This window comes from Arthrobacter sp. GW460-12-1-14-TSB2, from assembly GCF_059423525.1.
Window position 1 is genome coordinate 1 of the sequence record NZ_JBWKYC010000024.1, and the last position, 47,536, is coordinate 47,536.

38 protein-coding genes are annotated in these 47,536 nt (G+C 66.8%); 12 read left to right on the forward strand and 26 right to left on the reverse strand.

Annotation, left to right across the window (positions count from 1 at the left end; all coding sequences use genetic code 11):
- From AC07YR_RS20430 to nirB, 10 genes are all read right to left on the reverse strand, one after another.
- Window positions 1–952: patatin-like phospholipase family protein (locus AC07YR_RS20430; RefSeq protein ID WP_494735074.1), on the reverse strand; the 952-nt coding region annotated here is incomplete at its 3' end.
- The gene (locus tag AC07YR_RS20435; RefSeq protein WP_494735075.1) at window positions 949–1,422 is read right to left on the reverse strand and encodes a hypothetical protein; all 474 of its coding nucleotides are present in this window, start codon (window positions 1,420–1,422) and stop codon (window positions 949–951) included. The genes AC07YR_RS20435 and AC07YR_RS20430, both read right to left, overlap by 4 nt.
- A 30-nt stretch (window positions 1,423–1,452) precedes the next feature.
- Window positions 1,453–1,935, reverse strand: a complete 483-nt coding sequence (locus tag AC07YR_RS20440; RefSeq protein WP_454697999.1) for a hypothetical protein — start codon at window positions 1,933–1,935, stop codon at window positions 1,453–1,455.
- The gene (locus AC07YR_RS20445; protein WP_436057096.1) at window positions 1,932–2,915 is read right to left on the reverse strand and encodes an acetoacetate decarboxylase family protein; all 984 of its coding nucleotides are present in this window, start codon (window positions 2,913–2,915) and stop codon (window positions 1,932–1,934) included. Before AC07YR_RS20445 ends, AC07YR_RS20440 begins: the two co-directional genes overlap by 4 nt.
- Entirely contained in the window at window positions 2,912–3,976 is a 1,065-nt protein-coding gene (locus AC07YR_RS20450) for an alpha/beta fold hydrolase (RefSeq protein ID WP_494735076.1), read from the reverse strand. The genes AC07YR_RS20445 and AC07YR_RS20450 overlap by 4 nt, the downstream gene beginning before the upstream one ends.
- On the reverse strand, window positions 3,973–6,009 hold the full coding sequence (locus AC07YR_RS20455; protein WP_494735077.1) for a hypothetical protein: 2,037 nt from the start codon (window positions 6,007–6,009) through the stop codon (window positions 3,973–3,975). The genes AC07YR_RS20450 and AC07YR_RS20455 overlap by 4 nt, the downstream gene beginning before the upstream one ends.
- Window positions 6,010–6,022: 13 nt before the next feature.
- Window positions 6,023–8,689, reverse strand: a complete 2,667-nt coding sequence (locus AC07YR_RS20460) for a GMC oxidoreductase (protein ID WP_494735078.1) — start codon at window positions 8,687–8,689, stop codon at window positions 6,023–6,025.
- A 177-nt stretch (window positions 8,690–8,866) separates the two neighbouring features.
- Window positions 8,867–10,021 carry a uroporphyrinogen-III synthase gene (locus tag AC07YR_RS20465; RefSeq protein WP_055804340.1) on the reverse strand — a complete coding sequence of 385 codons (1,155 nt, stop codon included), beginning with the start codon at window positions 10,019–10,021 and terminating at the stop codon, window positions 8,867–8,869.
- A gap of 19 nt (window positions 10,022–10,040) precedes the next feature.
- The gene (cobA, locus tag AC07YR_RS20470; protein ID WP_055803865.1) at window positions 10,041–11,075 is read right to left on the reverse strand and encodes a uroporphyrinogen-III C-methyltransferase; all 1,035 of its coding nucleotides are present in this window, start codon (window positions 11,073–11,075) and stop codon (window positions 10,041–10,043) included.
- Window positions 11,076–11,077: 2 nt separating this feature from the next.
- Window positions 11,078–13,717: a nitrite reductase large subunit NirB gene (nirB, locus tag AC07YR_RS20475; protein WP_494735079.1), complete on the reverse strand. Its 2,640-nt coding sequence runs from the start codon at window positions 13,715–13,717 to the stop codon at window positions 11,078–11,080.
- Between the two features lie 293 nt (window positions 13,718–14,010).
- On the opposite strand from nirB, the gene nirD reads away from it, so the two are divergent.
- Window positions 14,011–14,376, forward strand: coding sequence for a nitrite reductase small subunit NirD (nirD, locus tag AC07YR_RS20480; protein ID WP_055803860.1), 366 nt, complete (start codon window positions 14,011–14,013; stop codon window positions 14,374–14,376).
- Here nirD and AC07YR_RS20485 read toward each other — a convergent pair whose 3' ends face one another.
- The gene (locus tag AC07YR_RS20485) at window positions 14,377–16,116 is read right to left on the reverse strand and encodes a phospho-sugar mutase (protein WP_494735080.1); all 1,740 of its coding nucleotides are present in this window, start codon (window positions 16,114–16,116) and stop codon (window positions 14,377–14,379) included. It abuts the gene before it with no gap.
- A gap of 97 nt (window positions 16,117–16,213) precedes the next feature.
- Between AC07YR_RS20485 and AC07YR_RS20490 the strand changes: the two genes are divergently transcribed.
- Entirely contained in the window at window positions 16,214–16,699 is a 486-nt protein-coding gene (locus tag AC07YR_RS20490) for an RrF2 family transcriptional regulator (protein WP_055803854.1), read from the forward strand.
- Between the two features lie 57 nt (window positions 16,700–16,756).
- Here AC07YR_RS20490 and AC07YR_RS20495 read toward each other — a convergent pair whose 3' ends face one another.
- Entirely contained in the window at window positions 16,757–17,575 is an 819-nt protein-coding gene (locus AC07YR_RS20495; RefSeq protein ID WP_436057102.1) for a purine-nucleoside phosphorylase, read from the reverse strand.
- A 95-nt stretch (window positions 17,576–17,670) separates the two neighbouring features.
- On the opposite strand from AC07YR_RS20495, the gene AC07YR_RS20500 reads away from it, so the two are divergent.
- Window positions 17,671–19,086 carry an NAD(P)H-quinone dehydrogenase gene (locus AC07YR_RS20500; RefSeq protein WP_436057103.1) on the forward strand — a complete coding sequence of 472 codons (1,416 nt, stop codon included), beginning with the start codon at window positions 17,671–17,673 and terminating at the stop codon, window positions 19,084–19,086.
- A 20-nt stretch (window positions 19,087–19,106) separates the two neighbouring features.
- Here the strand turns inward: AC07YR_RS20500 and AC07YR_RS20505 are convergent, their stop codons facing one another.
- From AC07YR_RS20505 to AC07YR_RS20525, 5 genes are all read right to left on the reverse strand, one after another.
- Complete coding sequence (locus AC07YR_RS20505) at window positions 19,107–19,748, reverse strand: hypothetical protein (RefSeq protein WP_494735081.1); 642 nt, start codon at window positions 19,746–19,748, stop codon at window positions 19,107–19,109.
- A gap of 105 nt (window positions 19,749–19,853) precedes the next feature.
- Window positions 19,854–20,123 (reverse strand): hypothetical protein, encoded by a 270-nt coding sequence (locus AC07YR_RS20510; protein ID WP_436057105.1) that lies wholly within the window; start codon window positions 20,121–20,123, stop codon window positions 19,854–19,856.
- Window positions 20,124–20,560: 437 nt separating this feature from the next.
- Window positions 20,561–22,174 carry an FAD-dependent oxidoreductase gene (locus AC07YR_RS20515; protein ID WP_494735082.1) on the reverse strand — a complete coding sequence of 538 codons (1,614 nt, stop codon included), beginning with the start codon at window positions 22,172–22,174 and terminating at the stop codon, window positions 20,561–20,563.
- Window positions 22,171–24,387, reverse strand: a complete 2,217-nt coding sequence (locus AC07YR_RS20520; RefSeq protein WP_494735083.1) for a molybdopterin oxidoreductase family protein — start codon at window positions 24,385–24,387, stop codon at window positions 22,171–22,173. Before AC07YR_RS20520 ends, AC07YR_RS20515 begins: the two co-directional genes overlap by 4 nt.
- A gap of 1 nt (window position 24,388) precedes the next feature.
- Window positions 24,389–25,801, reverse strand: a complete 1,413-nt coding sequence (locus tag AC07YR_RS20525; protein WP_494735084.1) for an MFS transporter — start codon at window positions 25,799–25,801, stop codon at window positions 24,389–24,391.
- Between the two features lie 268 nt (window positions 25,802–26,069).
- Between AC07YR_RS20525 and AC07YR_RS20530 the strand changes: the two genes are divergently transcribed.
- Entirely contained in the window at window positions 26,070–27,482 is a 1,413-nt protein-coding gene (locus AC07YR_RS20530; RefSeq protein WP_494735085.1) for an MFS transporter, read from the forward strand.
- A 66-nt stretch (window positions 27,483–27,548) separates the two neighbouring features.
- Here the strand turns inward: AC07YR_RS20530 and AC07YR_RS20535 are convergent, their stop codons facing one another.
- From AC07YR_RS20535 to AC07YR_RS20545, 3 genes are all read right to left on the reverse strand, one after another.
- Window positions 27,549–28,280 (reverse strand): glutamine amidotransferase, encoded by a 732-nt coding sequence (locus AC07YR_RS20535; RefSeq protein ID WP_494735086.1) that lies wholly within the window; start codon window positions 28,278–28,280, stop codon window positions 27,549–27,551.
- A 94-nt stretch (window positions 28,281–28,374) separates the two neighbouring features.
- Window positions 28,375–30,231: an acetyl/propionyl/methylcrotonyl-CoA carboxylase subunit alpha gene (locus tag AC07YR_RS20540; RefSeq protein ID WP_494735087.1), complete on the reverse strand. Its 1,857-nt coding sequence runs from the start codon at window positions 30,229–30,231 to the stop codon at window positions 28,375–28,377.
- Window positions 30,232–30,355: 124 nt separating this feature from the next.
- The gene (locus AC07YR_RS20545) at window positions 30,356–31,060 is read right to left on the reverse strand and encodes a Maf family protein (protein WP_436057111.1); all 705 of its coding nucleotides are present in this window, start codon (window positions 31,058–31,060) and stop codon (window positions 30,356–30,358) included.
- A gap of 157 nt (window positions 31,061–31,217) precedes the next feature.
- On the opposite strand from AC07YR_RS20545, the gene AC07YR_RS20550 reads away from it, so the two are divergent.
- Both AC07YR_RS20550 and AC07YR_RS20555 read left to right on the forward strand, forming a co-directional pair.
- Window positions 31,218–31,535 carry a hypothetical protein gene (locus AC07YR_RS20550; protein ID WP_055803820.1) on the forward strand — a complete coding sequence of 106 codons (318 nt, stop codon included), beginning with the start codon at window positions 31,218–31,220 and terminating at the stop codon, window positions 31,533–31,535.
- Between the two features lie 105 nt (window positions 31,536–31,640).
- Window positions 31,641–33,131: an HNH endonuclease gene (locus AC07YR_RS20555; protein ID WP_494735088.1), complete on the forward strand. Its 1,491-nt coding sequence runs from the start codon at window positions 31,641–31,643 to the stop codon at window positions 33,129–33,131.
- 109 nt (window positions 33,132–33,240) lie between these two features.
- Here the strand turns inward: AC07YR_RS20555 and AC07YR_RS20560 are convergent, their stop codons facing one another.
- Together AC07YR_RS20560 and AC07YR_RS20565 are read right to left on the reverse strand one after the other, a co-directional pair.
- Entirely contained in the window at window positions 33,241–35,772 is a 2,532-nt protein-coding gene (locus AC07YR_RS20560; protein WP_494735089.1) for an MMPL family transporter, read from the reverse strand.
- Between the two features lies 1 nt (window position 35,773).
- Window positions 35,774–36,472, reverse strand: coding sequence for a TetR/AcrR family transcriptional regulator (locus AC07YR_RS20565; protein ID WP_494735090.1), 699 nt, complete (start codon window positions 36,470–36,472; stop codon window positions 35,774–35,776).
- 171 nt (window positions 36,473–36,643) lie between these two features.
- Here AC07YR_RS20565 and AC07YR_RS20570 point away from each other — a divergent pair, with 171 nt between their 5' ends.
- Complete coding sequence (locus tag AC07YR_RS20570) at window positions 36,644–37,195, forward strand: hypothetical protein (RefSeq protein ID WP_055803811.1); 552 nt, start codon at window positions 36,644–36,646, stop codon at window positions 37,193–37,195.
- A gap of 98 nt (window positions 37,196–37,293) precedes the next feature.
- Here AC07YR_RS20570 and AC07YR_RS20575 read toward each other — a convergent pair whose 3' ends face one another.
- From AC07YR_RS20575 to AC07YR_RS20590, 4 genes are all read right to left on the reverse strand, one after another.
- A complete protein-coding gene (locus AC07YR_RS20575) occupies window positions 37,294–38,727 on the reverse strand; it encodes a dicarboxylate/amino acid:cation symporter (RefSeq protein WP_436057115.1) in 1,434 nt (477 codons plus the stop codon).
- A 255-nt stretch (window positions 38,728–38,982) separates the two neighbouring features.
- Window positions 38,983–40,668 (reverse strand): DUF885 domain-containing protein, encoded by a 1,686-nt coding sequence (locus AC07YR_RS20580; protein ID WP_494735091.1) that lies wholly within the window; start codon window positions 40,666–40,668, stop codon window positions 38,983–38,985.
- A gap of 98 nt (window positions 40,669–40,766) precedes the next feature.
- Window positions 40,767–41,042, reverse strand: a complete 276-nt coding sequence (locus AC07YR_RS20585; protein ID WP_494735092.1) for an acyl-CoA carboxylase subunit epsilon — start codon at window positions 41,040–41,042, stop codon at window positions 40,767–40,769.
- Complete coding sequence (locus tag AC07YR_RS20590; protein ID WP_055803804.1) at window positions 41,039–42,622, reverse strand: acyl-CoA carboxylase subunit beta; 1,584 nt, start codon at window positions 42,620–42,622, stop codon at window positions 41,039–41,041. The genes AC07YR_RS20585 and AC07YR_RS20590 overlap by 4 nt, the downstream gene beginning before the upstream one ends.
- A 206-nt stretch (window positions 42,623–42,828) precedes the next feature.
- Between AC07YR_RS20590 and AC07YR_RS20595 the strand changes: the two genes are divergently transcribed.
- The 5 genes from AC07YR_RS20595 to AC07YR_RS20615 all read left to right on the forward strand — a co-directional run.
- Window positions 42,829–43,719, forward strand: a complete 891-nt coding sequence (locus AC07YR_RS20595; protein WP_494735093.1) for an SDR family oxidoreductase — start codon at window positions 42,829–42,831, stop codon at window positions 43,717–43,719.
- A gap of 50 nt (window positions 43,720–43,769) precedes the next feature.
- Window positions 43,770–44,738 (forward strand): biotin--[acetyl-CoA-carboxylase] ligase, encoded by a 969-nt coding sequence (locus AC07YR_RS20600; protein WP_235506046.1) that lies wholly within the window; start codon window positions 43,770–43,772, stop codon window positions 44,736–44,738.
- Window positions 44,731–45,357: a PH domain-containing protein gene (locus AC07YR_RS20605; protein ID WP_494735094.1), complete on the forward strand. Its 627-nt coding sequence runs from the start codon at window positions 44,731–44,733 to the stop codon at window positions 45,355–45,357. The genes AC07YR_RS20600 and AC07YR_RS20605 overlap by 8 nt, the downstream gene beginning before the upstream one ends.
- A gap of 55 nt (window positions 45,358–45,412) precedes the next feature.
- Window positions 45,413–46,723, forward strand: coding sequence for an adenylate/guanylate cyclase domain-containing protein (locus AC07YR_RS20610; RefSeq protein WP_494735095.1), 1,311 nt, complete (start codon window positions 45,413–45,415; stop codon window positions 46,721–46,723).
- A gap of 166 nt (window positions 46,724–46,889) precedes the next feature.
- Window positions 46,890–47,536 (forward strand): NHL repeat-containing protein (locus AC07YR_RS20615; RefSeq protein WP_494735096.1); only part of this gene is annotated, 647 nt, incomplete at its 3' end.

A 47,536-nucleotide genomic window follows, 5' to 3' on the forward strand; every position in this document is an offset into this window, starting at 1 on the left:
CGCCACCGCCCGCGCGGTCGCCCCCGCCGCCTGGGTCCCGGCCGCCAAACCGCTCGGTGAAGCGGATGCCTGCCGGCGGTTCAACCATGGCAGTGCAGGACGCGTCCTTGGGCAGGCCTTCGGCGGTCATGTCCTTGAGGTAGCTGCGGGCATCCCGGTACCCCATGCCGATCAAGGTGTCCGCATCGATCCGGTTGAGGTAGAACTCCGGATCCAGCGGGAGGGGATTCTCAGGCCTGACAACGTGGAGGATGAAATCCCTGCCGGCAGCCTTCGCGGCCTCGAAGTCGGCCAGGAGTGCGCCCATGGCGCTCATCTCGATCATATGGACGTACTGTTCAAGCGGGCCGTCGCCCCAGTACCCGGTGTTGCCGATGCACCAGACCAGCCACACCTCGTCCGCCCCTCGGCGGAGGGCTTCGGCCACGTTGGCGTCGCGGACCCAGACTGCGTCAGTCCAGATCTTCCCGTCACGCCGCAGCGGCGTGAGGAAAATGGGCAAGGACATTCCGGCTGCCAACAGTCCGGCATCGACGTCCCGGGCGTCGAGGGCGTGGCATAGCTTTCCGGTAAATTCCACTACGTTGAAGGTGCCTTCGACGGCGCCTGGCAGGGCTGCCCGGCGCCTGATCTCGCCGTCGTCGATCCCGAGGGCCGGAAAAACCTTGCGGAGCAGGCCGTCCGCGTCGCCGATGGCGGGCAGCGACCACGGCCCCTTCGCGTAGTCGCCCAGCGGCAGTGCCGAGCCGAAGTCCTTGACGTTCACGCCGGACCAGTTCCGACACATATCCTCCGCAGGCACCCCGGACAGCAGCATGCCCGCCGTCAGGATGCCGCCGGACGTCCCGTCCACATGGTCGAAGTGCAGGCCTTCTTCGGCGAGCGCGCGGACCACGCCGGCCTGCCAGGCCACCCGCATTCCGCCGCCGGCCAGCACAAGGGAGCGCTTCACGGCCCCGTCCCCTGACTGCGGCCTTTGCCTGGCCCGCTCTCCCAGTAGACCCGGCGAAGGTAGATCAGGCAGAGGGCCGCCGTCGCAAGGTCGAAGACCGCTACTGCCAGCGCCACCGGCGCGAAAACGCCGTTGATGACCCCGATCGCGACGGCGGCACAGGCCCCCGCCTTCTGCACGCCGGACCAGAGCAGCACCTCGGCCGTCGGCCGGGGACGCAGCAGCGTGTGCAGCAGGAGTCCGCCCACCACCACCATGAACATGCCCACGGTGCCGAACAGCTGGCGCGCAGCCGTCGTCGGCTCCGCCCCCAGCAGCTCAAGAACCGCGCCGCCGAACGGTATCTGGACGGCCCCGGAAAAGACGGTGACGACGGCGATCGCGGCCAGGACGGCGCGCAGCGGGTCCGCCGTGATCCAGGCGCCGACGCCGGGAACAGCCGGCCCCGAAGGGCGGGCAATCCCGCTCATGACCTGTCCCCGCTCATGACCTGTCCCCGCTCATGCGAACGCCTCCCACAGCCGGCCCCGGTCCACCAGCAGCCAGACGATGGCCAGCCATGTGAGCGTCGAGACGTAGAAGCGGATGTCGTTGAGCAGCATCCACCGGCGGAGCAGGGAACGCAGTTCGGCGTCGTCGGCGAAGTCCCCGCCCCGGATCCTGATGTTGACGGGAATGATCATGGCCTGGCCCACCACCGTGAGGACGATGATCCCCAGCAGGCAGAGCGCCGCGGGGACGATCCGGACCGTGCCCCACTCCGTCCAGACGAGGATGATGCCGGCGATGAACATCGGCGGCACCACCACAGTGAAGAACTTGGTGGCCTGGCGGGTGGGGATGCCGAAGTGCATGTCCACGTTGCCGCGGTCCAGGGACTCCCAGGTGGGGTAGAGGAAGAACTTCAGGACCCACATGGTGCCCACGTACATGGTGGCGCCGAACAGGAAATACAGTGCGTTCAGCAGCAGCAGCCAGTTCACGGCGCGTCTCCGGTGCCGGCACCGTCCGACGTGCCATGGGACGTGGCGGGGGACGTACGTCCCCGGTCCGGTGCGGGCAGCCATTCCTGGCCCTGGCCCAGGCCGACGACGGATTCGAGCGGGTCGCCGCCGCGGATCCGGGCGGCCTCCTCGGCGGTTGGTGCGGTCAGGAACCACGCCTCGTAGTGGTCGTCCAGTACTCCGCGTGCTTCGGGAAGGTAGGCGGTGAACACCGGTTTGTCCGCCGGCTGGAGGGTTTTGAGGGCGGCAACGCCCGGGGCGTCGCCCAGCACCAGCCGGGCCCTGGCGTCGCCTCCCAGGGCGATATCCCCGGTGGCCTCGAAGTAGATGTCGGACTTCATCAGCATCCCGCGGAAAGCACAGTAATTGGAGGCTGCCAGCTTCAGCGGGATGCCCATCGGCCGCGGGCGTTCAATTTCGATGAAGCAGCCCAGCCTGCCGCTGTCGTCGTACTGCGCGGAAACGGTTGAATCGGTGACCACGAAGTCCAGGCTGGCCCGGTGCTTGGGCATGCCCCAGATGCCTTTGCCGCCCTTGACCGAAATCTCGGTGCTGACGGGTAGGTCCACCACGTACTGGCCGAGCCCGAACGTCTTCTGGAATACCAGCGGCAGGAGCGGGGGCGCCGGCCGGGAACCGTGAGTGACGGCGATTGCCAACGAGTATTCAATGTATTGGCCGATGTCTGTCGACTCGTAATTGACCACGGTGACCACGAGCAACCCCTTCCCGCCGAGGCTGAACGGCCGGAGCTCCGTGCCGGGAAGGACGGCTGCGGCGGCGCGCTTGTTGATGGGGAACGCCGCCATCAGGACCGGGGAATCGTCCGAATTGACGGGCATGGAGTATTTGATGCCGTCCACCGTGGCATGATGTCCGCGCAGGCGCTCCTGGCGGTGCGGCACCGGGGAGGGCACCAGCCGTAGCAGGGATGCAGCCAGTCCGATGAGTCTGTTCATCTGTTCAGCTCCTTGAGGATGACGGGATAGGTCTCCGCCCAGGCGCGGGCTCCAAAGAAGACATCCAGGTGCCCGTAGCCGGACAGCAGGTGCAGCGAGTCCTTGCCGGGGCGATGACCGTCGAAGAAGGCGAAGGTCCGCTCCTGGCTTTCGGGCAGGAAGCACCGGTTGTTGCGACCGGCCAGGAACGAGAACCTGGCATCCGTCTGGGGCGCCTCAGCCAGGAAGTTGGCGGGCAGTTCCGGGTGGTTTCCTGCGGCCACCATGCGCCTGGCCAGCACGCTGCGTCCCATCTCGGAGAGAAAAGTGAACGGCACTTCCGCGAACTCACCGCTGATCCAGTTGTGGGTGGCCTCATCCAGGTTCTCGTGCGACCAGAGCGCGGGCCGGCCGCTGCCGTACGTGAAGCTGACCAGCCGGCACACCAGGTTGTTGCATTCATGGTGGGTGGCCTTGACCATGGACCGGAGGATCCGGGACAGGTATCCGTTGGACTTGTAGCCCCATGCCGGCGACAGGTACGGAGTGAACGGTTTCAACAGTTCGGCCAGGTACGTGATCTTGACGATCGACCACAGCGGGATCACCGGGTGCAGGGATACGGCGTTGGAGACCACCGTGTCCACCCGGGGGAGGAGCCCGGCCACGGCCGCCATGGTGAAGGACACCGAGCCCTGGCAATGGATGACCGCCTTCAGCGTTTCGGCCCCGGTCGCGCCCAGGACATAGTCGACGGCGGCGGGGTGGTCGTACACCGCCGCGTCACCCAGCGTCCACGAGAGGGGTTCAAAGTCGATGGAGGCCCGCCAGTTCAGCAGCCAGACGTCCCAGCCGTCTTCCAGCAGGGCGTCCACCAGCGTCCGCGGCAGCGGCGGGCGGAAGAGCTCGGCCCTGACGCCGGCCCCGTGGACCAGTAGCACGGGTCCCTTCTCCGGTGCTCCGGCGTCACGAGGCACGGCGGAGGTGATGTGCACCAGGGTCAGCGGGGTTCCGTCACCGGCGGGAAAGGGGATGACTTCCGTGACGTGGTCCGCCCGGGTGATGGTGCGAGGGTTGGTCATAGCGGGAATCCCTCCCTTGCGATGGTGATCGGCGGTTCGAAAAGCCGCAGCGGCGGCAGCCCGCCGGCAGGGACCGGGCGGAGGCCGCCGTCGTCGGTCCTTTCCAGGTCCCAGTCCCGGCAGACCCGGTCCACTGCCACCGGATAGACCGTCAGGTTGCCATCCGGGGCGATGCGGATCCGCAGGAAGCCCTTGTGGTCTTCAATGGCCTGGCCGGACATTGCCCACGAGGCAACCTCCCCGCTTCCCGTGCCCAGGATGAAGAAGGCAAACGCTTCGCTGCCGACCGCGTAGCCGGTTGTAAACGTGAAAGTGAGCACCAGCCCAAGGGTCAGGAACGGCGGCAACCCGGCCGGCCAGGGAAGGAGGAGGACGACGGCGATCCCCGCCCCGAGCGCCGACAGTTGCCAGAGCGCGCCGCGGGAAACGGTGAACCCGGCGCCGTTCTCCCCCGGATCCCGGTTGAGTCCGAGCGCGGTGCCGAGGGTGGCCAGCAGCAGAAGCAGCAGCAAAGGTACGGCGAGGATGGTCAGCGCAAGGAGCACGGTGTTGCCGGTTTTCAGGGTGGTGAGGCTGTCCGGGAAGGAGAGTCCGCGGAACGCGCTGAAGACGGTCCAGAGCGTCAGGGCGGCCAGCATGTGGGCGACGCCGAGCGCGGAGCCGAACCCGGGGTTGCGCACCGGAAGCCAGAAGGGCGAGAACGGATTGGCCAGGCGTCCGCGGAACTGCCGGGACTCCGCCCGTCCCGGGAACGTCCCCGGAGCCAGGACGAAACGGCGGCCCTGGGCCGGCTGGTGGTCCGGTTGCCGGTCCGCCGTCGCGTGGTCCGCCGGTGCGGGGTCCGGCCGGTGTGCGGGAAGTGTGAGCTCCGGCGGCAGCCAGCGGGCGTCCGCTAGAAAGGCGCCGCCCAGGCCGCAGGTCATAAGCTGGGTCCGGCGCGGGTCGGCCCCGGTCCTGCCGGATGCGGGCAGGCCCGCATCCCCTGGCAGTTCCCCTGGCAGTTCCCCTGGCAGTTCCTCGTAGCGCGAATAGTGGTGCAGGTCCCCGGTGAGCCACAACCGCACGGAAGCGCCGGTTTCCTCGAACATCCCGGCGCGGCGGTTGAATCGGCGCCGAAGGTAGTCCTGCTCGAAGAAATGCACCTGCCGGAAGGCGCTGGCGTTTTCCGTTTCCCGCACCCAGTAGGGGGCCGCCACGCAAAGGATGACGGCGTCGCCCGGCAGCAGCCTGGTGGTCACCGTGTTGTAGAAGTAATCCAGCTGTGGTTCGTCGATGTATTGGCCCAGCTGGCTGTCCAGCCCCACAAGCCACCAGCCGGGAGAATCGTCCCCGCCAGTCAGGCGGAGGGCAAAGTAGCTTCGTGTCTGGATGGTCCGCCAGCCGCCGATGTTCCGTTGCCGGGTGAACAGGCGGATGAAGGAGGTCAGGCCGTCGTACCAGTCATGGTTTCCGGGGAGGGCCAGCAGCACGCCGGCGCGGCCGGGGGAGCTGCCGCCGGGAAGGGCCGTCCGGTAGGGACCCACCATGCGGTCCTCGTACGCGGCGGGCGATGCCACCGGATACACTTCGTCGCCGCCCAGCACCAGCACCTTTCCGCGGCGAAGCTCCTGCCCGTCCACCTCCAGCGACGCTTCCGCCAGCAATGACGCCACCGTGTAGGTGGAGTCGAAGCCGTCGCCCAGGTCAGCCGTGAAATCCAGCCACAACTCCTCGGCCCCGGAAGACCGTTCAGACCCGACGGCGTCGGCCGCCGCCGTGCCAGCCGCCGCACCGGCTTTATCAATCCCGGGCAGGCCAAGGTCGCGGACCACCGGCTGCGCGGGCTGGCCCGCGACAGGCAGCCGTTCCAGGTCCAGCTCGTAGCGGGGAAAGCCGCCCTCCAGTTCGCGTTTGTCGCCGAAATCGGCGAAGACGGACGCGAGGACAACCCGCACGGCGGTCCTGCCCAGCTGGGCCGGGGCCAGCCAGCGCACAGCGTCCCGCGGAGTGAAGCCAAGTCCGTTGCTGTGCTGTGCCAGCTCAGCCCGCTTCACGCCGCGCCGCCCTTCATCGCCGGCCGGTGACCTTGCCGGTGGCCCGGCCGGTGACCTTGCCGGAGTACACCTGCCAGAGCTCACCCAGGAACACCTTCCCGAATGCGGCAAGGGCGCTCGCCGGGGACGGGCCTTCCGCCCGGAACGTGGTTAATTGCCGGGCGAAGTCCCACGGCCGGATGTACAGCACTCCGGCCCCCGCCACGGCGGCAGTGGCAGCGGCAGTGGAAGTGGCCGATTCCGGCGGCGGCAGGTGTCCGCGGAGGACGGTGACGTACAGCGTGGTGGTGTCAGCCCAGACGTCGAAGCCTGCGTCGTTGCGGACGTCCTTGTGGCCCAGGAAGGTGAGCGGGGTGCCGCCGGGATCCCGCAGCCAGAGCCGGTAGAGCATCTTCCGTCCGGCCGTGTCGGGACCGCCGTCCTTGACGAGGAGATTGAACCAGCCGCGTTCCACCGGAAGGCGGCCGCCGAACTGGTCGGCCAGGACGTAGCCTTCCGCGGTGGCCGGATGGAGCGGATCACGGACAAACGCGTCAATATCCGGGGCGGTTATGGTGAGCTCGAACATCATCCGGAGGCTCCGGTCACGGCCCAGGCCGCGGCCCGTCTCGGGGTCTGACGCGCCGGCGCTGAACCACCCGTGCATCTGTTCGGTAAAGCTGACCGACGCAGGCCCTGTTTCGGCCTGCTCCGTTTCCTCTTCGATTTCGGCCTCCTGCAAGGCCTCGCTTTCGGAATGCACGCCGGCATCTGCGGATCCGGTGCCGGGGAGCCCCAGGGAACGTCTGCCGGTCCGCGGGACCAACGTTCTTTCCTTCCGGGGTGCCTTCGCACCTTTGGTGGCGTCCGGCACCAGGGCGCGCGGCGGCCCGGCGTCGTAAGATCCGCCGTCGTACGTTCCGCCGTCGTACGTTCCGCTACCCAGCGGTCCGTTGGAAGAGACAGCCGGGACGCCGGCCCCGGCCAGGCCGCCCCGCTGCCTGGCGCCGTCGGTTCCCTCCAGGATCCGGTGGCAGGCCCGTTCGGCAAAGGCGGCGATGGTCAGGGCGGGATTGGCGCCCACCGGCCCGGGCATCGCGGCGCCGTCCACCACATGCAGCCCGGGGTACCCAAACACCTCACCGTACGCGTCGCACACGCCTTCGCTGCTGTTCCGGCCGGCCGGGGCACCGCCGAGCGGATGCACGGTGATGACGCGTTTGCTCCACCACAGCGGATTCTGCTTGAAGCTGCCGCCCAGTTCCTTGGCGATCGCCTGCATGGTGGCCTGCATCCGGCCGAAGTACGCGGCTGAGGTGGCCAGGGTCCAGTTGATGGCCAGCCGGCCGCCCTGCAGGGTCATGACGCCGTCCGGGATGTCCCGTCCCATGCCGAGCAGGGGAACTGACGATGCCGAGAGCCGGCCGTCTCCCAGGGCGGCGGCAAGATCGGCGGAAATGTTGGATCGCTGGGCCTGGAAGAGCCGGTCCTTGAGGAGCTGCACCATCACTTTGCCGGCGCGCCTGGCCACCTGGCGGAACTGTCCCGTTTCCAGCAGCCAGTTCATGAACGAGGGGTACCCGGCGTCTTCGATGTAGTAGCCGCGGCCGTCACCGCCGTCGGTGGAATCGGGCGTGCGGATGGCCGTGGTGATCACCGGTCCGATGCTGCCCGAAAGGGTGCGGGTGGCGCCGTCGGGGTCCTTAGCGTCCAGGACGAAGCCCAGCAGGTCGCCGTTTCCGCTGAACCGTGTACCGAGTGCCGGGCTGAGGGCGGGCAGCGACGCGCGGTTGCGCAGCAGCAGGAACGTGGTGCCGAAAGTGCCGGCGGCGAGGATGAGGCGGCGGCAGCGGATCACCTGTTCGGGCAGGAGCCCGGGCCGGGCGTCGGCGGGATCGTGGACGACGTAGCGGACCTCATAGCCGCCCGCCGGGAGCGGGCGGATGCCGCGGACGTCGTGGTGGGTCCGGATGTCAGCCCCGGCAGCCTTGGCCGCGGACAGGTAGTTGTGGTCCAGGGTGTTCTTGGCGCCGGCGTTGCAGCCGATGTCGCATTCCCCGGACAGGGTGCAGGTGGTGCGCACGGCCCCCTCGCCGTGGACGCTCCCGTACGGTGCCGGCGCCAGCACCTGGTTCCTGGCCGGAGTGGAGCCCGGGGACTGGGAGAACGTGACGGCGATGGGCGGCCGCGTGATGCTGAGTCCGAGCGCGCGGGCAGCCGTTTCCATGGCCAGGGTCTTCGGCGTGTCCTGATAGGGGTAGGGCACAGGGCTGAGCATGGCTTCGGCGGCCTCGTAGTAGGGGTCGAGGTCCTGCCTGCTGAACGGCCAGCTTTCGTAGCCTCCGCCGGGCACAGGGGATTCCTGGACGAACCACTTTTCGTCCTTGCGCAGCAGCACGTTCGCATAGATGAGTGAGCCGCCGCCCAGTCCGCTGGAGACGATTCCTTCCAGGCCGCGGAAAGTCCAAGCGTCAAAAAGTCCGTAGAGGCCCTTGTCCGGATCCCAGAAATTCCGGCCCATCTCGGACGGCGTCCGGGCGAAACTCCCGGGCGGGTAGGCCCTGCCCCGTTCCATCAGGACCACAGACTGTCCGCCGGCCGCCAAGCGGTAGGCCGCTACCGATCCGCCAAAGCCGGACCCCACCACCACGGCGTCCACAGACTCCGCGGGTTCATCGTCCCCTTGCACCACCGGTTCCACGCAATTCCCCTCGGAAGAGCTGCCCCGCCAAACGCCCCGGCCGCCACGCACCGGAACGGTACGAAGGCGGCCACGGGGGCGGTCAGACGCAAACCATAGCGACATGTTCCCACTGCGGACCGGGTCTGTCCACGGATCCGGCTGCGGAAACGGGGCACGGAACCCCAAGGGGGAGTGCTAGACCCGGATCCGGTACCCGCGCTTAACCACGGTTTCCACCATCCGGCCGTCCGGCAGGGAGGAGCGCAGCCGGCTGACGGTCATGTCCAGGGCATGCACGGAACCGCGCAGTTCGAGCAGGTCGGAGAGCGATTCCCGGGACAGGACGGCGCCTTCGGCACCAAGCAGGGCACGCAGAAGCAGGAGCGGCGCGGGTGCCATTTCAACGGCTTCCCCGTCGATCCGCAGCGACCGTCCGCGGAGCTCCACGTTGCCGGACCGGGTGTCCAGGCGGCGCACATGGTTCAGGGCAAGGTGTTCGCAGACCAGCCGGATCAGGGCACCCATCCGGAAGCGTTCCGGAATGAGCGGGGACAGTCCGGCGTCGATCAGCGGCTGCGCAGTGATGGGACCCACGACGGCGGTGGTGACGGTGGTTTTCAGGGCATCGACGAGCTGCTTGTAGAGCCCCATCTCGTGGGCCGTGCTCCACATGGCGTCGACGGCGGGCGCACTGGTGAACGTCAGGACGTCCAGGTTGCCGCTGCAGACGGCCTCGATCAGGCGCGGAAGTTTGTCCTCGCCGTCGGGCTTGACCCAGCGGTAGGGGGTGACGGTCAGGACGGTGGCGCCGGACATCCTCAGGCGCTCAAGCTGGCGGACGTCTGTGTAGCCGTGCAGCTGGACTGCCACCGTCTTGCCGCGGACGCCTTCCTTCAGCAACATGTCCACCAGGGTGGCCGTGGTTTCGTCGCTGCTGATCCCGACGTCGGCCAGTCCCGCGGCGCGGACGGCACCGCGGGCTTTGGGCCCGCGGACAAACATCCGGCAGGCCGCGAGGGTCTCCAGCAGCTCATCGCCGATGCCGGACGCGTCGGCCGCCTCGCACCAGCGGCGCATGCCGTAGGCGGTGGTGGCGATGCAGAGGTCGGGCTTGGCAGCAATGATGGCCCGGGTGTCGTCGATAAGCCGCATGTCCTCCTGCACCGGCGCAATCTTGAGCGCAGGTGCGTGCAGCACCTCGGCTCCGCGCCGCTCCAGGGCCTCGATCAGGTCCTGGGAACGCCGGTGCGACGTCACACCGATCCGGAATCCCTCCAGGGGCGAATCGGGGCCGTCGGCAGCAGGGGAGTCCTGCGGGCCGGGGGCGGAAGCGGGGGCAATAGAGTTCATGGCGCTCATGGGTTTTCTTTCACGATTCCATCAGTGACGCTGCGAGGCGGTCGAGATCAGCCGCCGCCTCGGCGTGCCCGCGGTTGGCTTCAGCCACCCGCACCACCTCGCCGATGACCAGCACAGCCGGGTTGGTGCAGTCGGCGGCCGCTGTGACAATCGTACCGAGCTGGGCGATGGTGGTGCGCTGGCCGGGGCGGTAGCCGCGTTCGACGACGGCCATCGGCATGTCTGCCCGCATGCCCGCCCGGCGCAGGCCGGCGGCCAGCTGGTGCAGCGTTCCGATGCCCATGAGGACCACGATGGTCCCGCCCAGCCCGGCCAGGTGCGTGAGCTCCTTTTCGGTAAGCGGCGCGTGGCCGGACACCACGGTGAACATGTGGCTGACCTCGCGGTGCGTGACCGGGATCCCGGCGGCGGCCGGGACGGAGATGGCACTGGTGACACCGGAAACGACCTTCACCGGAACACCGGCAGCCACACAGGCGGCAACTTCCTCACCGCCGCGGCCGAAGACGTAGGGGTCACCGCCCTTCAGGCGGACCACGTTGTTTCCGGCCAGGGCGCTCTGCACCATGAGCTTTTCAATGTCGCCCTGGCTCACCTTGTGGTGGCCGGGCTGCTTGCCCACATCCACCAGCTCGGCCGAGGTCAGGGACGGCAGCTCCTGGTAGGGGGCCAGCCGGTCGTAGAACACGACGTCGGCATCGCGCAGCGCCTTGACGGCGGCAACGGTCAGCAGCTCGCCGACGCCGGGGCCGCCGCCCACCAGGGTCACGTGCCCTACTGCTCCGGCAGCCGGTTCCACGGCCACGGGGATGCCGGTGGCGCGGCAACGGTCCAGCAGCGCGTCCCAGCCGGGCTGGCCGTCGTCGACCGCAGCCACGAGGAACGGACGCTCGGGCAGCGGCCCGTCGTGGCTCGCGCCCTGCGGGGTGCTGAGGCGTGAGACGACGGCGCCGGCAGCCTGGTAGCGGCGGACCGCCTGCCGGGCGGCGTGGTCGGATCCGGTGACCAGGACTTCACGGCCCGTGAGATCAATGCTGAGCTGCATGCCTATACCTCGTTCTTGTCGAGTTCCGGGGTGGAGGGACGCATCGGGATGGTGGCCCCGATGAGGACTTTCCCCTTCTCTTCTGCCGTAGCCGGGCGCATCTGGCCGCGCTCGTCCGAGACAAAGGTGATGGAGTCGTCCTTCTGGTCCGGGGCGTTGACGAAGGAACGGAACCGGCGCAGGCGCTCGGGATCCTTCAGGGTGTCAGCCCATTCGTCGATGTAGGTGTCAACGTGCTTCTCCATGGCGGCCTCGAGGTCTGCGGCGATCCCCAGGGTGTCCTTGACCACCACATCCTCGACGTGCTTGATGCCGCCGTCGAGCTCTTCCTGCCAGCGCGCGGTGCGCTGCAGGCGGTCGGCGGTGCGGATGTAGTACATGAAGTACCGGTCGATGTACTTGATCAGGGTCTCGTCGTCGAGGTCCTTGGCCAGCAGCTGGGCGTGGGCCGGGGTGGCACCGCCGTTGCCGCCGACGTACAGGTTCCAGCCGTCGGCCGTGGCGATCACGCCGACGTCCTTGCCGCGGGCTTCGGCGCACTCGCGGGCACAGCCGGAGACGCCCATCTTGAGCTTGTGCGGGCTGCGGAGGCCGCGGTAGCGAAGCTCGAGCTGGATGGCCATGGCCACCGAGTCCTGGACACCGAAGCGGCACCAGGTGGAACCGACGCAGGACTTCACCGTACGGAGGCTCTTGCCGTAGGCCTGGCCGGATTCGAAGCCGGCGTCCACCAGTTCCTTCCAGATTTCCGGGAGTTCCTCGAGCCGGGCACCGAACATGTCGATGCGCTGGCCGCCGGTGATCTTGGTGTACAGGTTGTACTTCTCGGCCACGGCGGCGATGACGCCGAGCTTCTTCGGGGTGATTTCGCCGCCGGCGATGCGGGGGACCACCGAGTAGGTGCCGTCCTTCTGCATGTTGGCGAGGGCGCGGTCGTTGGTGTCCTGCAGCGTTCCGCGGCCGGCGTCCAGGACGTAGGCGCTGTTCTGGCTGGCCAGGATGTTGGCGATGGTCGGCTTGCAGATGTCGCAGCCGGCGCCGGTGCCGTACTTGGCCATGATCTCTTCGAAGGAGGTCAGTTCCAGGACCCGGATGGCGTCGAACAGTTCCTGGCGGGAGAGTTCGATGTGCTCGCAGAGTGCCTTGGAGACCTCGACGCCGGACTTGGTGAGTTCGGTTTCCAGCAGTTTCTTGAGCATCGGCACGCAGGAACCGCAGCTGGTTCCGGCGCGGGTGCAGCCCTTCAGCTCGCCGAGTTCCTGGACGGGAGCGTTGCCGTCGCAGGCACCGCAGCCGTTGACAGTGTCGCGGATGGTCCCGGCAGTCACGTTGTTGCAGGAACACAGGATGGCGTCGTCCGGCAGTTCCGTCTCCGGGGCCTCACCGCCGCCGGCAGCGGTGAGGTAGGCGCCCGGCTCGGCGGCCAGTTCGCGGCCCAGCATGGGACGCAGGCTTGTGTACGGGGTGGCGTCGCCTACGAAGATGCCGCCCAGGAGGGTCTTGGCATCGTCCGTGGTGACGATCTTCTGGTAGACGCCGCGGGCGGGGTCGGCGTAGACGATCTCCAGCGCGTGCTCCGTACGGGCGAATGCGTCGCCGAAGCTGGCCACGTCCACGCCGGAGAGCTTGAGCTTGGTGGCGGTGTCGAAGCCGGGGAAAGTTGCGTCGCCGCCGTGCAGCCGGTCCGCGACGATCTCGGCCATGGTGTTGGCCGGGGCCACGAGGCCCAGGCACATGCCGCCGAAGTTGGCTACCTCGCCGATGGCCCAGATGCCGGGAACCTGGGTTTCGCAGCCGTCGTTGATTACGACGCCGCCGCGCTGGCCCAGATCGAACAGCTGCTCCTCGCCTTCAGCGGCGCGGAAGAGTTCATCGCGCGGCTTGACGCCGATGGCCACGATGACGAGGTCGGCGGGGATGATGCGGCCGTCCGCCATCAGCACGCCGGTGACCTGGCCGTCTTCGGAAAGCACCTCGGAGGGGAACACGCCGCCGTGGACCGTGAAGCCCTTGGCTTCGATCAGGCGGCCGAGCGCCTGGCCGGCGCCTTCGTCGAGCTGGGTGTTCATGAGCCACGGGGCGCCGTTGATCACAACGGGAGTTGCGCCGAGCTGTTCAGTGCCTGCAGCCGATTCGAGGCCAAGGAGCCCGCCGCCGATGGTGACTGCGTTGATCTTGCGGCCGAGCTTCGCAGTGAGTTCGGCGATCGCCTTGTTGATCGCCCATACGTCCTCGAGAGTGCGGTAGACGTGCACGTGCTCCGCGCCGGGGATCGGCAGGCGGGCGGCGTCCGAACCGGTGGCGACAACCAGTTCGTCGAATTCGTAGGTGTTGCCGGCTGCCGTCTCAACGGACTTGGCAGCGTGGTTGATCTTGATGACGCGTTCGCCGGTCTTCAGGGCCAGGGCGTCGTGGTCCCACATGGAGGCCGCGCCGAGGGTGAGGTCCACGTCGCTGTCGGTGAGCGCCTTGCTGAGGGCCACGCGGTCGTAGGGGAGGTGGGCTTCCTCAGTGAGGACCGTGACATGCCAGCCTTCGAGGCCGCGGGCATGCATTGCGTCCGCAAAACGGTGGGCCGCGGGGCCGCCGCCGGCGACGACGATGCGGCGCGGAGTCTCGGTGCTTGAAGTCTGTTCGGTCACTGTGGGCCTTTCGCATGGGGCGCAGCGGTGATCTGCGACCATCTCAATCGAGGTGTCCATCCAGACTAGGTATGCGCAGTTTCGCTTCAGTTTCCCTTATGTTTCGTGAACTTAACTTCTGCATCACGAATGGATTTCCGGACAGGTGAGTTGCCTTTTACGTGCCGGACACATTGACTGCACGCCGCCGAAACACCGCAGCCCTAGTTTTGAGATGTGGCCGCGTTGGCGGTCCGGGCCCGGCTGCCGTTCCAAGGAGCGCCGGGCGGCAGGCAATGCGAGAGGGGTCGGAAATGACCGCAGTACTTGAACTTGAAGACCAGAGCACCGGCTTTGCAACGGGCTGGAACCGCGTCTGTGCCGTGGAGGAACTGGAACTGGCCTGGGGCGAGGCAGCATTGATCGCCGGCCGCCAGGTGGCATTGTTCCGCACGGCGCCTGCAGAGGTATTCGCGGTGGCCCAGGAAGATCCCGCTACAGGCGCCCATGTGATGGCACGCGGCATTGTGGGCTCACGCGGAGCGCGCCAGACCATTGCGTCCCCGCTGCACAAGGAGGTCTACGACCTGGAAACCGGCGAGTGCTTTGGCACTGCAGAGCTCCGCCTCCCCACGTACCGCACCCGTGTGGTGGACGGCTACGTCGAGGTCGAGCTCTAACTAGAGCCCCAGGGCCTCCCGAACGTCTCCCAGAACGCCGTCGAGGGCTGCCCGTGCCGCCTGCCGCGCCTCGGGCAGTTCCGCAGCTGAACCCACGCTCCGGATAACTTCGAGGTAGCACTTCAGTTTTGGCTCGGTGCCGCTGGGCCGGATGATCACCCGGGTGAGGTCCTTGGTGAGATAGAGCAGGCCGTCCGTCGGCGGCAGGTTTTCGCTGCCTTCGGCCAGGTCCTTGAACGTTTCGACGGCGGATCCGCCGAATGATTCCGGCGGGCTGACCCTGAGCCGGTTCATCATGGCATCCAGCAGGCCCAGGTCCGCGACGCGGATGCTGAGCTGGTCGCTGGCATGCAGCCCGTGCACCAGGTACAGCTCGTCCAGCGTATCGAAAATAGTCTTGCCGTCGGCCTTGGCCGCGGCTGCAAGTTCGGCGATGAGCACTGCGGCGGAGATGCCGTCCTTGTCCCGGACCAGTTCCGGGGCCACGCAGTAACCCAGTGCTTCCTCGTAGCCGTACAGCAGGCCCGGAACGCGGGAAATCCACTTGAACCCGGTCAGTGTCTCTTCGTGGGCGTACCCGGACGCGGCGGCAATCTGTGCCAACAGGCGCGAGGAAACGATCGAATTCGCGAAGACACCATGTGCTGCAGTTTCGCCGCCGGCGAGCCTGGCCACAATGTGTGCCCCCAGCAGCGCGCCCACTTCGTCACCCCGCAGCATGCGCCAAGCACCCGTGTCCGGATCCTTGGCGGCGACGGCTGCACGGTCGGCGTCGGGGTCGTTGGCCAGCACGATGTCGGCGTCCACGCGGGCTGCCGTTTCCAGTGCCAGGTCAAGGGCGCCGGGTTCCTCCGGGTTGGGGAAGTTCACCGTGGGGAAATCCGGGTCCGGCCGGGCCTGTTCTGACACCAGCGTGACGTCGTCGAATCCCGCCGCCTGCAAAACGGCAACAGCCGTGTCGCCGCCCACGCCGTGCATGGGGGTCAGGACGATCTTCAGGTCCCTGGCCGGGAACTGTGCGGGGAGGGCCAGCGCGGCCACTGCTGCCTCGTAGTCGGCGGTGATCGAGGGCTCCAGCACGGTCCAGCCCGCAGGGGCGAGCGTGATGGAGTCCAGGGTGCCCACGCGATCGATTTCCGCGGCGATGCGGGCGTCGTAGGGTGCCACGATCTGCGCCCCGCGTCCGCTTTCCTCCACCGCGTGCCGGCCGAGGTACACCTTGTAGCCGTTGTCCTGCGGCGGGTTGTGGCTGGCAGTCACCATCACGCCGCCGTCGCAATCCAAGGCACGGACGGCGTAGGCAAGCAGCGGGGTCGGGAGCGCCTGCGGCATCAGGAAGGTCTCGATTCCCGCAGCCGTGAAGACCGCGGCGGTCTCCTCCGCGAAAATGTCGGAGTTGTAGCGGGCGTCATAGCCGACGACGGCACGGGGCCGGGCGCCCGGCGAGGCTTCGGCGACGGCGGCGGTCAGGAACGCAGCGAAGCCGGCGGCCGCGCGCCGGACAACGACGCGATTCATGCGGTTGGGGCCGGGGCCAAGTTCAGCGCGGAGGCCTGCCGTGCCGAACTGCAGCGTTCCGCTGAAGCTGTCCTCGAGCTCCTGGCGGGCTGCGGGAACCCCGTCCGAGGAAAGCTGGACGAGTTCTGTCAAAGCGGCGGCAGTTGCGGGATCCGGGTCCTGGGCGGCCCAGTTGCGGGCGGCGCTCAAAAGCTGCGGAAAATCGGCATCGGAAGACGTCATAGGAACAAAGCTATCGCCTAACGACCCGGATGCGGTGCCCGGCATGCGCAACCCGGAACCTTGACAGTAAATTTTCCGGACACGTAATGTCTGAAAAATGAAGATGGGTCAGGGGGTTGAGTGGTCGCTGCACTGCTGCGTCAACATGTCCTGGGCCCCTGCCGGTGAGGCCGTAAACAGTGCCAGGCTGGCGGAGCTGTATCAGTTGCCCGCGGCGTATCTGAACAAGCAGCTCCAGGCGCTGGTCCGTGCGGGCATCCTGTCCTCCGTATCCGGACCCCGCGGCGGTTTCCAGCTGGCGCAGCCCGCGGAAAAGATCACCGTGCTGGACGTTGTCCTGGCCATTGAAGGTCCGGAACCCGCGTTTCGCTGCGAATCCATCCTCGCGAACGCACCCGGCGCAGAGCCCGGCGAGGACTATCTGCGCAGCTGCCTCGTGTCGCAGACCATGCGGCAGGCCGAGCTTGTGTGGCGCCAGACGCTGTCCCGGCAGACCATCGCAGGCATTGCCGCCTCGGTTGAGCGGAAGTTTCCCGGCTCCCGGAAGGACGTTCTCCGTCGGCTGATGCCCGCCAGGTACTAGAACAAACTGCTGGAACGAACTTCTAGGACCCGGCGGGCGCCGTGCACAGGTGTGCGGTCAGAGCTTGGCGATGATTTCGGCGAGCAGCTTGGAGATGCGCGGGCCGGCAGCCTGCCCGGCCTCCAGCACTTCCTGGTGGCTCAGCGGCACCGGGCTGATTCCGGCGGCGAGGTTGGTCACCAGCGAGATGCCGAAGACCTCCATGCCTGCGTGACGGGCGGCGATGGCTTCGAGCGCTGTGGACATGCCCACCAGGTCGGCACCGATCCGCTTGGCGTACTGCACCTCCGCGGGAGTCTCGTAGTGCGGTCCGGTGAACTGCGCATAGATGCCCTCGTCGAGGGAAGGGTCCACTTCGCGGGCCAGTCCGCGGATCCGTGCAGAGTACAGATCTGTCAGGTCAACGAAGGTTGCGCCTTCCAGCGGGGACGTGGCGGTGAGGTTTATGTGATCTTTGATGAGCACTGGCGTGCCGGGAGCCCAGTCCTCGTTGAGGCCGCCGCAGCCGTTCGTTACCACCAGGACCTTGCAGCCGGCCGCCGCGGCGGTCCGTACTCCGTGGACTACGGCGCGGACGCCCTTGCCTTCGTAGTAGTGCGTCCGGGCTCCGAGCACCAGGGCGCGCTTGCCTTCCTTGGTCAGGACGGAGCGGATGGTGCCTACGTGGCCCTCCACCGCCGGTGCATGGAACCCGGGGACTTCGTCCGCGGACAGCGTGGCTGTGGTCTCGCCGATCAGGTCCGCGGCATCGCCCCAGCCCGAGCCGAGGACCAGTGCGACGTCGTGGCTGTCCACGCCCGTCTCCTCGGCGATATAGTCGGCGGCCGCGCGGGCGGCGTCAAACGGGTCCGTGTTCAGGAATTCTGTATTACTCACTGGTACAAGTTATCCTGCCCGCGGCGCCCTGCCCAGCAGTGGCGCAGGTCCCTTTTATTGGTGTGCGGCGCCGCATGGGTAGAGAATGGATCTTTGTGACTACGCATCCGGATTTCAGCTCACCTCGCATCGCAATCCTCGGCGGAGGGCCCGGCGGCTATGAAGCCGCCATGGTGGCCGCCTCCCTGGGGGCTCAGGTCACCATCGTTGAGCGGGCGGGCCTGGGCGGCTCGGCGGTGCTCACCGACGTCGTGCCTTCCAAAACCCTGATCGCGACGGCGGACCTGATGACCCGCGTCGGTGAGGCGGGGGAGCTGGGAGTGAAGTTCGACGTCGACGGCGGCGATTTCGCCCCGGTGATGAGGGCGGACCTGAAGCACATCAACGACCGGCTGCTCACCCTTGCGCGGAAGCAGTCCGAGGACATCCGGGCGGGACTGGAACACCAGGGCGTGCGCATCCTCATCGGCTCCGGCCGGCTGCTGGACAGCCACACGATCGAGGTCCTCACGGCTGAGGGCACCGAGACGGTGGAAGCGGACACCATCCTGCTCGCGGTCGGCGCCCACCCGCGCGAACTTCCCACCGCCCGGCCGGACGGCGAGCGGATCCTGAACTGGGCGCAGATCTACGACATGGACGAGCTTCCCGAGGAACTCATCGTGGTGGGCTCCGGTGTTACCGGCGCGGAGTTCGCGTCCGCCTACAACGGCCTGGGCTCCAAGGTCACCCTGATTTCCAGCCGCGACCGCGTGCTGCCGGGCTCGGACACCGACGCCGCAGAGGTCCTGGAAGGCGTTTTTGAACGCCGCGGCGTGAAGGTGCTCTCCCGTTCCCGTGCGGAAACGGTTGAGCGGACGGACGACGGCGTGGTGGTCACCCTGGGTGACGGCTCCAAGGTCACCGGCAGCCACTGCCTGGTGTGCGTCGGCTCCATTCCGAACACGGCCGGCATCGGCCTCGAGGAAGCCGGCGTGGCAGTGACCGAAGCCGGCCACATCAAAGTGGATGGCGTCTCCCGCACCACGGCACCGAACATCTACGCCGCGGGCGACTGCACCGGCGTCCTGGCCCTCGCGTCCGTCGCCGCCATGCAGGGCCGCATCGCGGTTGCCCACTTCATGGGCGACAGCGTCACCCCGTTGAAGCTGCACCAGGTGGCCTCCAACATCTTCACCTCGCCCGAGATCGCGTCGGTCGGCGTGTCCGAGGCGGAGATCGACTCCGGCAAATACCAGGGCGATGTGATCAAGCTGTCGCTGCGCAGCAATGCCCGCGCCAAGATGCGCAACCACCGCGACGGCTTCATTAAGATCTTCGCCCGCAAGGGCTCCGGTACCGTGATCGGCGGCGTGGTTGTCGGCCCGAACGCGTCCGAGCTGATCTTCGCGATTTCCATTGCGGTCACGCAGAAACTGCACGTCGACGACGTCGCCAGCACCTTCACGGTGTACCCGTCACTCAGCGGGTCCATCTCGGAAGCGGCACGGCGCCTGCACGTGCATATGTAACGCCAGACGGGCGGACGCCGTCAGGCGGGCGCGGCCCGGATGTGTTCCGTGGCCACTGCGGAACGGGACATCCGGGCAGCCGCCAGGTACAGCAGCCCGGTGATCAGCGGGATCACGCTGATGGCGGAGAGCGACACCACCCCGGCGAGGCTGCCCAGGGCCGAGAAGGCTATCGGGCCGATGCCGAGGGCCACGAGCAGCCAGCCCGCAGCGGCCGTCCGTTTCAAGCCCAGTACTGCTGCCGGTAAGGCGATCACCAGGACTGCGACAGCGCGGACGGGGCCATTGGCGTTCTCGAATGCCCGCCACGATGGGGAATCCATGGCGAACCACATGCCTGCCACGACCAGCAACGCGGTCAGTAGGGCAAGGGCAGGTGTGGCCCACGCGGGACGAAGCCAGGCAAGCACGGCCAACGCGGCCAGTGGAACAGCCCAGGATAGGACAATCGTGATACCTTCGGCGCCGCCGGGATCAGTCAGGGCGTAGCCGCTGATGAACAGGCCGGCGAGGACCGTAAACGCTGCCATGATGGCGGCCGCCGTCCAGGTCAGTGCCCTTGCCCGGGCGGGGCGGTCCAGCTTCCGCAGGGAGACGATGCCCATCACGGCGGCAACCACGATGAGTGCGGCCGCGGCCAGGAAGATCGTGACGGCGAACATGGCAACCCTCCCTTGGATCCACGGACTCTATGTTCCATGACACCCCTTGCCCCGGTTTCAGGGCAAGGGGTCCAAGGTCCCTGGAAAACCGGGCGCGCTGCGCCTCTAGCGGATGACAGCAAGAATGGTTTCGAGGGCGTCCTCCGGCACGGTGCCAGGGATGTTGCCGAGTGAGGCGTTGTAAATATGGCTGCCGGTGCAGACCTGGGCTTCGTGGACACCAGCTTCCTTCGTGGCGGTCCACGCCTGCCATCCACGTTCCCGGGCAAGGGTCTCGACCTTTGTCACACCGGGGGCCAGCTCACCGTACTTGCAGCTTGCCGCCAGCAACGCCTGCATCTCACTGCCAACAGATAAATCGGTGAAGGTCAGCACGGCAAAGGGTCCTGTTTCGTCACCGGACTCAGAATAGGCGCACCCGGTCGAATCCGGGGACGGCGGGCGTTTGCCCTCGGGCTCATAGCGTGGCAGGCCCTGAAAGCGTGCCAGGCACACCGCTCCGGCCGCACAGAAGTCAGGCACCGGCTGCCCTGACGAAGGAAAAGCGGCCGGGGAATCGGGAGGAGGGCCGGATGTTTCCGACGAAGTGTAAACGGTAGCCGTAGCCTGCTGGACGAGTGGCTCGGTGCGGGACTCAATTGATCCCGGGGCGGGGGCGGCGCAACCCGAAGCCATCAGCATTAATGCAGCGGCCAGAACCTGCACCACAGCCTGATTCACAGCACCCCCCACGTCGTGATGGTTCAGGCTAGCAGGCGGGGACACGAAGCGGCAGGGGCCCCCGGGGGGCGCCCCCCCCGCTTCACGTCACGTTAGGCGGCTGCTGCCGCCTGGAAGTGTTTTTCGATGATGTCCTTGATGTCGGAGTGGCAGCCGCCGCAGCCGGTGCCGGCGCGGGTTGCTCCGGAAACCTCGGTCACGGTGGAGCACCCGTCGGCCACGGCGTCCGCGATCTTGGTTCCGCTGACGCCGGCGCACCGGCACACGGTGCGCGCAGGGTCGGTGTTGGCGGCGGCAGCCAGCTGGTCCGGGCCGTCCAGGCGGAGCAGCAGCGACCTGTCGGCCGGGAGTTCGTCGCCGCGCTCAAACAGCGACACAAGCTCGGCTGCGGTGCGCGGCATCCCCACGGCCACGAGGCCTTCGAGCACTCCGCCGCGCGTGGTCATTTTGACGTAGCGGCCGTGTTCCGGATCCGCCCACTGCGCAATCTGCAGGCGCGGGCGGCCGTCCACGGCACCGGCTGTGAGTACTTCGTCGTCCCACGGCTCGGCGGCGTTGTCGCCGGCCACTGCCATGTTCAGGCCCCGTGCCTTGAGGACAATGACGCCCGGCTTCTCCATAGGGAGTTCCGGCAGGGAATTGGCAGCCTCCGCCGACCCGGCCTCGCTGGCGCCTTCGGCCGCTGCCTCGGCTGATCCCTCGGCTGATCCCTCGGCAAGAAGGGTCAGGTACTCGGCGAGCCACTCTGCCTGGCGCCAGCCCGGGCCCACCAGGCCGGACGGGCCGCGCGCAGTGCGGCACTCGCTGCAGGAAGGATCCGGGCAGCGGACTTCGGCGCAGTCGCCGATTGCGAAGATGTGCGGCTCGTGGTGGGCCCGCAGCTTGTGGTCCACCAGGATGCCCGTGGCCGTGGAGAGCCCGCAGCCTTCGGCCAGTTCCACGCGCGGACGCACGCCGCAGGACAGCACCAGCAGGTCGCCGTCGATCGCTGAACCGTCATCCAGCAGCAAGGCGGAGAACCCGCCGTCGGGAGCGTTGTGTTCAAGGCCGGTGGAGCGAGCATTTCCGGCCATCCGTACGCCGCAGTTACGCAGGTTGGCGGCCAGCACCGCTCCGCCTCCGCGGTCGATGTTCCGGCCCAGCGGGTGCGGTCCGTTGTGGACCACTGTCACGGTGGCGCCTTCCTCGGCGGCGGCCAGGGCCGTCTCGAGTCCGAGGACGCCGCCGCCGAGCACCACCACGCGCTTGCCGCCGGAAACGGCCGCACGAAGCGCCTCGGCGTCGCGCAGGTCGCGCAGGGCGGTCACACCGGCGGGCAGCACGGGGTGGGCCGGGTCCGGGTTGAGGCCGGTCAGGTTGGGAATGACGGGACGGGAGCCGGTGGCGAACACCAGGCGGTCATAGTGCGGGGTGGTGCCGTCGGTGAGGATCACCTGCTGGCGGGCGCGGTCCACCCGGCGGACGCGGACGCCGAGCCGGACATCCACGCCGTCGGCGATCAGGGCGGCGGCGTCGGACAGCGCCAGCGCCGCGGCCGTGGTACGCCCGACACCGAGGTCGGCCACGAGCACGCGGTTGTAGGCGGCGTCTGCCTCCTCGCCGATCACCGTCAGGCGGGCCAGCCCGCTGCGCACTGCCGGCAGCAGCTCGTCGATCAGCCGTGCGGCAACCGGACCAAAGCCAACAACTACAATCTGCTCACTCATGAGGCCTCCGATGCTTGAAGAACGCTGTGCTGAAGTCCGTTTGCGGCCGCCCGGACCCACACCTTATTGAATTTGAACTCGGGCATTCCGGAGATGGGATCCGTGGCCGCCTCCGTCAGGCGGTTGGCGCTCTCGAGCTCCGGGAAGTGGAACGGCAGGAAGACCGTTTCGGGGCGGATGGCCGTGCTGAGTTCGGCCCGGCAGAGCACCTCGCCGCGCTCGTTGGCCACCGACACGAAGGCGCCGTCGGTGATGCCCATGGACGCGGCCGCCGCGGGGTGGATCTGCATCTTTGCCTCCGGCTGGGATTCCAGCAGCTCGGACACGCGGCGGGTCTGCGACCCGGACTGGTAATGCTCCAGCAGGCGGCCGGTAATGAGCGTCATGGATTTGGCGTCCTGATCGGGGTTCGGAACAGGAGTACGACGGCGGCGGGGCGCCACCGGCGTCATGACCGCCTTGGCGTCGGCATGGGCGAAGCCGTCCAGGAAGAGCCGCGGCGTGCCGGTGCTTCCCACGGGGTAGGGCCAGTAGGCTGCCTCGCCGCGGTCCAGCATGGCGTAGTCGATGCCCGAGTAGTCGGCGAGCCCGCCGGCTGAGGCCAGGCGGAGTTCCTCGAAGACCGTCTCGGGATCCTCGCTGTAGGTGGACGGGGCATCGAGCGCTTCGGCGAGCCGGGCCATGATCCACAGTTCACTGCGGGCCCCGGCCGGCGGCTGCAGGGCGCGGCGGCGGCGCAGAACACGTCCCTCGAGGTTGGTCAGCGTGCCTTCCTCCTCTGCCCACTGAAGGACCGGCAGGATGAGGTCGGCTTCGGCCGCCGTCTCGGAGACGAAGAAATCGCAGACCACCAGGAAGTCCAGGCTGCGCAGGCCCGCAATGACGGCGTTGGCATCGGGGGAGGCCACCGCGATGTTGGAGGCGTGCACGAAGAGGCAACGGACGCCGTCGGGCTGTCCCAGCGACTTCAGGAGCTGCACGGCGGGGAGGCCGGGGCCGGGAATCAGCGATTCCGGCACGCCCCATACCCCGGCCACGTGCGCGCGGGCCGCGGGGTCGGTGATCTTGCGGTAGCCGGGGAGCTGATCGGCCTTCTGGCCGTGCTCGCGGCCGCCCTGGCCGTTGCCCTGGCCGGTGAGGGTGCCGTAGCCGCTGCGGGCGGAACCCGGCAGGCCGAGCAGCAGGCTGAGGTTGATGGCGGCGGTGGCGGTGTCCGTGCCGTCCACGTGCTGCTCCACACCGCGGCCGGTCAGGATGTAGCTTCCGCCCTTGGTGGCCCCATGGGCCAGCCTGCGGGCCGTCTCGCGGATCAGGTCCGCGGGAACGCCGGTGAGGGACTGGACGCGCTCGGGCCAGAAGGCGTTGACGCTGCGGGCCAGGGCTTCGAAGCCGCTGGTGCGCGCCTGGATGAAGTCGGTGTCCGCCAGGCCTTCGTGGATCACCACGTGCGAGAGGCCCAGGAGGAGGGTGAGGTCGGTGCCCGGCAGCGGCTGGAGGTGCAGGCCGCCGCCGTCGGAGGTGAACGCCGCAGTCGCGGAACGGCGGGGGTCCACCACAATCAGTCCGCCGGCGTCGCGCGCACCCTGGAGGTGCTGGACGAAGGGCGGCATGGTTTCGGCAACGTTGGAGCCGAGCATCAGGATGGTGCTGGCGCCGTCGAGGTCTGCCAGCGGGAACGGCAGGCCGCGGTCAACGCCGAAGGCCCGCATGCCGGCGGCGGCCGCGGAGGACATGCAGAACCGGCCGTTGTAGTCGATCCGGGACGTGCCCAGGGCGAGCCGGGCAAATTTGCCCAGCATGTAGGCCTTCTCATTCGTCAGGCCGCCGCCGCCGAACACACCTACCGCGTCCGAACCGTAGCGGGCACGGGTGTCCTTCACGGCTGCGGTAACGAGCTTCAGTGCGTCATCCCAGCTGACGGGACGGTGCACGCCGTCTGAACCCTTCAGCATGGGCTCGGTGACGCGTCCGGGATGGCTCAGCAGGGACGCTGACGTCCAGCCCTTGCGGCACAGTCCGCCGCGGTTGGTGGGGAAGTCGCGGCCGGAAACTTCCAGTACGGGTCCAGCCGGGGCGGTCACGCTCGGAGCGGGTGGAGCCGGCACGGGGTCTGACCCCGGCTGGACAGCCGGGGTCAGAGCCGCTGGGGACTTCAGCGTCATGGCGCACTGCAAAGCGCAGTAGGGGCAGTGCGTGTCGGCGCTTGTGGTCATGTTAGACGTGTCCCATCGCATTTCGGTTGGCATTGCGGATATAGCAGGCCCAGCAGACCACCAGCATCAGGACGTAAGCCCCGACGAAGCCGTAGAAAGCCGGGGTGTAGGAACCGCTGGCCGTGTTGGAGGCGTTCAGCACCTGCGGGATGACGAACCCGCCGTAGGCGCCGATCGCCGAGATCAGGCCCAGGGCCGACGATGCCAGCCGCTGCGTTGCCACGGTGCTGGCGCCGTTGCGTGCCGCCCGGCTGCTGGTGGCAAAGATGATGGGGATCATCCGGTACGTGGCGCCGTTTCCGAAGCCGCTGGCGGTGAAAAGCATCAGGAAGAGGACCAGGAAGAGCCAGAAGTTCTTCATCGGCAGCGTCCAGATCATCGTGAGGGTGATGACGGCCATGGAGGCAAAGGCTGCGACGGTCATGCGGGCGCCGCCCATGCGGTCCGCCATGCGGCCGCCGTAGGGGCGGGCCAGGGAACCGACCAGCGGGCCGAGGAAGGCCAGCGAAAGAGCCACCGTACCCACGCCGATCGAGGAGAAGGCGGGGAAGTAGTCCTTGATGAGCTTGGGGAATACACCGGCGAAGCCGATGAACGATCCGAAGGTGCCGATGTACAGCAGCGCCATGATCCACAGGTGCGGTTCCTTCAACGCAGCGATCGAACCTGCCACGTCACCCTTGGCACTGGTGAGGTTGTCCATGTACTTGTAGGCGCCGAACGCTGCGAGCAGGATCAGCGGGACCCACATGAGGCCTGCGACCGGAAGGTTGACGGTTCCGGCGGCCAGGAGCGTGATGGCGATCGGCACAGCGAGCTGTGCGACGGCGGCACCCATGTTGCCGCCGGCGGCGTTCAGGCCCAGGGCCCAGCCCTTTTCGCGGGCCGGGTAGAAGAACGTGATGTTGGCCATGGAGCTGGCAAAGTTGCCGCCGCCGAAGCCTGCGAGTGCTGCAACCAGCAGCATGACACCGAACGGAGTCTCCGGGTTGGAGACACACATTGCCAGTCCAATGGAGGGGATGAGGAGCAGCAGTGCCGAGACGATGGTCCAGTTGCGGCCACCGAACTTCGGAACCATGAACGTGTAGGGGATGCGAAGAGTTGCACCCACCAGGCTGGGCATGGAGATCAGCCAGAAGATTTCAGAAGTGGAGAACGTGAAGCCTGCCGCGGGGAGCTGGACCACCACGATGGACCAGAGCTGCCAGACGACAAAGCCGAGGAATTCGGCGAAGATGGACCAGTTCAGGTTGCGCCGGGCGATGGAGCGGCCCTGGGTTTCCCACTGCTCCTTGTTCTCGGCATCCCAGTTGGCGATCCAGCGGCCGGGGCGGACTTCAAGGGCGGGGGCGTGAACGGTGCGGGTAGTGCCGGGCTGTGCGCCGGCCTCTGCCGTGCGGTCAACAGTCACGGTGTACCTCCTTCGGGGGTTTGTTGTTCTTCAAAGGTAGGGAGCGCGCGTTTCGTGAAGCGTCGCCGTTTGTTAACGTGCTGTGAAGTTTGCCTATCGGGGCATTTGTGACGGCGTGAGGCGCAGTTAGTGAGACGAATCCAAAAGTCCGCATAGTGGACCCTTTGTCCAGTCGCTGGACGGCGGGAACTATTATTGAGAGATACGTATCCCTTAGCCGGGCAGTCTTTTGGGGCACCCGCCCGGTTTCTCACGAAAGCGTTACTACATGTCATCCACTGCCACCTCACCGCAGCCGGGGTCAGCCAAGCAGGTTAACTCGCGCGGGCGCGTGATCGTCGCCAGCCTCATCGGCACCACCGTTGAGTTCTACGACTTCTACGTCTACGCCACTGCCGCTGTGCTCGTATTCCCCAAGCTGTTCTTTCCCGGACAGAACGAGACCACCCAGCTGCTGAGCTCCTTCGCCGTGTTCGGCGTCGCGTTCATTGCCCGCCCGCTCGGATCGATTGTCTTCGGCCACTTCGGCGACAAGTTCGGACGTAAGGGCACCCTGGTGGCATCGCTGCTGACCATGGGTATCGCCACGTTCCTGATCGGCTGCCTCCCCACCGCTTTGGTTCCGGGCTGGGGCTTCTGGGCTCCGGCGCTGCTGGTAGTGATGCGCTTCGCCCAGGGCCTGGCCCTCGGCGGGGAGTGGAGCGGCGCGGCCCTGCTGGCCACCGAGAACGCCCCCGCCAACAAGCGCGCCATCTACGGCACATTCCCGCAACTGGGTGCACCCATCGGGTTCATCATTGCCAACGTGATCTTCCTGGTGGCCAGCTACACGCTTTCACCGCAGGCGTTTGAAGCCTGGGGCTGGCGCGTTCCGTTCCTGCTCAGCGCCGTCATGGTGATCATCGGACTCTACGTCCGCCTGAAGCTGATCGAAACCCCCGCCTTCACCAAGGTGCTGGAATCCAACGAGGTTGCCAAGCTCCCGCTGGCCCGCGTCTTCAAAACCAGCTGGCGCCCGCTCATCCTGGGCACGTTCATCATGCTGGCCACCTACGTGCTGTTCTACCTGATGACCACGTTCACGCTCACCTACGGAACACGCCCGGCCACGCTGGACGCCGCCAAGGCAGCCGCAGAAAAGACAGGGAAGCCGATGACGGAGGCCGCAGCCGCCGCATTCGTCCCGGGCCTGGGCTTCACGCGCAACGACTTCCTCTGGATGCTGATTGCCGGCGTCGTGTTCTTCGGCATTTTCACCCTGGTTTCCGGCCCGCTGGCTGAAAAGTACGGCCGCCGCAAGATGCTCATCGCCGTCACCGCGGGAATCTTCGTCTTCGGCATGCTGTTCGTTCCGCTGTTCAGCGGCGGCTTCGTGGGCACCATGGCCCTGCTGATCCTCGGCTTCACCCTGATGGGCCTGACCTTTGGTCCCATGGGCGCGCTGCTGCCGGAACTCTTCCCCACCAACGTCCGCTACACGGGATCGGCCGTCAGCTACAACGTCTCCAGCATCCTGGGTGCTGCGGTGGCCCCGTTCATCGCGGTGTGGCTCTGGGAAATGGCCAAGGGCAGCCCCGTGCTGGTGGGTGTCTACCTCAGCGCCATGGCCGTGCTGACCCTTATCGCGCTGTTCCTGAGCAAGGAAACCCGGGACCTGGATTACGAGAACAACGTAGCCTGACCCTTTTCGCTCGCAACAAATGCCCGGTGCCCCTTTGGGGTGCCGGGCATTTTGTCGTTTCCGGCGCTACTTCGCGTAGCGCTCCACGAAATTGCGGAGGATCTTCATCGGTTCCGTGGCTATGAACTGCCGGGCGTCATTCATCAGTGTTTCGGCCGATTCCGGCGGGAAGTAGCCGGCGTGGCGGTAGATGTCGATCCTGGTGACCAGCCCTTCCGCATCCAGTTCCGGGTGGAACTGGGTGGCATACAGGTTGTCCTTGATCCGGAACATGTGCACCGGGCAGGCCGCTGAACTGGCCAGCAGCACCGCGTGGGCGGGGAGGACGGTGCAGCCTTCCTTATGGCCGGTGAAGGCCGTGAAGCTTTCCGGCAGCCCGCGCAGGAGGGGATCCTGCAGCCCTTCCGCCGTCAGCTTGATGGTGGTGCCGCCCAGCCCCTCGCCGTAGGTCCTGTCGATGACCGCTCCCTGGTGCAGGCCCAGCGTGCCGACCCCGTAGCAGGCCCCCAGGAACGGGAAGTCGGCCGGCACAATGCGGTCCAGCAGCAGGCGCAGTTCACGCTCCACCCTGAGCTGCGCTGCACTTTTGTGGTCCGCCGGGTCGCTGGATGTAAAGGGGCTGCCGCCCACAATCACGCCGGAGTAGTCGGCCAGGTCCAGCTCCGGTAGGGGCCCGGCTTCCATGCGGATGCGCCGGAGTTGTGCGGGCTCGAGGCCGCCATAGCGCAGGTAGGCCTCGTATTCTTCCTCGGCTGCCTTGTCCTCGGCGCGCGATGCAAGAAGTAGAAATGGCTTCACACGCTAAGTCTGCATGCAGCCGCCCCCCGGCGCCATGGGCGCGCCGGGGGCGGCGGGTAATGCTGTGAGTCGAGCTGACGGTGAACCGGCCGGATCAGTCCTCGATCGTGGCGATCACGGCACCGGCGGACACAGTTTCGCCGGCGATGGCGGCCAGGCCGGTAATGGTGCCGGCCCGGTGCGCCGTGAGCGGCTGTTCCATCTTCATCGCTTCGAGCACGACGACGAGATCACCTTCGGCAACAACGTCGCCTTCGACGACGGCCACCTTGACGATGGTCCCCTGCATGGGGGAGGTCAGGGCGTTGCCGCCGGCAGCTGCAGCCGGTCCGCCGGAGCGGGAGCGCTTCTTGACCTTGGCCGGCTTTGCCGAGCCGCCGCCGCCGCTGCTGAACGAACCGAGCGAAGCCGGCAGCACCACCTCAAGGCGCTTGCCGCCCACCTCGACGACCACGCGCTGGCGATCGCCGGCGTCGGGCGCTTCACCTTCCGCACCGTTGGGCGTCCACGCGGGAATTTCGTTGACGAAAGCCGTTTCGATCCAGCGGGTGTGGACCTTGAACGGTCCTTCCACAGGGGCGAAGTCGGGGTTGGTGACCACGGCGAGGTCGAACGGAATGACGGTGGGGATGCCTTCGACCACCATCTCCTCCAAGGCTCGGCGGGAGCGCTGCAGTGCCTGCTCGCGGGTGGCGCCTGTAACGATCAGCTTGGAGAGCATCGAGTCGAAATTGCCGCTGATGACATCGCCCTGCTCTACGCCGGAGTCGATCCTGATGCCGGGTCCTGTGGGGTTTTTCAGCGTGGTGATGGTGCCAGGGGCGGGCATGAAGTTACGGCCCGGGTCTTCGCCGGTGATGCGGAATTCAATGGAGTGTCCCCGCACTTCGGGATCGTCGTAGCCTAGCTTTTCGCCGCGGGCCAGCCGGAACTGTTCGCGGACAAGGTCGATTCCGGTGACTTCCTCGGAAACGCAGTGCTCCACCTGGAGGCGGGTATTGACCTCCAGGAAGGAGATAGTGCCGTCCTGGCCCACCAGGAATTCGCACGTTCCGGCGCCGAGGTAGCCGGCTTCCTTGAGGATGGCCTTGGAGGATTCGTACAGGCGGCGGTTCTGCTCTTCGGTGAGGAAGGGTGCCGGTGCTTCTTCCACCAGCTTCTGGTTGCGCCGCTGCAGGGAGCAGTCGCGGGTGGAAACCACCACGACGTTGCCGTAGGCGTCCGCCAGGCACTGGGTTTCGACGTGGCGGGGGGCGTCCAGGAAGCGCTCAATGAAGCACTCGCCGCGGCCGAAGGCGGCGACGGCCTCGCGGACAGCGGATTCGAACAGTTCGGGGATTTCTTCGCGGGTGCGGGCCACCTTGATGCCGCGTCCGCCGCCGCCGAAGGCAGCCTTGATGGCCACGGGCAGCCCGAATTTGTCCACGAACTCGAGGATTTCCTCGGCTGATTCCACCGGGTCGGCGGTGCCGGGGACCTGCGGGGCGCCGACCTTTTCCGCGATGTGGCGGGCCTGGACCTTATCGCCGAGGGCGGAGATTGCCTCCGGGGACGGGCCGATCCACGTAATGCCGGCGCCGATGACCATGGCCGCGAACTGGGCGTTTTCGGCCAGGAAGCCGTAGCCGGGGTGGATGGCGTCGGCGCCGCACTCGTGGGCGACCTCGATGAGCTTTTCCATCACCAGGTAGGACTCCGCGGCGGTGTTGCCGCCCAGCGCGTAGGCTTCGTCCGCCAGGCGCACGTGCAGGGCGTCGCGGTCCGGGTCGGCGTAGACGGCCACCGATGAGATGCCTTCGTCGCGGGCGGCGCGGATGATGCGCACTGCGATTTCACCGCGGTTGGCGATCAGGACTTTGCTCAGCCGCTTGGAGCTCGTCAGGGCGGCACCTGCGTGGCTGGGGGCGGTGGACTGCTCTGGACTTGCGGACTGCTCCGTATTTGCTGACAAGGCGTCTCCTTCTTTCCTTCAGGGAGCCTAGCGCGATTTTGAGGGTTCCGCCGATATTACTTGCGGATTCCGCGTGTAAAGCTCCGGTCCTTTGTAGGGATGCTACAAAGAGTTGCGAATTGGCTCACTCAGCGCGGACTTCGGCGGGGTCTATGGCGCCGCCGGTCCACAGCTCGGTAATGCCCACCTGCGCCTGGCCCAGTAGCGCGCGCAGGGTGGAAATGGAAAGCCCGACGACGGTGTGGGGGTCGCCGTCGACCTTGCGGATGAAGGCCCCGCCGTAGCCGTCGATCGTGAACGAGCCGGCGCACTGGAGCGGCTCGCCGGTGGCGATGTAGGCATCGATTTCGTCGACGCTCATGTCCATGAAGTGGACCTCCGCGGAGGTGACGGAGCCCAGTGTGGCGCCCGTCCCGGTGCCGGTGTCGGAACCGTATCCGTCGTCGTTGCCGTCGTCCTCGTCCGGCTCGGTGTCGCGGCAGTCCACCAGCCAGTGGCCGGTGTGCAGCACGCCCATGGCGCCGCTCATGCGCAGCATCCGCTCCTTGGCGACGTCGGCCGTGTACGGCTTGCCGTGCGCCTCGCCGTCGAACTCGAAAACTGAATCGCAGCCGAGCACCAGGGCGCCCTCCGCTTCCGGCAGCGACGCCACGGCCTCCGCCTTGGCGCGGGCCAGCAGCAGGGCGGTGTCGTGCGGGTCGGTCACGCCGTAGCGGGCCTGGACCGCGTCCTCGTCCACATCGGAAACCAGGATCTCGTGCCGGATGCCGGCATGGCTCAGCAGTTTGGTGCGTGCGGGGGACTGGGAGGCAAGAATGAGGCGGGTCACCGGTCCAGCCTAGTTCCCTTCGGCCCGGTTGGCAGTGCTTTATTGTCGTGGGGCGCTGGGTCAGTCGCCCGGGCTTTGTCGCTCAAGTCTTATTGTCGGAGGTCGGCGGCATAGTGGGTTCATGGACGGGAAACATGGACCGAAGGGGGCACGGGCAATGGCCGAACGGGATGAGGTCAACCTCCCCGCGGTGGTGGCGATATGCAGCCTTGCGCTTCGACAGATTACTGTGCCCGAGGGCAGTGCAGAGCAGATCGAATTCTGTCGGCGGCTGGACGATGTGGTCTCCGCTTTGGCTATCGTCAGGACCCGCCTTCAAGTGGCGGCTGTCCTGAGCCGCGCGCCCATAGCCACGTCAGGGATCGGGACCTCACCGCTGGCATCCGAAGCGGCTGACCGGCTCCGCCGCGCCATGATCAATCTCCTGGCCGTTAACATCAGGGCAGTTACTGTCATAGCCCAGAGGGACACTTGAGTTGTGGATGGCAGTTGGGGGTCCGAAGCGGTTCTGGCGGCAGCGGAGTGCTGTTGTGTTTGCTGCTGCCGTCGGGAGCCGGCAACGGATTATGCAGCCGTTGCGATGGGCGCTGGAGCCTTGGGCGGCGGTATTTCTGCGGGTGGCAGCTCTGCGGGGGACGCGTCTGAGGAGGGTGGCGCCCGGCTGATTGATGAGATCCGGGCTTTGGAAGACAGGAAGTCTGCTTTGGCTGCCCGTCAGGCCCGGCTCGCGGTCGTCTTTGACCAGCTGCAGCGCCGGCAGCAGTCCGACGCCGGGATCCCCACTGACCAGCTCGGAGTCGGCGTCGGAGCGCAGATCGCCCTCGCCCGTCGCGAATCCCCGGCCAAAGGAAACCGGCTGTTAGGCCTGGCCAAGGCTTTGGTGACGGAGATGCCGCGCACGCTCGCTGCCTTGGAGACGGGGCAGCTGAATGAGTGGCGGGCCACCTTGCTGGTGCGCGAAACGGCGTGCCTGTCCCCGGCGGACCGGTATGGCGTCGATGAGGAACTGGCACCCGATTCGGGGACGCTGGCAGGTGTGGGTGACCGGGAGCTGGTGGCAGCCGCCCGTACCGCCGCCTATCGCCGCGACCCGCGCTCCGTTACGCAGCGCGCCGCCCACGCCGCCACGGCGAGGCACGTCAGCCTCCGTCCCGCGCCGGACACCATGTGCTACCTGACCGCCCTGTTGCCCGTCTCGGCCGGTGTCGCCGTTCAAGCGGCGCTCATCCGGAACGCGGACTCTCTCCGCGCCGGCGGGGATCCCCGGTCCCGGGGCCAGATCATGGCCGATGATCTGGTTGAACGCGTCACCGGGACACCGGGCGGGATCAGCGGGATTGAAATTCAGCTCGTCATGACCGACCGCACGCTCTTCCAAGGCGACAGCGAACCCGCACGCCTCCCCGGCTATGGGGTGGTTCCCGGCGGGTGGGCCAGAAGCATCATTGGCCGGGGCGGTCGGGCGCAAGCAACCTCGCTGACCGGCGCTCCCGCGCCTGCCGGACGCCCGCCAGGCGCTTTGCCATCAGGAGCGGCAGCTGATCAGGCGTTCAACACGTGGATCCGTCGTCTGTACACGGCCCCCGCCACGGGCGAGCTGGTGGCGATGGATTCCCGCGCCAGGCTTTTCCCCGCGGGGCTCCGCCGCTTCATCGAGGCACGCGACGACACCTGCCGCACCCCCTACTGCGACGCACCCATCCGCCATCTGGACCACGTCGTACCCTGGCACGTCGGCGGCGCTACGACACAGGCCAACGGCGCCGGGCTCTGCGAAGCCTGCAACCACACGAAGGAAATGCCGGGCTGGAAAGCACACCCGCCCAACGGACCAAACGCACGCGGCGGAACCAGCGCCCCGGGCGGAACCAGGCATGCCATCCGACTGACAACCCCCACCGGCCACAGCTACCAATCCATCGCGCCGCCGCTTCCGCGGACTCAACGCGGCGGCCCGGCCACAGAGTCCTTCCACCCGAAAGAGACCCGCCACTGGAAAGAGATCCGCCACCACGCCAAGATTCACAGGCGTGCCCTCCGGTCGCGGCGGGACGCTCCATTCGCGGCGTAGGTCGGCCACGGATCGCAGAGAACAGAAGCAAAAACGGGCCGCCCGCCGATCGGGTGATCAGCGGGCGGCCCATCTGGGACTGGAACCCGTGCGGACTAGAAGAGGCCCGTCAGCGTGCTCCGACTTCTTCCGGTTCCACCTCGGCGGCCGGCGCCGGCTTGCGGAGCTTCGCTCCCTCTACATCCACATCCGGCAGGATGCGGTCGAGCCAGCGCGGCAGCCACCATGCCTTTTCGCCGAGCAGGTACATCACGGCCGGAACGATCGTCATGCGGACCACGAAGGCATCAATCAGCACGCCGAAGGCCATAGCGAAGCCAAGCGGCCGGACCATGTTCAGGTGCGAGAAAATGAAGCCGGAGAACACGCTGACCATGATGATCGCGGCGGCTGTGACCACCGCGGCGGCGTGGCTGAAGCCCGAGCGGACCGCGTGTTTGGCCGATTCCCCGTGCATGAACGATTCCCGCATGCCGGAGGTGATGAACACCTGGTAGTCCATGGCCAGTCCGAACAGCACGCCGATCAGGATGATCGGCAGGAAGCTCAGCACAGCACCGGGATTTTCGACGCCGAACACCGCACCGAGCCAGCCCCACTGGTAGACGGCGACGACCGCGCCGAAGGCTGCGGCGAGCGAGAGCAGGAAGCCTCCGGTGGCCAGCAGCGGCACCCAGATGGAGCGGAACACCAGCAGCAGCAGTATCAAGGAGAGGCCAACCACGATCGCCAGATACGGCGGCAGTGCGTCACCGAGTTTGGTGGATACGTCAACGTTGCCGGCGGTCTGTCCGGTGAGTCCGATGCTGACGCCGGTGGAGTCCTTGATCTGGCCCTTCTCGGCGCGAAGCTCGGAGACAACCTGGACGGTGCTTGCGCTGGCCGGGCCTTCGTTCGGGATCACTTGGAACACCGCTGTGCGGCGGTCCTCACTCAGCGCCAGCGGCACGGCGGCGGTGACATTTCCGGTCTCGCGCAGGATGTCCGCTACATCGAACTGCTTGGCCTGCGCCTCGGCGTCGCTGAGTCCCTCGGGGAGGTCGCCCACCACAATGATCGGGCCGGTCATGCCCTCGCCGAAGCTCCGCTTGGTGACGTCATAGGCCTTGAAGGCCTGCGAGGCGACCGGCTCTGAGCTGGCATCCGGCAAAGCAAGCCTGAGCTGGCTCGCGGGCAGCGCCACCACACCGAGCAGGACCACGCCAGCCAGCAACGCCAGCCACGGGTGGTTGGTGACCATGCCGCCCCAGCCGTGGCTGCTGCGGTATTCGTCCCTGGTGCGGTCCTCAGTTTCGTGCCCCGGAGCGGCGTTGTGCTTTTCCGCCTTGGCCCATGTCCGCTTGGAGATCAGTTTCCGGCCAACCAGGGAGAGAACAGCGGGCGTCAGGGTCAAGGCAACGACGACGGCGACAGCCACCGTGGCGGCCGCCGAGAGACCCATAACGGCCAGGAATGGAAGCCCGGGGACCACCAGGGCAGCCAGCGCAATGATGACGGTCAGCCCGGCGAACATTACCGCGTTGCCCGAAGTGCCCGTGGCCAGGGCTACGGATTCTTCAGCATCCATGCCGGTCAGCAACTGGCTGCGGTGCCGGTTGACAATGAACAGCGAATAGTCGATTCCCACTGCCAGGCCGAGCATCAGCGCCAGCATGGGCGAGATGGAACTCATTTCCGTGGCACCGCTCAGGGCGATCGTTCCGCCCACACCGACCGCGACGCCGACGACGGCCATCAGCAGCGGAAGTCCGGCGGCGATCAGGGTTCCAAGCATGACGACCAGGACCAGGGCCGCAACCGCGATGCCGATGATCTCAGCGGTGCCAAAGAGCTCGGAGATGTCCTCACTGATTTCCTTGCTGGGCAGGGCAGTGACGTTGGCGGCCGAGACCTCCTTCACGATGTCCTGGACTTGCTGGCGGACATCGGGCGTCAGGCCGTTGATGGAGGTCCTGAACTGGACCTGGGCGATCGCGGCTTTGCCGTCCTCGGAGACGAAGCGGAGCCCCTTCGAGGCCTCCAGCTGGCGGGCGCCAAGCGCAAGCTTGGCTTCGCCCGCTTCCAGTTCCCTGCTGCCGGCGTCGAGCTTTGCCTGGCCTTCGGCGAGGGCAGCCTTCTGCTGGCCGAGCTGTGCCTCGATCGCGGCGGCCGGCAAACCGGCGGCCGTCATCTGCTGTTCTGCTGCCCCCAGCTGTGCTTTTCCGGCGGCAAGCTCGGCAGCGGCCTGGTCCAGCCGGGCCTTGCCGGCCGCGGACTGCCCCCTTCCGGCGGCGAGATCGGCGACCGCCTTGTCCAGCTGCGCCTGGGTGGCGAAGGGATCAACCGTGCCCTGGACATCGGGGAGGGTCTTGAGCTTGGTCAGTGCAGCCGTGACGGCGTCTTTTCCGGCCTGGCTGAACTGGGCGTCGTTGGCTTCGAACACAACGCTGGCTGAGCCGCCGGAAGAGGAGGGGAGCTCCTTTTTGAGCTTGTCCGCCATCTGCTGTGTTTCGGTGCCGGGGATCTGGAAGTTGTTGGACAGTGTGCCGTGGAATGCGGCCGCAGACCCGCCCACGGCCACAAGCACGGCAAGCCAGAGCGAAATGACCAGCCAGCGGCGGCGGTACGAGAACTTGCCGAGGCGGTAGAGGAAGAGGGCCATGTCAGTGCCGATCTGTGGAGAGGTTGGCGGTGGGCGTAAAGCCTGAGCCAAGGAGGCCCATGGCGTCGATCAGGAGCTGGCGGAGCCTTGCAAGCGACGTGGCTGAAAGGTCCGCGCCGCACTCGGCAAACCAGACGTCCATGGCGGCCTTCCCGCAGGAGATGATGGACCCCGCAAGCGCACGGAGGTAAAGCTCGTCGAGCTCCTCGCCCGTGGTCCTTGCGAAGCGTTCGCGGGCCGCGTCGATGATTTCCGCAGTGCAGTGGTCCCACGCTTCAAGTTCGGAACGGTTGAGCTGCGGATTGGACTGCGCCAGGCTGTACAGCTCGGCCATGGGGGCCACCGTCATGGGGTCGGCCAACTGAATCAGGGCAGCCCTCGCCGACTCAAGGATGGGCTCGTCGGCGGGCCTCAGCCGGAACTGCGCCAGTGCATTTTCCAAGAAGCCGTGGGTCACCGAAGCCAGCGCCGCCTCGGTGCTGCTGAAGTAGTTGAAAAAGGTGCGCCGGGAGATGGCTGCGGCATCTGCAATGTCTTCGACGGTGAAGTTCCCCGGCCCCTTGCTGCGCAGAAGCTCCAGGGCGGCATCGGTGATGGCCTGGCGTGTTGCGGCTTTGTTGAGTTCCCGGCGCGAGGGCGGCGGCGGGTCGCCGGTTTCACTGCGCGGCGGGATGGCTGGAGCATTCTGGGTGGCGGGCACGGCATTACACTACGTGCATTTTTACACTCTGTGCAAGTTTCTCGGCAACTCGGATTCACAGCTTCCTTACAGCTCATTCTTATGTAGGTGCGGGAGCCTTAGGGAAGGTAGGCGTACTGTACCTGCCACCAGAAGCAGCCGCGATGCTGCGGCAGATCGAGGAGACGTGCCATGACAAGCAGAAAGAAGTTGGGCCTCGGCCTGGGCGCCGCTGCCCTGGTTGTCGGGGCCGGGATCGGCGTCAGCGGAATTGCGTCGGCGGCCACCACTCCGACCCCCACTCCGTCAGCCAGCGCATCGGCCGATGCCAATACCGACGGCCACGACCGCGGACACAAGGGCGGCCGTCACGGGCACGCAGGTGGCGTGCAGGCATCGGAGCTTGCCGCCAAGCTCGGTGTCGACGAGGCAAAGGTCACCGAGGCGCTGAAGGCGTTCCGCGATGCCAACAAGCCGGCGACGCGGCCTGCCGAGGGAGAGAAGCCGGACCGTGCTGCCAGGGAAGCAGCCCTCGCCAAGTCCCTCGCGGAGTCGCTGGGGATTGACGAATCCAAGGTCACCGCAGCCATTGAGGAGCTGCGCGCAGAGGAACGGTCCGAGCGCGCAGCGGCCCTGAAGACCCGGTTGGATAAGGCAGTCGCGGACGGCAAGCTCACCCAGGCGGAGGCCGACGCCGTCACCAAAGCCGTGGAGAACGGCGTGATAGGCGGCGGAGGCCACTAGGACGTCCCGCCACATCAGCGCGAACGTACAGTTGAGGCCCCAAACCCGTGTGGATTTGAGGCCTCAACTGTACGTTCGCGCTTCGGCGACGAAGCGGGTTACGCCTTGGCGTCCGCCAGCTCGCGTTCGTCCCGTTCAGTTGCCGGAGCGGCCGCCGTCGGATCTGTAGTGGCGGAGTCATCCGCGAACGGGTCGCCGTTGCGCGGAGCGTTGTACAGCGCCTCGTCCAGGATTCCCTGGCGCTTGGCCACGATCGTGGGGACCAGCGCCTGCCCGGCCACATTGACCGCAGTGCGGCCCATGTCCAGGATGGGGTCGATCGCCAGCAGGAGGCCGACGCCGGCCAGCGGCAGTCCCAGCGTGGAGAGCGTCAGGGTCAGCATCACGACGGCGCCGGTGGTACCCGCCGTCGCCGCGGAACCCAGTACGGAGACGAGGGCGATCAGCAGGTACTGGCTGAAGTCGAGCTGGATGCCGAAGAACTGGGCCACGAAGATCGCGGAGATCGCCGGGTAGATCGCGGCGCAGCCGTCCATCTTGGTGGTGGCGCCCAGGGGTACGGCGAAGGAGGCATAGGCGCGGGGTACGCCCAGGCTCCGCTCTGTCACGCGCTGGGTCAGCGGCAGGGTGCCGACGGACGAGCGGGACACAAATGCCAGCTGGACAGCGGGCCAGACACCGGAGAAGTACTGTTTGACAGACAGTCCGTGGGTGCGGACCAGCACCGGGTAGACCACAAACAGGACGAGGGCCAGGCCGACGTAAATGGCAAAGGTGAACTTGCCCAGCGACCCGATGGTGTCCCAGCCGTAGACGGCCACGGCGTTGCCGATGAGGCCCACAGTGCCCAGCGGGGCGATGCGGATGATCCACCACAGCACCTTCTGGATGACGGCGAGGGCTGACGCGTTGAGGTTCAGGAAGGGCTCGGCAGCCTTGCCAACCTTCAGTGCGGCCACGCCGACGGCGATCGCGATCACCAGGATCTGTAGGACGTTGAAGCTGACGGCGGTCGTGGCCACGCCCTCGGTGACGGTGGTGCTGGCTCCCAGGCCCAGGAAGTTCTTGGGGAAGAGGCCGATCAGGAACGCCCACCAGTCGCCGGATTTGCCCGAGTACTTGGCTTCCTGGGTGATGCCGGTGCTGGCGCCGGGCTGCAGCAGCACACCGAGGCCGATGCCGATCAGCACCGCGATCAGGGACGTGATGGCGAACCACAGCAGCGTGTTCCATGCCAGTTTCGCGGCATTGGAGACCTGCCGGAGGTTCGAGATGGAGCTGACGACGGCCGTGAAGATAAGGGGAACCACGGCGGTCTGCAGCAGCGAGACGTAGCTCGAGCCAATCGTCTGCAGTGTGGCGCCGAGGGCGTTGGGGTTCGCCTTGGTGCTGCCCGTGTACTTGGCCAGGAGGCCAAGGCCAAGGCCCACGATTAGGGCGGCAATGATCTGGAAGCCGAATGAACCGGCCCATGCGGGCAGCCGGAAACCGGTGTTTCCTGCGGGGGAGGGGGTGCTGGTTTGAGTGGTCACCCGAACACGCTAGGCCGTGCAAAATACAGCTTCTACTCGATATTGAGAAATATTACGCAGTCCTAGCCGGCCCCGACGCCAACAAGTCCGGATTTTCGGTGTCAGACCAGCCTTTTATGAAGTTATTCCCGGGAAGCATGTGGCAAACGTCTCGCAAACGGACCGAAAGGACGGGCATCCGGCAGCGTGCGTCAAAGCGACGCAGGAGCAGCACGCCGAGGACGTCCGTCCCTCCGGGACGCACGGGGACGAGGCTTACCCCAGCAGAGCGCGCTTCAGCGTATCGAGGCCTACGGAGCCGATGTTGAGTGCCTTGGTGTGGAAGGTCTTCAGATCGAAGCCGGGGCGCGCTTCCAGTTCGGAACGGATCTGCTCCCAGAGGCGCTGGCCCACCTTGTAGGACGGAGCCTGGCCCGGCCACCCGAGGTAGCGGGCGAATTCGAAGTTGAGCTGGCCTTCGCTGATCGCCAGGTTCTGCTTCAGGAAGTCGTAGCCCTTGTCCGGCGTCCAGGTACCGTTGCCCCAGCGTTCCGGCACTTCCAGCTCCAGGTGCACACCGATATCGAACACCACCCTCGCGGCCCGCATGCGCTGCATGTCCAGCATGCCCATGTGGTCGCCCGGGTCCTTGAGGTAGCCCAGTTCCTGCATCAGTTGCTCGGCGTACAGCGCCCAACCTTCGCCGTGGCCGGAGGTCCAGCAGACATTGCGGCGCCACTTGTTAAGCAGCTCCCGGCGGTAGATGGCCGTGGCGATCTGGAGGTGGTGTCCGGGTACGCCTTCGTGGAACACCGTGGTGGTTTCGGCCCAGGTGGTGAAGGTGTCCTCGCCCGGGGGGACGGACCACCACATCCGGCCCGGCCTGCTGAAGTCGTCCGAGGGTCCGGTGTAGTAGATGCCGCCTTCGTCGGTGGGGGCGATCAGGCATTCGAGCGTCTTCATGATGTCCGGGATCTCAAAGTGCACGCCGGCCAGATCCGCCACAGCCTTGTCCGAGAGGCCCTGCATCCAGGCTTTGAGGGCGTCGGTGCCTTTGAGCTGGCGGGCGGGATCGCTGTTCAGGATTTCCTTGGCTTCCGCCACCGACGCGCCGGGACGGATCTCGTTGGCCACTCGCTCCTGTTCCGCGATGAGCCGTTCCAGTTCCTGGACGCCCCAGGCGTAGGTCTCGTCGAGGTCCACCGTCGCGCCGAGGAAGGCCCGGGATGCCAGCGCATACCGGTCCCGGCCCACTGCGTCCTTGGCCGGTGCCACGGGCAGCAGTTCGGCGGACAGGAAATCCGCCAGCTTGAGGTACGCCGCGCGGGCCGCCGAGGCGCCGTCGTCGAGCTTTGCCTGCAGTTCCGCGGAAAGCGGGCCGTCCGCGGTCTTCGCGCCTGCGGCCATCTTGGCGAAGAAGCCGTCCTCGGCGGCGTATTTGGTGGCCTGCTCGACGACGATGGACACCTGCCGGGAGGCGGAGACCTTGCCCTGTTCCCTGGCGTGGCGCAGGGATTCGATGTAGCCGTCGATCGCGCCAGGGACGCTGTGGGCGCGGCCGGCGATGTGCTCCCAGTGCTCCACGGAATCGGTGGGCATCAGGTCAAAGATGGCCCGGATGTCCTGTGCCGGCGAGGAGATGTTGTTCAGGTCCGCGGCATCCCACCCGGATTCGTGGATTTCCAGCTGCAGCCCCAGCCGTTCCCGCATGGCGTCGAGCGTGACGGCGTCCACGTCGTCCACGGGCTCCAGGCCGTCGAGGTCACCGAGTGCCTTCCGCGCCGCCGCGATGAATTCTTCGATGCCCGCAGGCGAGAAGTCCTGGAATTCAGTTTCGTGGCCGGGCACCCCGAGCGTGGTGGCGAAGCTGGGGTTAAGCCTGATCAGGGTGTCCGTGTAGGCGTCTGCGACGGCGTCGATGGCTGTGTGGGGGCGCGCTGAGGCTGCGGTTTCGGTAGTCACCCCACGAGACTAACGGGGCGATCCCAGTTATGAAAGACTCACTGAACTTTTCGGTGTGTCAGTTCCCGGCCCGCTGCGGTTATGCGGCGGACCCGGCCTTAGCCGCGGCTTCGCTTCCACGCACCCGGCCCCGGGGTGGGGGCCAGCCGCAGCTGCTGCCGCCGCACCCAGTGGCGGACGCTGGGCTTCGCATCGCCCTCGGGCCCGGCATTGCCCAGGGACAGTACGACGGCAGTGAGCGCCGCGAGTTCCACGTCGGTCGGTTGGCCCTTGACCACGGAGAACAACGGCTCCTCGGCTGCCGTTTCAGGCGCCGGTTCGTTCCCGGCCGGGGAAACGGCAGGGTGCGCGGCAGGCTCCACGTCCGGGATCACAGCGGAATGTTCCCGTGCTTCTTGGCGGGAAGGCTGGCGCGCTTGTCCCGCAGGGCACGCAGGCCCTTGATGATCTGCACCCGGGTCTCGGACGGCGCGATGACGGCGTCCACGTACCCGAGCTGGGCGGCCTGGTACGGGTTGAGGAGTTCCTCCTCGTACTGCCGGATGACCTCTGCGCGCTTGGCCTCGACGTCGCCGCCGGCCTCCGCCACCGCAGCAAGTTCGCGGCGGTACAGGATGTTGACGGCGCCCTGCGCCCCCATGACGCCGATCTGGGCCGTGGGCCAGGCCATGTTCAGGTCTGCGCCGAGCTTCTTGGAACCCATCACGATGTACGCTCCGCCGTAGGCCTTGCGGGTGATGACCGTGAGCTTGGGGACGGTGGCTTCGGCGTAGGCGTACAGGAGCTTGGCGCCACGGCGGATGATGCCCTGGAATTCCTGGTCCTTGCCCGGCAGGAAGCCCGGTACGTCCACCAGCGTGATGATGGGGATGTTGAAGGCATCGCAGTGCCGGACGAAGCGAGCGGCCTTTTCCGATGCCGAGATGTCCAGGGTGCCGGCGAACTGCATGGGCTGGTTGGCCACGATGCCGACGGTGTGCCCCTCGATGCGGCCGTAACCGATCATTACGTTGGGTGCGTAGAGGGCCTGCATCTCCAGGAAGTGCCCGTCATCCACGATCTGCTCAACGACCTTGCGCATGTCGTAGGGCTGGTTGGCGGAATCCGGAATGAGCGTGTCCAGGGCGAGGTCGTCGTCGTCGATTTCCAGGTCCTGCTGGTGCTCCAGGACCGGAGCCTCGGCCAGGTTGTTGGAGGGGAGGAAGTCCAGGAGTTCACGAACAAACTCGACGGCGTCCGCCTCGTCCGACGCCAGGTACGTGGACGTGCCCGTGGTGGCGTTGTGCTGCCGCGCCCCGCCCAAAGTCTCCATGTCGACGTCCTCGCCCGTGACGGTCTTGATCACGTCCGGTCCGGTGATGAACATGTGCGAGGTCTTATCCACCATGACCACATAGTCGGTCAGGGCGGGGGAGTAGGCCGCGCCGCCGGCGGAGGGGCCCATGATGAGGGAAATCTGGGGGACGACTCCGGAAGCGTGCACGTTGTTGCGGAAGATGTCCGCGAACATGGCCAGGGAGGCCACGCCTTCCTGGATGCGGGCGCCGCCGCCGTCAAGGATGCCAACCACGGGGCAGCCGTTGCGCAGCGCGAATTCCTGCACCTTGACGATCTTCTCGCCGTTGACCTGGCTGAGCGAGCCGCCGTAGACCGAGAAGTCCTGGCTGTACACGGCCACGGGGCGGCCGTCCACCGTGCCGTAACCGGACACCAGCCCGTCACCCAGGGGCTTCTTCTTCTCCATGCCGAAGGCCGTGGAGCGGTGGACGGCCAGTGCGTCGAACTCCACAAACGATCCCTCATCCAGGAGGAGGTCGATGCGCTCGCGTGCCGTGTTCTTGCCGCGGGCGTGCTGCTTTTCGATGGCCTCGGGGCCGGATGGCTGCTCGGCACGCGCCTGGCGGTCGCGGAAGTCTGCAATCTTTCCCGCAGTCGTTGTCAGATCGTGGCTCATCAAGTGTCTCCGGCTCTGTAGCTGATGGTCGCTGGCCCTGTGTCGCAACGGCGCTTAAGTAGCTTCCGCACAAAAGCAGGACCCTGTTGGCTAGTCTAGTGACGCTATTGGCCGGGACCGCTGTAGAAAACCTACAATTTTCTGCCGTCGGGTGACGCTGACCGTTATGTTACTCACCAGTAACATACTTCGGCTAGAGTGTCCTTATGACTTCAAGCAACGATGCTTCGGGCACCGCCGCAGGGCCGTATCAGGCCGCCGGTTCCCTTCAGGGACGCACCATTTTGATGTCGGGCGGCAGCCGCGGCATCGGCCTCGCCATAGCGCTCCGCGCCGCGCGCGACGGCGCCAACATCGTGCTGATGGCCAAGACCGGCCAGCCGCACGCAAAACTCGAGGGCACGGTCTTCACCGCCGCGGAACAACTGGAAGCAGCGGGCGGCCAGGCGCTCCCGATCGTCGGCGACGTCCGCAATGACGACGACGTCGCCGGGGCGGTTGCCGCCGCCGTCGAACGGTTTGGCGGGATCGACATCGTGATCAACAACGCCTCTGCGATCGATCTGTCTAAGACCGACGCCGTGGACATGAAGCGCTACGACCTCATGCAGGACATCAACGTCCGTGGAACCTTCCTGCTCTCCAAGCTCGCCCTGCCGGCACTTCGACGCTCAGCAGACGCCAACATCCTGACCCTCTCACCGCCGCTGAACCTGGATCCCAAGTGGGCGGGCATGCACCTTGCCTACACCATGGCCAAATACGGAATGAGCCTCACCACCCTCGGCCTGGCCGAGGAGCTCAAGGGGGACGGCATCAACGTCAACTCGCTCTGGCCCTGCACGCTGATCGATACGGCTGCCATCCGGAACATGCCCGGGGGCGAGAACATGGTCAAGGCAGCCCGCGGACCGGAGATCATGGCGGATGCGGCACATGCCGTGCTGACGGGAAGCAACCTGGCAGGCGGGGCTGGCAGGCGGAGCGGCAACTTCTATACGGACGAACAAGTGCTCGCCGCGGCCGGGGTAACCGACTTTTCGCCGTACAGCCTTGGCGCCCCGGAGGACCGGCTGGTCCCTGACATTTTCCTCTGAGAACCCGTCCTCCCGCCGCCGGTGCGGCACCAACTCGGTAGGATTCAACTATGGACGCCCCACAGCCTGCCGACGGCCAGGACCCGATCACCCCGCAGTCTCCCGCTGCCCGCGTAGGACTCAACAGGAACGAACTGGGCAATGAGGATTTCCTGGCTGCCAACGGCATAGCGCAGCTCACCGTGGTGAACTCAACAGGTTCCACCAATGCGGACCTCCTGCAGGGAGTGACCGTGGATCCCCGCGCCTGGCCGGACCTGTCCGTCCTCACCGCCGAGCACCAGACCGCGGCCCGCGGCCGCCTGGACCGGCACTGGGAGGCGCCGCCGCTCAGCTCCGTGTCCGTGTCAATCGTGCTCCGGCCGGTGAACGCCGAAGGACGGCCGCTGCCCACCCACAGCTACTCGTGGTTCTCGCTGCTCGCCGCCCTTGCCCTCCGCGAGGCCCTCCTGGAGACGGCAGGGATCCCGGCAGAGATCAAGTGGCCCAATGACGTCATGGTGCGCGGGCGGAAAATTGCGGGCATCCTGGCTCAGCTGGGACCGATGGGGGACGGCACTGTTCCGCCTGTGATCCTGGGCACCGGGCTCAATGTGACCCTGACTGCCGAGGAGCTCCCCGTCCCCACGGCCACGTCCGTGCTGCTGGAAAATGCCCGGACAGTTGACCGGACCGCGCTGCTCAAGAGCTACCTGTCGCGCTTTGCCGCCCTGTACCGCAATTTCTGCAATGCCGACGGCGACCCCGCCGCCGGGATGGCCGGCGGACCGTCGCTGCACAAGCGCGTGGAATCCGTGATGTCCACCCTCGGCAAGCAGGTGCGCGCACAGTTGCCCGGCGACCACGAGATCATCGGCCACGCTTCCCGCCTGGACGAATACGGCTCCCTTCTCGTGGTGGACGCCGGCAAGCACGAGCACGTGGTGACGGCCGGCGACGTCGTCCATCTCCGCCCCTGGACCCCGCCCGGTACCGGAACCGATACGGGAACCGGCACCGCGGAAAGCGGATATGCGTAAAGAGCTCCTGCCGGGTGAACAGGTCATCACTGTTACCCGGCCGCAGCCCCGGAAGCTCTTTTTCCCGGGGCTGCTGTTCATCGCTGGACCCGCTTTCGGCGCCTTCGCCAGCGCATGGATCGTCAGGGGCGAGCCGGCCAGGCTCGTTCCGCTGATCTCCGAAGAATGGACTATTTGGCTTGTCGCAGTGTGCGTCGGCGGAGTTGCGTGGATACTGTTGGGATACTGCCTGCCGCGGCTGCTCAGGTGGCACGCTACCCAGTACGTGCTGACGAGCCGACGGATAATTGCCCGTTACGGTATGTTGCGCAGGCGGGACATGCAGATCCCGCTCGCGGCGGTGCATCATGTCGGCGTCAGTCAGTCATTGTGGCAGCGCATATTGCGTTCCGGGAATATATCGTTGGATACCGGACACGGTGCCGAATCGGTCATCCCGGACGTTCCGGAAGCTGTGAAGTTCCGGAACTTTGTGCTCGATGCCATCGATGAACTGCCTGCCGGAGTGATCTACGAGGCAGACCGGGCGCAGGACAGCGCCGCGGACATGCCGCGTTACCGGCCGTGGGATAGGGGAGAGACGTGGGATACGAGAGAAGGTGGAAGAGATGAGCGCTGAGAATGCCGGACCCGTGGACAACGCCGGAACCGTCGACCAGGCAGAGCCGTCTGAGCTGCCGTCTCCGCCGGACGCCGTAGTGGAGACCGCCACCCTCGAAGCCGCTGTCCTGGAAACGGCCACCTTGGGCCCTGTTTCACTGGACGGGCCGGTTTCCTTGGAGCCGCCCGTTTCACTGGAGGCGCCGGTGCTTGAGACGTCCGTGCCCGGCGACCCCGCCGGCACCCCGGCAGCCGCCCACCAGCCAATACCCCACGACCCTGCCCAGTACGATCCTCCTCTGCCGGGATCATCCTCGAATGAAGCCACTCCCACGGGAACCCTTTCTGCCGAACGGCTCGCCGCGAAGGCGCTGGAGGCCAGGCTCCTCGGCGGTGAGCGCAAGCTGCGCCGCCGTGAGGTGGCTGCCGGTGCCGGGCTGTCGCTGCTGTCCGCCCGCAAGCTGTGGCGCGCCCTGGGCTTTCCCAACCTTGGCGACGAGGATGTTGCCTTCACCGAACGCGACCAGGCTGCATTGTCCACCGTGGTTGACCTGGTCCGGGCGGGGAAGCTCACCGAGGAAGCGGCTATTTCCGTTACCCGGGCCATCGGGCAAATGACCGACCGCATGGTGGTCTGGCAAATCGAAGCCCTCGTGGAGGACATGGTGCACCGGCAGGGTGTGTCGGACGCCGTAGCCCGCAAGCGGCTGGTCAACCAGCTGCCGTCCCTGGTGGACGCGCTCGAGGAAATGCTGGTTTACTCCTGGCGCAGGCAGCTCAACGCCGGGGTCCAGCGCCTCGCCGTGCGGGCAGAGGCCGGGCTGCAGGCCAGTGAAGAGGGCCGCGAGGGCGACGAGGATGACGCACCGCTGCCACTGGCGCGGGCCGTAGGATTTGCGGACCTGGTTTCGTACACCAGCCTTTCGCGACGCATGAACGAGAAGACGCTGGCTCAACTGGTACAGCGTTTTGAGAACAAATGCGCCGAGATCATTTCGGTCGGCGGCGGCCGGCTGGTGAAAACCGTGGGGGATGAAGTCCTCTATATTGCCGAGACGCCGGCAGCGGGCGCCGAAATTTCCCTCGCCCTGTGCCAGGCCTTTACCGAGGATGAGATCCTGCCCCAGGCCAGGGTGGCCATGGTGTGGGGGAGGATCCTGTCGCGGCTGGGCGACATCTACGGTCCCACCGTCAACCTTGCCGCGCGGCTGACTGCACTGGCGGATCCGGGCACCGTTCTGGTCGATTCGATGACGGCCGCCGCGCTGGAACACGACGAACGGTTTGTATTGGTCCCGCAGGCAGCCGAAGAGGTGCGTGGCTTCGGTGAAATACACCCCGTCCTGCTGCAGCGCGGCAGTGGCCGGGGACTCGTCCTGGACTGAAATCCACAAGCCCGTTCCGCCCGCGTCCTCCGGACTCCCGCATTAGCGGACGGCGGGGGCTGGTTTCTCAAATCGATGGTCTTATGACATAGTCGGACTGTCCCCGTATGTCGCTCTATGGGGCCTTAGCATGCCCGGAATGCATTTTTGTGGGGGAAATCTGGCAATGAAACGGCTACTTCGATCCGTGACGCCCAAACCGGAACGGACGCCGAACCACCGGCGTACCAGGATCCTCCGCGGCACGGTTTTTGCGGTGGCCGGTGCTGCGTTGGTGGCGGGTGCGGTGATTTATCCGGGGTTTAAGACCACTGAGGTGGAATTGAACGATGGTGGTGTGTGGGTTGTCAGTAAGGCCAGGAATGCTGTTGGCCGTTTGAATTATCCGTCCCGTGTGCTGGATGGTGCGGTGACCCCGGCGAGTACGACTTTCGATATCCTGCAGAATTCCGGTGACGTTTTTGTCGATGATGAGACGGGTTCGACGCTGAATCAGGTGTCTCCGGCGAATATGCAGTTGGGCGGGGATAAGCAGTTGCCGGGTGCGGCTGATGTGAGTTTTGGTTCCGAGGTTATTTCGGTGACGGACCCGGCCAAGGGCAAGGTGTGGGCGCTTTCGCCGTCCACTGTCAACGGTTTTGACGAGGAGTCCACGGAGCCGGTGTTGGCGGGTTCGGAGGGCCTGGTGTCCGCTGTTGGTGCGGATAACCGGATTTACAGTGCGGATCCGAAGACGGGTGCGGTGACGGTGACGGCTGTTGATGCCAACGGTGCGGTGGCGTCGGCCGAGTCCGGTACGTGGGACGGGCTGAA

Coding starts and splice junctions, on each gene's coding strand:
- AC07YR_RS20435 (WP_494735075.1), bottom strand. CDS start 1,422: ATGAGCGGGATTGCCCGCCCTTCGGGGCCGGCTGTTCCCGGCGTCGGC.
- AC07YR_RS20450 (WP_494735076.1), bottom strand. CDS start 3,976: ATGACCAACCCTCGCACCATCACCCGGGCGGACCACGTCACGGAAGTC.
- AC07YR_RS20550 (WP_055803820.1), top strand. CDS start 31,218: ATGGCCGAACGGGATGAGGTCAACCTCCCCGCGGTGGTGGCGATATGC.
- AC07YR_RS20570 (WP_055803811.1), top strand. CDS start 36,644: ATGACAAGCAGAAAGAAGTTGGGCCTCGGCCTGGGCGCCGCTGCCCTG.
- nirD (WP_055803860.1), top strand. CDS start 14,011: ATGACCGCAGTACTTGAACTTGAAGACCAGAGCACCGGCTTTGCAACG.
- AC07YR_RS20595 (WP_494735093.1), top strand. CDS start 42,829: ATGACTTCAAGCAACGATGCTTCGGGCACCGCCGCAGGGCCGTATCAG.
- AC07YR_RS20490 (WP_055803854.1), top strand. CDS start 16,214: ATGAAGATGGGTCAGGGGGTTGAGTGGTCGCTGCACTGCTGCGTCAAC.
- AC07YR_RS20520 (WP_494735083.1), bottom strand. CDS start 24,387: ATGACCACAAGCGCCGACACGCACTGCCCCTACTGCGCTTTGCAGTGC.
- cobA (WP_055803865.1), bottom strand. CDS start 11,075: ATGCAGCTCAGCATTGATCTCACGGGCCGTGAAGTCCTGGTCACCGGA.
- AC07YR_RS20600 (WP_235506046.1), top strand. CDS start 43,770: ATGGACGCCCCACAGCCTGCCGACGGCCAGGACCCGATCACCCCGCAG.
- AC07YR_RS20505 (WP_494735081.1), bottom strand. CDS start 19,748: ATGTTCGCCGTCACGATCTTCCTGGCCGCGGCCGCACTCATCGTGGTT.
- AC07YR_RS20530 (WP_494735085.1), top strand. CDS start 26,070: ATGTCATCCACTGCCACCTCACCGCAGCCGGGGTCAGCCAAGCAGGTT.
- AC07YR_RS20485 (WP_494735080.1), bottom strand. CDS start 16,116: ATGACGTCTTCCGATGCCGATTTTCCGCAGCTTTTGAGCGCCGCCCGC.
- AC07YR_RS20445 (WP_436057096.1), bottom strand. CDS start 2,915: ATGAACAGACTCATCGGACTGGCTGCATCCCTGCTACGGCTGGTGCCC.
- AC07YR_RS20605 (WP_494735094.1), top strand. CDS start 44,731: ATGCGTAAAGAGCTCCTGCCGGGTGAACAGGTCATCACTGTTACCCGG.
- AC07YR_RS20555 (WP_494735088.1), top strand. CDS start 31,641: ATGGGCGCTGGAGCCTTGGGCGGCGGTATTTCTGCGGGTGGCAGCTCT.
- AC07YR_RS20590 (WP_055803804.1), bottom strand. CDS start 42,622: ATGAGCCACGATCTGACAACGACTGCGGGAAAGATTGCAGACTTCCGC.
- AC07YR_RS20465 (WP_055804340.1), bottom strand. CDS start 10,021: ATGAACTCTATTGCCCCCGCTTCCGCCCCCGGCCCGCAGGACTCCCCT.
- AC07YR_RS20560 (WP_494735089.1), bottom strand. CDS start 35,772: ATGGCCCTCTTCCTCTACCGCCTCGGCAAGTTCTCGTACCGCCGCCGC.
- AC07YR_RS20515 (WP_494735082.1), bottom strand. CDS start 22,174: ATGAGTGAGCAGATTGTAGTTGTTGGCTTTGGTCCGGTTGCCGCACGG.